This is a genomic window from Erwinia sp. PsM31 (assembly GCF_030433775.1).
GTDB classification, from domain to species: domain Bacteria; phylum Pseudomonadota; class Gammaproteobacteria; order Enterobacterales; family Enterobacteriaceae; genus Erwinia; species Erwinia aeris.
In genome coordinates this window covers 1-55,673 of sequence record NZ_JARUWZ010000021.1, presented here as the reverse complement: position 1 = coordinate 55,673, position 55,673 = coordinate 1, and the positions used below count along the sequence as shown (strand labels likewise).

The following is a 55,673-nucleotide window of genomic DNA, read 5'->3' as shown; positions in this document are numbered from 1 at the left end:
AATTGGGTTACTCCCCTGGATACGTTGGCGATGTCTTCTTCAGTGCCCAGCAGCTCGAAACGGTAGAGGCACGGGACGCGGCATTTCTGCGCAATAATGCTGCCCGCCAGGCAGTAAGCTTCGCCAAAATTGCGGTTGCCGGCGGCGATTACGCCGCGAATGCCCTGGCGGTTATCGACATCGTTAAGAAACTGAATGACCTGCTTCGGCACGGCACCTTTGGCGGTGCCGCCGCCGTAGCTGGGCACCACCAGGATATAGGGCTCAGCCACGCGCAGCGGCTGGCCGCCGATCGGGATACGGCGACAGGGCAGGCCGGTACGCAGCACAAAGCGGTGCGTGTTTTCCGACTGGCTGGAAAAATAGACCAGCATGGCGTCAGCCCTGCGCGACGGCACGGCCCAGCGCGGCGATCTTATCGGGGCGGAAGCCGCTCCAGTGTTCGCCTTCCGCCATCACCACGGGAACCTGGCGATAGCCCAGCGCTTTCAGCGTCTCCAGCTCGGTGGGATCCCGATCGAGGTTGATCAGCTGATACGCAATGCCCTGCTTATCCATCGCGCTTTTCGTCGCGCCGCACTGGACACAGTTATCTTTAGTGTAAATAATAATGCGCATGATTCGTATTTCCCTTTGTAGGCGGATATCCGGCACGGATAAGGCTGACAGACTGTTGAGCAAGCTTCCGGGCAGAAACGCCGCATAACCATATATTGTGTGTTGGTTGCTGTATTAAATACTAGATGTGGTGTTTATCGATTGCAACCTTATAGCTTGTGCGCTTATCAGCGCTAAGCGGGGCAAAGCCTTGCCGCACCTGGATTTAGCGCGGCAAAAAAATTTCAGGCTTTTTGCATGGCAGAACTGAAAGGGGATTCGGCAAACGGCGTGGCTAAAAAACAAGCGGTACGGCGCAATAAATTCATGACGAAGGCCGGATGCTGATGGCCAGCAGAGGCGGGGCGAGAAATATCCAGTAAGAGGTTATTGGGAAGGCTGTCATAAAACAGCAGGTATTGGATATAGCTGCTAAAGCAGGGCGGTAAACCACATAAACAAGATGTCGTGTAACTGTGGCAGCAGAACTTGCCGGCCGCAGCCACTTCTGCACTCTTATCCGGCAGAATTCGCCGTCCCGCAGAAATAACAATCCCCGCATAAGCGGGGACTGATCAGAGCATACAGGCGTAAAATTAATCGCGGGAAGTGCTGGTCGCAATCAGCGCGCCAAGGAAAACGCCGATCGCCGCGCCGATGCCGACGCCGTGCCACGGGTTATCCCGCACAAAGGTATCCACATGCTCGCCTGCGTCTTTAGCGACCTGAGACACGCGGTTGCCGCCGCCGTTAAGCTTGGCGCGGGTTTCTTTCAGCAGCGCCTGCGCTTTGCTGCGCGCATCGTCAACTTCTTCTTTCGATTTGCTGCCGTAGGATTTCAGCAGGCCATCAAGGGTATCAGCCAGCAGAGTGACGTCCTGGTTGATATCAATATCTTCGTTCTTTGTCGTCCGGTTAAACATTTAGCGCTCTCCTGGAAATGATACGGACTATTTACTATAGACTATCAGAGAGATATTTCGTGCGTCGGGCTGCCGCGCACCCTGTTTCTGGACAATTCCGAAAGCCCTGCGCCCTGGCGCTAAGGTAAGGTGACGGAGTTGGCAAGTATTAGAGGATTAAGCATGTATCTACGCCCTGATGAGGTCGCTCGCGTACTGGAAAAAGCGGGATTTGAAATGGACGCGGTCACCGCAAAAGCTTACGGCTATCGCCGAGGCGACAGCTATGTGTACGTAAATCGCGAAGCGCGTCTGGGACGCACCGCGCTGGTTATCCATCCCACGCTGAAGGAAAAAAGCCACAGCTTTGCGGAACCCGCGAACGAAATCAAAACCTGTGAGCACTACGTGCAGTTTCCCATGTACCTGGTCGGCGACAGCCGGGATCACTACGGTATTCCGCACGGCTTCAGCTCGCGCGCCGCGCTGGAACGCTATCTCGAATCCGTATTCGACTGATCGCCTGACGGGCTGAAAGCGCTGCTTTACGTTTCCTGACGTTGCATTACCGGCACAGACCAGGTATAACACCTGGCCTATGTAGAAGTTTAGACGTCTATACGGATAACAGGATGCAGCAGACTCAGCAGGACAATACGCAACAATTTAAACGCAGCATGAAGGCGCGCCATCTGGTAATGCTTTCGCTTGGCGGCGTGATCGGCACCGGCCTGTTTTTTAATACCGGCTATATTATTTCCACTACCGGTGCGGCGGGTACGCTGCTGGCCTATCTGATTGGCGCGCTGGTGGTCTATCTGGTGATGCTCAGCCTGGGCGAGCTTTCCGTCGCGATGCCCGAAACCGGCGCGTTTCACGTTTATGCCGCGCGCTACCTCAGCCCGGCGACCGGCTATACCGTGGCGTGGCTTTACTGGCTGACCTGGACCGTGGCGCTGGGATCGAGCCTGACGGCCGCCGGTTTCTGTATGCAGTACTGGTTCCCCCAGTCGCCGGTCTGGCTCTGGTGCCTGCTGTTCTGCGCGCTTATCTTCCTGCTTAACGTTATCTCTTCCCGCTTCTTCGCCGAAGGGGAGTTCTGGTTTTCGCTGATCAAGGTCATCACCATTCTGGCATTTATCGTGCTTGGCGCAGGCGCGATGTTCGGCTTTATTCCGTTAAAAGACGGCAGCAGCGCGCCGTTCTTCCACAACCTGACCGCGCACGGCTGGCTGCCGCACGGCGTGCTGCCAATTTTGATGACGATGGTGGCGGTAAACTTCGCGTTCTCCGGCACCGAGCTGATTGGCATTGCTGCTGGCGAGACGGAAAATCCGCACAAGGTGCTGCCGCTGGCGATACGCACCACGGTAGCGCGGCTGATTATTTTCTTTATCGGCACCGTGCTGATCCTGGCCGCGCTGATCCCGATGGATCAGGCCGGCATTGTGAAAAGCCCGTTTGTGCTGGTGTTTGAGAAAATTGGTATCCCTTACGCGGCCGATATCTTTAACTTCGTTATCCTGACCGCGATTCTGTCAGCCGCTAATTCCGGCCTGTACGCCTCTGGCCGGATGCTCTGGTCGCTCTCCAATCAGAACACGCTGCCGCGCTGCTTTGCCCGCCTGACCCGTCGCGGCATTCCGCTGACCGCGATTTCCGTCAGTATGCTGGGCGGCCTGCTGGCGCTGTTCTCCAGCGTGATCGCGCCGGATACGGTGTTCGTCGCGCTTTCCGCTATCTCTGGCTTTGCCGTGGTGGCCGTGTGGCTGAGCATCTGCGCCGCGCACTTTTTCTTCCGCCGGGCGCATCTGCGCGCGGGTAAACCGCTTGCCGAACTGAAATATCGCGCGCCGTGGTATCCGCTAACGCCGATTTTAGGTTTTGTGCTCTGCCTGCTGGCCTGCGTCGGGCTGGCTTTCGATCCCGAGCAGCGCATCGCGCTCTACTGCGGGCTGCCTTTTATCGCCGTCTGTTACGGCGCTTACTACCTTACTCAGCTGCTGCAAAAACGCGAGCAGGCAAAGGAGACTCCACATGTTGTCGATTGATGCCGTAAAACAGCAGGTAGCCGCCGGACTGGTGCTGGATGGCGCGATGGCTACCGAGCTGGAAGCGCGCGGCTGCGACCTGAGCGACGCGCTCTGGTCTGCGAAAGTGCTGATTGAAAATCCTGAACTGATTTATCAGGTGCATTACGACTACTTTAAAGCGGGCGCGCAGGTGGCGATCACCGCCAGCTATCAGGCGACGCCGCAGGGTTTTGCGCAGCGCGGGCTGGATGAAACGGCTGCGCTGGCGCTGATTGCCCGAAGCGTGGCGCTGGCCGTGAAGGCCCGCGAGGACTATCTGGCCGCCGCGCCGCAGGACGGGCCGCTGCTGGTTGCCGGCTCCGTAGGGCCTTACGGCGCGTTTCTGGCCGACGGTTCCGAGTATCGCGGCGACTATGCGCTGCCGCAGGCGGAGATGATGGCTTTCCACCGGCCGCGCGTGCGGGCGCTGGTGGCGGCGGGGGCGGATATTCTGGCCTGCGAAACGCTGCCTTCCTTCGCGGAGATCAAGGCGCTGATCGCGCTACTGGCAGAGTTTCCCGCCACGCCGGCCTGGTTTTCATTTACGCTGCGCGACAGCGAACATCTCAGCGACGGCACGCCGTTAGCTGAAGTCATCGCCTTTTTGGATGCGCAGCCGCAGGCGGTGGCGCTGGGGATCAACTGTATCGCGCTGGATAAGGTGACGGCCGCGCTGAAAGTTTTCTCCGCGCTGAGCGCGAAGCCGCTGGTGGTCTATCCCAATTCCGGCGAGCAGTACGATGCCGTCAGTAAAAGCTGGCACAGCGACGCCTCGACCTGCACGCTGGCGGATAACCTTGCCGAATGGCAGGCCGCCGGCGCCAGGCTGATTGGCGGCTGCTGCCGCACCACGCCCGCCGATATTAAAGCTATCGCCCAACGCTGCCGATAATACCTTCAGAGCTTTGCACCATAACGCCCGCAGCCGCCGGGCGTTATTCGCTGCGCCCAACTATTCTCACTATTTAACCTGGCAGGAAAGCTTATGAAACGTATTTTACCGGTGCTGTTTGCAGCGTGGCTGCTTGGCGGATGCGCCACTATCGTGGGCGACAAAACCCAGGATGTGAGCATTCAGAGCTGGCCACAAGGGGCAAAATTTGTGGTGCAGGATGAAACCGGCCGGGCGGTGGCGGAAGGCTACACGCCAAAGACCGTGACGCTGGCAAAATCGGACGGCAGCTACTTCGGCAAAAAGAAATTTCTGCTGATGCTGGAGCAGCCGGGCTTCGTGCCGCAAACCATTCCGCTAAACGAGAAGGCCAACCTCTGGTATCTGCTGGGTAATATCCCGCTTGGCGGCTTCCCCGGCTGGCTGCTGGTCGATCCATTTAACGGCGGCATGTACCACATCGAAGAACCGCCAGCCCGGATCATTATGAATCCTGTCGGTGCGCGCGGCTGACGGAAAACGTGGTGGCCCGCGCTGCTGGCGGGCCGGATAGCCGGAGCTACTGCGCTGTGGGCTTAACCATCGTATGCGGCGGGCGGTGCTTAGCCAGATACTGATGCTGGAAGATGCACATGCGGATGGTATTGCGGTACTCGCCGTTGATAAAAAACTCGTGGATCAGCTCGCCTTCAATTTCAAATCCCAGCTTGGTGTAGATATGGATAGCCTTTTTATTCTCTTTATCGACGATTAAATAAAGCTTGTAGAGATTGAGAACGGAGAAACCGTACTCCATGGCCAGCAGCGCGGCCTTGCTGGCAAGACCTTTGCCCTGATGGCCGGGCGCGATAATAATCTGAAACTCCGCGCGACGGTGAATATGGTTGATTTCGACCAGCTCCACCAGGCCCACTTTATCTTCCGCATACTCCACCACGAAACGCCGTTCGCTCTGATCGTGAATGTGCTTGTCATAGAGATCGGACAGCTCGACAAACGCCTCGTAAGGTTCTTCAAACCAGTAGCGCATCACGCTGGCGTTGTTATCCAGCTGGTGGACAAAATGCAGATCTTCGCGTTCCAGCGGACGTAATTTTACCGATTGCTCGGCCGATAAAGCAGGCATACATCATCCTTTGTTACTGAGGCACCAGGGCAAGCAGTATAGGGCGTGCAGCGGGCGGGAAAAAGCGGGAAAACAGCACCGCCAGCGCGCAAAGGGCTGGCGGTTGAGGAAGCGTTGCGGATCAGAAGTTGTAGCCGGCCACCAGATAGTAGCCCCAGCCGGTGGATTTCACTTCAAAATTACCCGTGCCGAAGTTCAGCTCCTGGCCATCTGCCCACTGGCCGCCGTTGTGGAAGTAACGCGCCACCACAGAGTAGTGCCAGTGATCGTAAACCAGCGACAGCACGTGGCTGGAAGCGATGGAGTTGCTGGTGCGTGAAGCATCGCTCTTGTCGCGCAGATCGGAACCCCAGTCAAAGTTGGTAAAGCCGATATAGCTCAGGTTACCGCCCCACAGCGAAGTCAGCGGCACAAAGTATTTCACCTTAAAGCGATAGCCGTCCCAGCTGTTTTCGTTAGCGGCACCGTAGTTCTCCCACTGGTATTTAGCGTACACGTTCAGCGACAGGTTGACCGGCGTGTGGGTATCGATATCGGTGCCCAGGCCCATGTACCAGGTGTTCTGACGGTTGTCGCTGTTACGGCCCATATCGTAGATATAGTTGTTGGCGAAATACCACTCTTTCACCGGCCCGATGCTCAGATCGGTATTGGTCAGTTTGTCGATGGAGAAGCGCGGTTCGATCTCCATAAACATCGGCGAGCCGTGGTCGAAAATGCCGTTGGCGTTGGAGTTACCGGCACCGAAGAAGTTGGTCAGATCCAGGTAGCCGTAAAAATCAAACCAGTCTTTTTTGGCGAAGGCTTCATATTCCAGATAAACGTCGTTGTTAAACTGCGGCCCGAAACGGGTGTGATAGCTGCCTACCACGTTAACGCTCTGGTGCCACCAGTCGGAAACGTACTGCGGCTGCTCGGGGGCAGCAAAAGAAGCGGTGCTGTATGAAAGCGCCATCACTGCGCCAGCCATCAGAGATTTATATTTCATTATATTACCACATGCTTATCGACCATTTTCTGCAGCCCGCGCGATGGTCTTATCTGTCGTTATCCGGAACGGAACAGGAAGGCGGTTTCAGTGCCGAAAGCGCCCGTATAAATGCCGGAAAAGTGTGCCGTCATCCGCGCTTAAGGAAATAGATATCGCTCACAGTTGTCAAACTCTGTTTCATTTCACTTTAATTAAAGTGTGATGTAGATCACGCAAAGGACGGAACTTAAGCGGGCTGTTGCTTGTCTGCGCCGAAAAAGCCTGTTTGTCGCCAGGTAAACGTTTGCCTGTTGAAGTAAGGGGGGATGCTGAGAAAAAGAAAGCGGTGCGGGGTAAATGTTATGAGGTTGTGTTATAAGATAATCTTATATAAAGGGCAGGTTTTTGCGCATTTTTTAGCCATGTAAAGAGAGCGAAGTTGCCAGGCGGCAGGTAACGGCCGCCCCTGTTTCACGCCATCCTGGCTGGCAGTCCGGCGGCGGATAATTACCGCCGCTTTGGTTTGGCAGTCCGGCAGCGGCAGATAATTACCGCCGCTTTGGCCTTTCAATCCAACAGCAGCAGATGATTGCTACTACTGTGGCCTTTTACTCCAGCGGGGCAGATAGCTGCTGGAGCCTTTCACTCCAGCAGGGGCAGAACAGCCTCCAGCCGCCCGGCATCCTCACGATCAATTGACGCCAGCGGCTGCGGCAGATTAACCGCTTCCGTCAGGCCCAGCCTGGCGGCCAGCGCGGCGACAACCCGCAAACTGCCATATTTTGCAAACAGCGCCCAGAGCGGGGCCAGCCGATCGGAAAGGTTTTGCGCCTCCAGCTGCTGACCCGCGGCGCTCAGCCGGATAATCCGCTGGCAAACCTGCGGAAACAGGCCGCCCAGCACGGAAAACCACAGCTCGCCGCCCGCATTCAGGCCTCGCGCGGCCAGCGCGTCGCCGCTGACGCCAATGGCTATTTTGTCCGGCAATAGCTGGCGCAGACGGTCTATCCGCGCTTTTGCCTGGGCGGCATCGTCCGGCACGCCGGGAATTTTAATAGCGGCGAGCCTGGAAAGCCCGGCGAGTCGACCATACAGCTCATCGCTGAAGGTAAATTGCGTGGTGCCGGGATTGTCATACAGGCACAGCGGCACGGAAATAGCGTCGTTAACGCTTTGATACAGCTGAAACACCTCTTCTTCCCGCAGCTTCTGGTAGGAAACTGGTGCCAGCAGCAGCGCTTTGGCACCGGCCTGCTGCGCGTCTTCGGCCAGTTCCAGCACCTGACGCGTCCGCAGCGCGCCAATGCCCACCATCACCGGCACCTTTCCCGCTTCCTCGACGGCCAGCGAAACCACACGCTTTCTCTCCTCACGCGTCAGATAAGCGTAGTTGCCCGTCGAACCCAACACGCCAAGCGACGTCACTCCGGCTGCCGCCAGTCGCTGGATCAAACCGCGAAAAGCGCGCTCATCAATTTCTGTTTCATTCATTGGCGTTAAAGGGAACGCGCTGAGACCGGTAAACATAGAGGTTTCCTTAATAGCGTGACGGATAAACACGCAGCGTAGCACCAGAAGGATTTCGGTATAAGAGGGCAAACCGCAACGGGCATTTTCCCGCGGGTTCCGCCAGCTCGAAAGCAACATTTTTCCGCCGTTTAGCGCGCCCTTAATGTTGCCTTAATATTCCTGCGGGAAACTCTTCTCACCAACCTGAGGAGAACACTATGAAACAGCCGCACAGCCGTCCGCTAAGTGAATATACCGCCGTGATTTTCAGCGGCCTTGTGATCCTGGCTTTTCTGCGGGTTTGGTTCGCCGCCTGAGCCGCCGTCAGGAAAATTTTACCGAGGCGCGACAGCCGCCGGTTTGCGGCCGATTTTCGAGGAAAAACTGCGCCTTATGCAGCTGGGCAATGCGGCTGACGATGCTCAGGCCCAGCCCGATGCCGCCGTAACGGCTGTCCATCCGTACAAAAGCGCGGCTCAGCTCGCCGCTTTTGCTTTCGTCAATGCCCGGCCCGCAATCCTCCACCGCCAGCACCGCGCCGGAAACGTTTTCAATGCGAACGGTCACGACGGTGCCTTTTGGGCTGTAGCGATGGGCATTCTCAAGCAGGTTCCTCAGCAGGACGCTCAGCAGCGTGGCGTCGCCGCGCACCGTGACATCCTGCGTTGCCGCCACTTCCAGCGTTTGTCCACGCTGTTGCAGCATCGCCTGCATTTCCAGGCTCATCGGCGCGATCACATCCCGCATCAGCGAAACCTGCTGATAGTTGCCGGCGGTAAAGGATTGCCCGACGCGCGCCAGTTGGAGCAGCTGAGAGACGCTGTTGGTCATCTGATCCAGACGCTCGAGCAAAGGGCGCACGTTAACGGCGTGCTTTTTCTCTATCAGCTCCAGATGCAGCCGTAGTCCGGCCAGCGGCGTGCGCAGCTCGTGGGCGACATCGGCGGTAAACAGGCGTTCGCGCTCCAGACTGGTGGTCAGACGCGTAATCAGCTGATTAACAGCCTGGGTAACGGCATCCACTTCCCGCACCGAACGGGCACAGCTGATGGGATCGAGATCGTCCTCGCTGCGGTTTTCCAGCTGCTTTTGCAGTTCAGACAGCGGCCGCGTGATCCATTTCACCACCTGGAAACAGAGCAGCAGGGCGAGCGTAATCATAATCAGGCTCGGCACGGCCAGGCTGGCGACGGCCTCATGGATCTCTTTTTCCACGTGCTTGTGCTGGTCATGATTATGCAGCGCCGCGTCCACCAGCAGCTGGATCTGCTCTTTGCTTTCGTGCCACAGCCACGCCACGCTAATCACCTGGCAGAACAGCAAAATCAGGCCAACCGCCATCAGCAGGCGAAAGCGCATCGTGTTGCCTTGACGTTGAAAGAAAAATTTACTCATTCGTATCGGCCTTGATCAGGGCATAGCCAAAGCCGCGCACGGTGCGGATCGCCGACCGGCCGATTTTTTCGCGCAGGTTGTGGATATGCACCTCCAGCGTGTTGGTGGACGGCTCGGTTTCCCAGTTGTAGATATCGTTGTAGAGGATTTCGCGATGCACCGGCTGCCCGGCCTTAAGCATCAGCCGCGACAGAATAGCGTACTCTTTCGGCGTCAGCTCCAGCAGCCTGTCGGCAAGATGGATCTGGCGATGCGTCATATCCAGCGCCAGCTGGCCGAAAGTCAGCCTGCTGTCACCCTGGTTAACATGGCGGCGGATCAGCGCCCGGATGCGCGCCAGCAGCTCTTCCAGCGCAAAAGGTTTGATCAGATAATCGTCCGCGCCCGCGTCCAGCCCGGTGATGCGGTCGCCGACCGTATCCCGCGCGGTGAGGATCAGCACAGGATACTTTTTCTTCTGGCGGCGCAGGCGCAGCAAAAGGCGCAGGCCGTCCTCGTCCGGCAATCCCAAATCGAGGATCAGCAGGCTATAGAGGCCGCTGGCAAGCGCGGCCTGTGCGTCGTGGCTGGTGCTTACGCCGTCGCAAACGTAGCCTTCGCCTTCCAGCGCCATAAGCAAACCCTGTAGCAGCAGGGCATCGTCTTCCACCACCAGAATTTTCACCGATTTGTGCTCCGACAGGCCGTCAGGATATCGTCGCCAGGCACATACTCACGCGTCACCGTGCCGGTCAGCCCCAGCACCGTAGAGAACAGATTATCCTGCGACCACGTATTCTTCGTCAGTTTGTTCATACAGTCCATAGCCACCGCGTGGCGCTGCTGATAGTCGGGCGACAGCCAAATCAGCATCGGCACATGCTTCTGCTCTTCCGGCGCTATCGCGTAGGGCATACCATGCAGATAGACCCCGTTTTCGCCCAACGATTCCCCGTGATCGGAAAGATAGACCAGGCTGGTGGTAAAACGATCCTGATGTGATTTTAATACGTTAATGGCTTTATCGACGATGTAATCCACATAGAGCAGGGTATTGTCGTAGGTGTTGACCAGTTGCTCCCTGGAACAGTCCTGGATCTGGTTGGTGTCGCAGGTCGGCACAAAACGGCGGAACTGCGCCGGATAGCGATGATAATAGGTTGGGCCGTGGCTGCCGATAGTATGCAGCACGATAATGCCGTTGCCCTTCAGCTGGTTGATATAGTCATCCAGGCCGTGAAACAGCACGTCATCGTAGCATTCGCCGTCGATGCACTCGCCAGGCAGATCCAGGCGCGTCATATCCTGATGCGGCACCCTGTCACAGGCGCCTTTACAGCCGCCGTCGTTCTCATTCCACAGCACGCTCAGGCCCGCGCGCTGCACGATATCCAGCAGGCCTTCCCGATGGCTGGCAAGCACATCATCATAGTGCGCGCGCGGCATCCCGGAAAACATGCAGGGCACCGACACTGCCGTAGAGGTGCCGCAGGATATGGTCTGCGGGAAATAGATAACGTTATCTTTCGCCAGCAGGGGGTTGGTCTGGTGCGGATAGCCGGAAAGCGAAAAATCCGCCGCGCGCGAGGTTTCGCCCAGCACAATAATGGTCAGGCTTTTTTTCGTGCTGTTGAGCATTTGCGGGCTTTGATGCGCATCTTCTCCCAGCCTGACCAGCGGCAGGTGCGTTAGCTGGTTGTGCTTATACCAGGAAAGCGTTGCGGCAATACTGTTGGCAGGGCTAAGCGACTTCACCAGCTCTTTATGATTGCGAAACAGCGAGGCGTAATCTTTATAGAAGAGCAGGGCGATCAGCAGGATTAAAACGGCGGAGGCGGCCAGGCTGAGCACGCGCGGCACCACGCTGCTCAACAGGCCCGACGGCGTTTTGAAGCGTATCCAGAACGCCAGCACGACGGCCAGCACGCCGGAAAGCAGCAGGCTGATAACAAACTGCGGCGTCATCAGGGCAAAGGACTCCGACGCGGTGGTATCCAGCATATTGACGATCATCGAGCGGTCGAGAACGATATTGTAGTTCCAGATAAAATACTGTGCCGCAGCGGAAACCAGGATAAACAGGGCGATAAGCAGCCTGTCCAGCCACAGAAACGAAGCCAGCGTCAGCACGATGTTAATGACGCTGAACGCCACCAGCGGCATAGAAAGGAAAACCAGCGTACAGCGCAACGTGGTAAGCGGCATGGCCGCCAGCACCTGATGGTAGAAGGCAAGATTCAGAAACAAAGCAATGTAGGCGGAAAAGAGGATCAGGAAAAGGTGTCGACTCAGCGACACTCTTTTTAGCTGCATCAGTGACATACCAGCAATCCGGAGCAAGAAAAGAGAGGCTCAGCCTGCCAGTGAAAGGTTAGGAAAACCTTAAGGCCCTTAAGAAATCACGATAAAGACTGGCAAAGATGGCAAGCGTCCTCCTGATGGTCTGGAAAAGCCAGGCGCACGGAATATAAGGAGGAGTCAGGAAGCCAGAAGGGCTGAGAATGGGCCTGATGTTTCCGTCAGCGATCAGAATTCGCTGACAGGTAATGTTTACGAAGAGGTATTCCGTCAGAAAAAGGCTTTCGCCTGATAAAAGAAAAGGCCGCATAAGCGGCCTTCAACTCGATCACGATAAGCGATTACTCAGTGACTTTCTTTTTCAGATCGCTGGCGCCTTCTTTGGTCTTATTCCAGCCTTTTTCAGTGCCTTCTTTGGTTGCATCCCAACCTTTTTCGGTACCTTCTTTGGTCTTATGCCAGGTTTTCTGCGTGCCTTCGCTGATTTTGCTGGTGGTGTCGTGGCTTTTGCCTTCCGCCGCGTGTTCAGACTTCAGCTTCAGCTCTTTGCCTTCATTCTGGGTCTGGTGCAGTTTCTCTTTTGCCGTGTTGGCGCCTTCGTTAGCGGCGGCTACGGTGTCGTCCGTTGCGTGTGTGGCGGCAAAAACAGGAGAAGCCAGCAGCAGGGCAGAAAGTGCAATAATCGTTTTTTTCATGATTTCCTCACCAAACATTGATCCGTTGTGTAGTTAAGCATGGCACGGCAAATGACGCCCCGCCTTAGGAATAACCTGTATTTGAGCATAGCTGAAGCGGGCGATTTTGCTGCTTTACCGGTGGAATGGCGGTTAAAAAGCGCTTACGCAGGGATAAACAGAAGGATTGCAGCAGCGAGAAAGCGGCGCCGGATACTGACGAACAAAAAAGTATCCGTCCGGCAGGGCCGAACGGAAAGAGGGCGGTATCATATCGATCAGGCGGCACGTACCTGCGGCATGGCGATATCGGCGCTGATGCGGGTTCCCTCGGCATCAAACACCATGCAGTGATGGGGGTAAAACCCAGGCTGTAGATGTTGATAAGGGCGGAAATGCACGTCGCCCGGCAGCAGCATCTTGAAGCCGTCGTGGCCGTGGCCCTGGCCAAACAGATAAGTATTGTTGCCAAGCCGTTCAACCACTTCGCAATGGAAATTGAGATGCAGCGGCGCGTCGCCGCCAATCTGCAGCTGCTCTGGACGAATGCCCAGCGTAATGGCGTCGCCCGGCTGCAGCTGGCGCACCGGCGGCGGCAGCTGTAGCGTATGCTCGCCCTCATTGATACTGGCGATCAGTCCGCCGGTGCCGCACTGCTGCACGCGCGCCGGCAGAAAATTCATTTTCGGCGAGCCGATAAAGCCCGCCACAAAGCGGTTTACCGGATTATAGTAGAGCGCCATCGGCGATCCGACCTGTTCCACCTTGCCGTAGTTCATTACCACGATCTTATCCGCCAGCGTCATCGCCTCGATCTGGTCGTGGGTGACATAGACCATGGTGGTTTTCAGTTCCTGATGCAGTTTGGCAATGTGCAGCCGCATATCGACGCGCAGTTCCGCGTCCAGGTTCGAGAGCGGCTCATCGAACATAAACACGCGTGGGTTGCGCACGATAGCGCGACCGATAGCGACGCGCTGGCGCTGCCCGCCGGAGAGCTGCTTCGGTTTACGGTCGAGAAGGTGGGCAAGCTGCAGCGTTTTCGACACCATCTCAACCTGATGCTGAACCTGCGCTTTCGGCACGCCGTTAACCTTCAGGCCGTAGCCGATATTCTCCGCCACCGTCATATGCGGATAGAGCGCATAGGACTGAAAGACCATCGCCACGCCGCGATGAGCGGGCGCAACGTCATTCATCACCTCATCGCCAATTAAAATCTCGCCGTCGCTGATCTCCTCCAGTCCGGCAATCAGCCGCAGCAGGGTGGATTTACCGCAGCCGGAAGGGCCGACAAAAACGGCAAACTCGCCCGCCTCAATATCAAGCTCGATATTTTTCAGCGTTTCTGTTTTTCCAAAGCGTTTGGTGACGTTTCTCAGTCTGATGCTGGACATGCGGATCCTCATGGCGAAAAGGTTTGGCTGTGGAAGTATGTAGTACGTATAACAATTACGAGCACTTCACGTCAGCCCTGATGGTGCCTGCTTTGACTATAACGCCGCCCTGATGCACGCCCTATCGCTGTTGTTGATTTCTGTAATACCGATCACACATTGATGCGAAGGGGCTGGAGCACGACGGAAGTTACGCGTAGCTTAAGCCCACAATGCGATACGTCGTTCCTGCTTTATAGATTGTGAAAGTCGAGTAAAACCGCGAACTGCGCACATGATTTCAGCATCTTTTAGTTTGAAATGTCATACCTTCACATGGGGTCTTTAATGAGAATCAAAACTGGCGTTACGCTTCTTCTGTCAGCCCTGATGCTGAATCAGGCGGCCTGGGCCGCACCACAGCTCACCGTCTGGGAAGATATTAAAAAATCGGACGGCATCAAAACGGCGATCGTCGATTTTCAAAAGCAATTTAACGTTGAGGTGAAGGTGCAGGAAATGCCGTTCGCCCAGCAGATCGAAAAATTACGGCTTGATGGCCCGGCCGGCATCGGCCCGGACGTGCTGGTGATCCCTAACGATCAGCTTGGCAGCGCGGTAGTGCAGGGGCTGCTGGCACCGCTGAACGTCGCGGCGGCAGAGCAGGCGGCCTACACGCCATCGGCCATGGCGGCATTTGTGCACGATAAGGTGGTTTACGGCATCCCGAAGGCTGTGGAAACGCTGGTGCTGATTTACAACAAGGATCTGCTGCCGTCACCGCTGAAATCGCTGGATGAATATCGCGCTTTCTCTCAGAAGCAGCGCGCGGCGCAGCAATACGGCCTGCTGGCGAAGTTCGACCAGCTTTACTACAGCTGGGGCGTTATGTCGCCAATGGGCGCTTACATCTTTGGCAAAGACGGCAAGGGCGCGCTCGCGACCCAGGATGTCGGGTTAAACACGCCCGGCAGCGTTGAAGCGGTGACTTACCTCAAGCGCTTCTTCAGCGAAGGGCTGTTGCCGAGCGGCATTATGGGCGACAACGGCCTGAATGCCATCGACTCACTGTTTACCGAGAAAAAAGCCGCGGCGGTTATCAACGGGCCGTGGGCCTTCCAGCCTTATCAGGCGGCGGGCATCAACTATGGCGTAACGCCGCTGCCGCTGCTGCCCAACGGCAAGCCGATGAGCTCGTTCTTGGGCGTAAAAGGCTATGTGGTGTCGACCTGGAGTAAAGATCGGGCGCTGGCGCAGAAGTTCATCACTTTTATCAACCAGCCGCAGTATGCGAAAGAACGCTATCAGAAGACGCAGGAGATCCCGCCGGTGACCGCGCTGATGAACGATCCGATCATCAAAAACGATGAGAAAGCGAATGCGGTAGCGGTGCAGGCGACCCGCGCCTCCGCGATGCCGGGCGTGCCGGAGATGCAGGAAGTCTGGGGCCCGGCCAATGCCGCGCTGGAGCTGAGCGTTTCCGGCAAGCAGGAACCGAAGGCCGCGCTGGATAACGCCGTGAAGCAAATTTCAATGCAGATCGAAGCGATGCAGGCCAGTAACCAGTAATGCAGGTTCGCGGGGCAACCCGCACAGGATAAGGATCCGGGTGTGACTATTTCTTCCGATGAAAAGCTGGCGATGCCTAAGCGTCCGCGTCGCCATGCGACGACCGGCGCGCTGCTGGCGCTGCTGCCTGGCTGCGGCCAGTTTTACCACCGCCAGTGGGCCAAAGGGCTCTGCTTTCTGGTTTTGCTGTGCAGCTTTACCGGCGTCTTCCACGATTTTCTCCGCGAGGGGCTGTGGGGGCTTTATACGCTGGGCGAAGAGGTGCCGCGCGATAACTCGATCTTTCTGCTGGCGGAGGGCATTATCAGCGTGCTTATCGTTGCCTTTGGGGTGGCTATTTGGGCGCTGTCGGTGCGCGATGCCTGGCTTAACGGCGCAAAGCGCGATAACCATCAGCCGCTGAACAGCGTGCGCCAGCAGTATCAGCTGCTGCTGCGTGACGGCTTTCCCTACCTGATGATTTCGCCCGGCTTTATCCTGCTGGTGTTTGTGGTGGTGTTTCCGATCCTGTTTGGTTTCGCCATCGCCTTCACCAACTATAACCTCTATCACACGCCGCCGGCGAAGCTGGTGGACTGGGTCGGCTTCAAAAACTTCGTTAATATTTTCACCCTGTCGATCTGGCGCTCCACTTTCCTGGACGTGCTGCAGTGGACGGTGGTGTGGACGCTGCTGGCCACCACGCTACAGTGTAGCGTCGGCGTCATGCTGGCGATCCTGGTCAACCAGAAAGACCTGCGCTTTAAACCGCTTATCCGCACTATTTTTATCCTGCCGTGGGCGGTGCCGGGCTTTGTCACTATTTTGGTGTTTGCCGGTATGTTCAACGACAGCTTTGGCGTGATCAACAATGCCATTCTCCATTTCTTTGGGATTGCGCCGAAGGCGTGGATGACCGATCCCTTCTGGAGTAAAACCGCGCTGATCCTGATGCAGACCTGGCTCGGCTTTCCGTTTGTCTTCGCCATGACCACCGGCGTATTGCAGGCGATCCCCGACGATCTCTACGAGGCGGCGATCATGGACGGCGCCAGCGCGTGGACGCGGCTGAAAACCATCACGCTGCCGCTGGTGCTCTACGCCATTGCGCCGATCATCATCACCCAGTACACCTTCAACTTTAATAATTTCAACATTATCTACCTGTTTAACAACGGCGGGCCGGCGGTAGCGGGATCGAACGCTGGCGGGACCGATATCCTGGTGTCATGGATCTACAAGCTCACCATGTCGTCGTCGCAGTACGCTATCGCCGCCACCATCACTATTTTGCTGTCGATTTTCGTGGTGGGCCTTGCGCTGTGGCAGTTCCGCGCAACCCGATCGTTTAAACAAGATGAGATGGCGTAAGGAAGCAATTATGGCGAAGTCCGTGAGTATTAAACGCGAAAAATGGGTGCGCCTGTCGTTGACCTGGCTGGTGGTGTTAGCGGTCTCGACCATTATTATTTATCCGCTGATCTGGACGGTAGGCGCGTCGCTGAACGCCGGCAATAGCCTGCTCAGCAGCTCGATTATCCCGGAAAACGCCTCGTTGCAGCACTATCGCAACCTGTTCAACGGCACCGTGCCTTACCTGACCTGGTACTGGAACTCGATGAAAATCAGCTTCCTGACCATGGTGTTGACCCTGCTCAGCGTCAGCTGTACGGCCTATGCCTTTTCGCGCTTTCGCTTCAAAGGACGGCAAAACGGGCTGATGCTGTTTCTGCTGCTGCAGATGATCCCGCAATTTTCCGCGCTAATCGCTATTTTCGTGCTGTCGCAGCTGCTGGGGCTGATTAACAGCCATATTGCGCTGGTGCTGATTTACGTGGGCGGCATGATCCCGATGAACACTTATCTGATGAAGGGCTATCTCGATTCTATCCCTAAAGATCTGGATGAATCGGCACGCATGGACGGCGCGGGCAACTTCCGTATCTTTGTGGAGATTATTATGCCGCTGTCGAAGCCGATCCTGGCGGTGGTGGCGCTGTTCTCCTTCACCGGGCCGCTGGGCGATTTTATTCTGTCCAGCACCATCCTGCGTACCCCCGAGCAATTTACGCTGCCGATTGGCCTTTATAACCTGGTGTCGCAAAAGATGGGCGCCAGCTATACCACCTACGCGGCAGGCGCGGTGCTGATTGCGCTGCCGGTCGCCGTCTTTTATCTGGCACTGCAGAAATACTTCGTCTCTGGCCTGACCTCAGGCGGCACCAAAGGATAAATCATGACACCAAAAACCTTACTTCTCGCCCTGGCGCTGGCCTGGGCGACACCGCTGCTCGCCGCCGATCCGGCACCTGTCGCCGCCGCCGGGCCGTGGCCAGCGGATTTTGTGAAGGGTGCGGATATCTCTTCGCTGGCGGAACTGGAGCGGCAGGGCGCGAAATTCTATAACGCGGCCAATCAGCAGCAGGATGCCATTGCCATCCTGAAAGCCAACGGCATCAATACCGTTCGTCTACGGCTGTGGGTCGATCCCCGCGACGGCAGCGGCCATACCTACGGCGGCGGCGGCAACGATCTGCCGACCACATTGGCGCTGTCGAAACGCGTAAAAGCCGCGGGCCTGAAGCTGCTGCTCGACATTCATTACAGCGATTTCTGGACCGATCCCGGCAAGCAGTTCAAGCCAAAAGCCTGGCAGTCGTTGCCTTTCCCGCAGCTGGAAACTGCGGTGCATGACTATACGCGCGACGCCATCGCCCGCTTTAAGGCGGAAGGCGTAATGCCGGATATCGTGCAGATCGGCAACGAGCTGAACGGCGGCATGCTCTGGCCGGAGGGCAAAAGCTGGGGGCAGAACGGCGGCGAGTTCGATCGGCTGGCGGCCCTGCTGAAAGCGGGCATCAGCGGCCTGCGCGAAAACCTCAGCGATCCGCAGCAGGTGAAGATCATGCTGCATCTGGCCGAAGGCACCAAAAACGACATGTTCCGCTGGTGGTTTGATGAAATCGTCAAGCGCCAGGTGCCGTTCGATATTATCGGCCTGTCGATGTACACCTACTGGAACGGCCCGATTAGCGCGCTGAAAGTCAATATGGACGACATCAGCCAGCGCTATAACAAAGACGTAATGGTGGTGGAGGCCGCCTATGGCTACACGCTGGAAAACTGCGATAGCGCCGAAAACAGCTTCCAGGCTAAAGAGGAACAGGCGGGCGGCTATCCCGGCACGGTGGCCGGTCAGGCGGCCTGGCTGCACGATCTAATCAAAGCGGTGCTGGCGGTGCCGAACCATCGCGGCAAAGGCGTGGTGTACTGGGAGCCGGCCTGGATCCCGGCGCCGGGCAATACCTGGGCGACGCCAGCCGGGATGAAGTATATCCACGACGAGTGGAAACAGGGTAACGCCCGCGAAAATCAGGCGTTGTTTGACTGTCACGGCAAGGCGCTGCCTTCGCTACAGGTTTTTCATTAATCCATTGGCGCTATCGCTGATATTTCTGACACCTCAAAGGAACAGGTATGAATAAATTTCCCCCGCTCAGCGCCAGGGTCAACGCGCTGCTGCACGGCGCTGACTACAACCCGGAACAGTGGGCTCACCAGCCGGGTATCATTGATGATGATGTAGCGATGATGAAGCAGGCACGCTGTAACGTGATGTCCGTCGGCATTTTCAGCTGGGCGAAGCTGGAGCCGGAGGAGGGACGCTACGATTTCGCCTGGCTGGACAACGTGCTGGACAAGCTGCACCAGCAGGGCATTTCGGTGTTCCTCGCCACGCCCAGCGGCGCGCGTCCGGCCTGGATGTCGCAGAAATACCCGCAGGTGCTGCGTGTTGGACGCGATCGCGTGCCCGCGCTGCATGGCGGCCGACATAATCACTGTATGACCTCGCCGGTTTACCGCCAGAAAGTGCGGGCGATGAATGAACAGCTGGCCGCGCGTTATGCGCACCATCCGGCGGTGATAGGCTGGCACATTTCCAATGAGTACGGCGGCGAATGCCATTGCGATCGCTGCCAGGAAGCTTTTCGCGGCTGGCTGCAGCACCGTTACGAAACGCTGGAAAATCTTAATCACGCCTGGTGGAGCGATTTCTGGAGCCACACCTACAGCGACTGGTCGCAGGTTGTCTCGCCGGCTCCGCAGGGCGAAGTCTCGATCCATGGCCTGAACCTCGACTGGCGGCGGTTTATGACCGATCAGGTCACCGACTTCTGTCGTGAAGAGATCAAACCGCTGAAGGCGGCGAACCCGGCGCTACCGGCAACCACCAACTTTATGGAGTACTTTTACGATTACGACTACTGGAAGCTGGCGCAGGCGCTTGATTTCATCTCATGGGACAGCTATCCCATGTGGCACAACGACAAGGATGAAACCGCGCTCGCCTGCTATACCGCGATGTATCACGACCTGATGCGTACCCTGAAGCAGGGCAAACCCTTTGTGCTGATGGAGTCGACGCCGAGCGCCACCAACTGGCAGCCAACCAGCAAGCTTAAAAAGCCGGGTATGCATATCCTTTCCTCGCTCCAGGCGGTGGCGCATGGCGCGGACTCGGTGCAGTACTTTCAGTGGCGCAAAAGCCGCGGTTCGGTTGAAAAATTCCATGGCGCAGTGATCGACCACGTCGGCCATCTCGATACCCGCACCGGGCGTGAAGTCAGCGAGCTGGGCCGGATGCTGGCGGCGATGACGCCGGTAGTCGGCAGCCGGACTGAAGCCAAAGTGGCGATCGTCTTTGACTGGGAAAGCCGTTGGGCAATGGACAATGCCCAGGGGCCGCGCAATCTGGGCCTGCATTATGAGCGCACCGTCAACGAACACTATCGCGCGTTCTGGGAGCAGGGCGTGGCGGTGGATGTGATTAACGGCGACAGCGATTTCAGCGGCTATGCGCTGGTGATAGCGCCCATGCTCTATATGGTGCGCGACGGCTTTGCCGGGCGTGTGCAGCAGCATCTGGAGCAGGGCGGCCACTTTGTTGCCAGCTACTGGAGCGGCATCGTCAATGAAAGCGATCTCTGCTATCCCGGCGGATTTCCAGGCCCGCTGCGGCCGCTGCTGGGTATCTGGGCGGAAGAGATCGATAGCCTGACGGATGAAGAGTTCAACGGCGTGCGCGGCGTGCGCGGCAACGAGCTTGGCCTGAGCGGGCCTTATCAGGCACGCGAGCTTTGCGAGCATATCCATCTGGAAGGCGCTACGGCGCTGGCCAGCTATGAGAGCGACTTCTACGCCGGTACGCCTGCCGTCACCGTTAACCGCGTTGGCCAGGGCAAAGCCTGGTATATCGCATCGCGTAACGATCTGGCGTTCCATCGTGACTTCTACGGCGCGCTGATTAAACAGCTGGCGCTGCCGCGCGCGCTGGCGATCGATCTGCCGCCAGGCGTCACGGCCCAGCGGCGCACCGATGGCGAACGTGCCTTTATCTTTCTGCAGAATTTTAGCGGCCAAACGCATCATCTACAGCTACCGGCGGGGCTTGAGGATTTAATTGACGGCACGCCGCTGGCCGGGCCGCTGACGCTGGTGCCGTGGGGCTGCCGCGTTTTGTGCGCGCCGCTGGCTTGATGGAGCGGTAAGCGTTGTCAGTAAGACGGCGGGCAGCAGCCCGCCTTTTTTTTCTCTGAAGGAGAGCAGCATGGTGAGTCTGAAATCGTTTAAACACTACTTCAGTCGACAGGCATTGCCGACTGAGGCCGCCCCGGCCGACAGCGCTTTGCTGGATCGGCTGATGAACTGCTTTGGCGGGCGCGACAATATCCGGCAGGTAGACGCCTGTTTAACGCGGCTACGCGTAACGGTGAAATCACTGGCGGTGGTAGATTCTGCGGGGTTGCAGGAGGCGGGAGCGATTGGCGTGGTTATTCTTGGGCATGAAGTTCATGCGATTTTCGGTACGCAGTCCGATCGTCTGCGTCAGCTGCTGGAGGCGCGCTTCTTTCAGCCGGGATAAAAAAAAAGGATAACCGGCGACGGTTATCCAAAATAAGCCTCTGTATAAGAGGCTAATAATAATGACAATGAGGATAGTGCGCGTTTACCACCAGGCTTCGACCTGCACGCCGAAGTTCCAGGTATCGTTACTGGTGTTGTCCTGGAAGCTGTGGCCGTTTTCAGAGTCATTCAGGTAAGAGGCAAACACGCGCAGTTCAGGGCGCGACATAAACTCCGAACCGGCGGCCAGCGCTAAAGCCAGGGTGTATTTCTGTCCGGCCTGTTTGTAGTCGCCACCGACTTTATTCTCATCTTTCTGCCAGAAACTGCCCACTTCACCGATGCCGCGCACATACTGCGTAAACTGGTACTGACCACGGCCCACCAGCGACAGCAGCGTACTTTTATTGGTCAGGGCGGTAACGTCATCGGCCGATCCCCAGGTGAAGACCTGATTCAGCGAAAACTTATCGGTGATCGGCAGCAGGCCGGTGTTGATCACGCGGTAGCCTTTGGCATTGCTGGTGTCGTTCCACATGTCATACCAGCCGCCGCCCTGGGAGATCATGTTTTGCGCCAGCCCTTTATCCGCATATTGCAGCACCAGTTTCTGATAGCCGCCCCAGAGATCCTGACTGATTTCGCCTGTTACCATCACGCCGTTTTCAGCGTCGTACAGGCCGCCATACTCTTCCTGTTTTTTGGTGGTGTTAGGAATGGCGTAATCAATACCAAACTCGGTCCACGCGCCGCTCCAGGGTTTCCAGCCGGCATAACGAAGATCGAGGTAGTTAATATTTACGTCGTTGTCGTCATCCACGCGGTAGTCCACGTCATTGGCATCGCCACGGATCCAGGCGAAGGAGATGGCGCCGGGGCCGAGCGTATAGTTTTCAATACCGGCGCCGGAACCGGAAATATTCCAGTATTTGGTATCGATGATCTGTAAATCGTGGCGCTGGTAATAGCGTTTACCGCCCCAGATCACCGCATTTTTGTCGCCAGGCATCAGCCCCTTGATCTGCAGATTAAGCTGACGCAGGCCAAACTGCGCATCGTCGCCGAAAGTGGTTTCGTTGTCGTTGGAGCCGTCGGAAAACATGCTGACCATGGTGTCGACGTAGAAGCTGACGTCATCCTGTTTATAGACTTCGCTGCCCAGCTCAACCTCGCCATAGGTATCCGCTTCGTTGCCCAGACGGCCAATCTTGTTTTTCTGCCACTCTTCCATGCCGCCATCCTGAGACACGCCTACGCCACCGCGCAGGTAGCCATGGAAATCAATGTTGTCGATCGCCGCATAAAGTGTAGGGGAGGTCAGGACTGCAGCGAGCGCCACAGCAGCAGTGCGAAGCCTTGTATTCATGTTACCCTCAGTTTAATTGTAATACGTTCACATACGGCGGCAGTAAACGCCTTTCCCCCAGAGGGTGACAATTCAAATCGCAATAATATGTGACATACTGCAAATAAAAGGGCGCATTTTGTAACGATTGGTGAAACAGATCACTTAATTCTGTATGTGAAGGTATAACTTTTTTGTTGTTTTATTGCAGTGTGATAACGGTAACCTGACCTGAAGTTACGTTATGATACTATTCCGCCACTGGTTAACAGGGATGCGAGTTATGAAATCAAAAAATGCCACCTTAGAGGACGTTGCCCGCCATGCTGGCGTGTCGTATCAGACGGTTTCGCGGGTTTTGAATAAGTCGGCAAACGTCTCGGAAGCAACGCGGCGCAAGGTGGAGGCCGCCATTGAAACTCTGCGCTACGTGCCTAACAGACTGGCGCAGCAGCTGGTCGGTAAGCAAAGCACGACGCTGGGACTGGTGACCACCTCGCTGGCGCTGCACGCGCCTTCACAGGTGGCCGCGGCGGTAAAACGCTACGCCAATGCCGCTGACTATCAGGTGCTGATCGCCATGATTGATGAGAACGTCAATCAAAGTTTGCAGGATTGTATCAATGAGCTGAAGTCGCAGCGGGTGGATAAGGTCATTATCAACGTGCCGCTGGAGAGCGAAGATGCCGAGCGGATCGTGCTGGAGAACGAAGATATCCTGTGCCTGTTTCTGGATGTCGATCCCTACACGTCGGTGTTTAACGTTTCGTTTAACCCGGCGGACGGCACCCGCGCCAGCGTCAAATATCTTTATGAGCAGGGGCACCGTGATTTTGCGCTGCTGGCCGGGCCTGAACAGTCGGTTTCCGCCAGGCTGCGTCTGAAAAGCTGGCTGGAGACGCTGGCCAGCTATGGCCTGGAGCCGGTCAGCATCCGCCATGGTAACTGGGACGCGCAGAGCGGCTATAACGGCATCCTGCAGCTGCTGCGTGAAGCGCCTGACTTCAGCGCGCTGTTGGTAGGCAACGATCAGATGGCGCTCGGCGTATTAAGCGCGCTTCATCAGCGCGGCGTGGCGGTACCCGGACAGATTTCCGTTATTGGCTACGATGACACTTATGAAAGCGCGTTTTTCCATCCGGCTCTGACCACGGTTTCGTTGGATCTTGACCTACAGGGAAAAGAAGCGGTAGCGCGTATTCTGTTGGCCAGCGATCTCGATCGGCAACGCTCGTCATCAATCCTGCCGGCGAAGCTGGTGGTGCGCAGCTCTACCGGTGCGGCCGATCAAAAGCAGCAAAATTTAAAGCAGCTTGCCGAACAGCTGCGCCTGATTGCCAGCCAGCTGGAGTAGGTAACCGGCGAGTGGATCCTGCCAGAACGCGCTGCTGAAAGCAGGCCTGTGTAATTCGGGCCTTAGCGAAGCTGGCTGATGGATAAGCACAAAGCCCTTTTCGCGCGCTTTTTAATGGCGGGGCGAATGAGCGAAACCGCCGGATTTTACTGTCGCTGGATTTAACAGGTCACTCAAGGCTGTCGTCATGGTAGAGAATGCAATCATACCCGGCGCATATCAAAGCAGGGCATTCATGTCGTGAAAGGCGCAATATCAGTGAGGCGGCGGCAAGGCATTGCCGCTTTTCTCCGTCTGGATAGACTCCTGAGTATTTGCTACTTCCGCTTTGCTGGTGCAAGCCGGGCAGGGCGGATGATTTTATTGCTGCCTCTACGCGAGAGAGGCAGACCTAATCAGATGTAACTTTTATAATGTCGCCATTAAGGTCTAAGCGATAATTATCGCCATCATACACAGTGAACATTAAACCCATATTTCTACTTTTATCTACAGAAAAGATAGCGTCCTTTTCGATGCAGTTTATTTTTTTTTATATCATTAAAACAGAGTCTGTCATATTTTCCTTCTTCCTTATACCCTTTCCCAAACAACCAGAAGGTGACATAAAAATAGCCATTTGAATCAGGTTTTGGAATGGCATATTTATCTTTTAACATATTCTGGTTTTTTAACCACCATTTAATTTTCCCTTTATCAGTCGGTGGAAAACTAGTGACCAGCACATCACTGAAACCACTACTTCTGTGATGAATAGCGACAATCTCTACTGGACGCAGAGACAACCAAAACCAGTAGACAAGCAGCACCAAGCCAGCCAGAAAGAGCGAAGCTATAGTTCTCCTATTTTTCACTCTCATTTGTGAGCTCCCTTAATTTCTATTGTGGCTTCCATATTGGTCATAAATGGCTTAAAGCCAAACTGGTTGTATCGCTGGAGCACGAACCAGATACGGAAAAAATGGAACTGGCTGAATTTTTTCTTCAGTATATCGTCACTGTCGAGGCCAAAGTGATCCTGAACTTTGTAATGCACCACTGCGCGAAAGTGATCGTTATAAATATACAGTGATTTTATGGTGATACGCGTTGCCCAGGTATCATGAACAGTGATACCCATGCCATTAAAATCATCCTGGAAACGGTCAAATTTAGGGAGTTTCCCGCCGAGGATTATTTCTTTTAATTTATCTTTTCTTTTTCTGGGTAATGTTTTTTATGCCAATCGATATTTTTTTTAATAACTTCATGCAGTCTTAGGCGAGTGCTATTTTTTGATTTGTCATTAAGAATATGCTCCTTTAAAGCTGTGTCCAGTGATATATCATGGAAAGGCGTACCGTTGCCGTTTTGCATATGGGTGATCATCTTTTCGATCAGGTGGCTGTACGGCCCATAAATGGAAAAATTACGGGATAACGAGCGGAACTCATCAAACAGCATCATGGCGCACTGCTGCCGACTAATTTTCTCCCCGGCTCCGCGCCGATTGCAACAGAACATGGATTGAGGCCGATCCATTGAGGAACGCCGGGTCAGCATGTAAGGATCAACACGGTCAGAGATATAGTCCAGCCGGTAATGGGATTTCAGTTGTGCTTCAGTCAGATCGCCACAGCGCATATCCTCAGCGCCATAGTCATCCATCCGGTTTTGAGTTTTGAATATAGTGCAGGGATACTGTAGAGCCGCCATCATGATACTTTCCTTGTGTCATTGTCCGGTGTAGTGTTCATAGGGGATAATACGCGGTGACTGGCAGTGATGTAAATCTTCAATTATTACTGCCTGTAATCTTTTACAGCGCTCGTGCTGAGGACGAACCGCTAAGGTCTGATTTATCAAAACGCCATTTGGCAATTTTCTAATTTTCGGGATCTTCTGCCCTTTATGTTTTTAAATGGTTTTTGTGAATTTAACTTTGAGTAGTATACCAATACCGTTTCGTCTACGGATTTTCAACCGGTCGATAGTTAGTATCCAGGCATAGACCATTACACGGGTTGTCTTTCGCTATAGCAGGTTAAAGCTATCAAAGTTAGTGACGCGATTCCTTAATATGAAAGAGTAATTGTTAAACTAATTCTTTGAAGACTCTAAGAAAAAATCTTAGGGAAAAGTATTCATCCTGTTCACTTTTTAATTTTCGTGATTTATTATCAGTAAGTTAAATGGTAATTAATTAGGCGGAAATTCTTTGCCATTCTTCATCCGAAGGTGAACATCATTCGCCGCTCGAGGTAAAGTCGGCCTGGCCAGTATGGTGCCGACTGAGCAATGCACACTGTGTTGACCTGCTGCTTCTGCTGGTGCGAATAGTCGACTGGAGGATTTTCCGGGAAGCACTTTCCTCGATGAAAATCAGTTGGGTACAGACGCAGAAAATAATTACATCAATGAAATTTATACCGAAATAGTGATTTCCGGCGACAATTTCTATCCGGCCCTGAACAGGAGAAGCACAATGCATAAGGTCTCGAATCTACTGGTTTTTATCGGCCTTGTTAGCTTTGCAATAGCTTTGGCCGTGAACCTCTATGGCAGCTATGCCGTCAGTCATGTCAACAGCGCGCCGCTGTTCTCTACTAACTGGTGGGCGCGCTGGTTCCCGATTTATGCCTCGGGCATTGCGCTACTTTTTATTGGTCTGGTATTGCGTCTGACCGGTCGCGCGCGTTAAGCAATAATGAGCGCATCTTAGCTGGACGTCTTGCTGAGTGCCGCATGCCAGCAGGCGCCTGGCGCACGAATTGAGGCGGACTGGCGACAGGCGAGAGGAGGCCAGTTTAGCCTGGCGCATCACCAGCGTTGCTGCCTGCTGCGAACATGGCAATATAGTGCATTTTCCCCTTGTTCTTACGTAGCCGGGTTTACCTGGCGGTTAATGATATCTGCCAGCCGGATACAGGCGACGTGACCGGATTGATGAATGAATTATCAGCAGTGATGGACTTTGCGTTTGCCGCAGAGTCAGCGGAAGGTGAGGTGGCCTTGCTAAAACTGAACGACGTGCAGATTAGCTGGCTAGCCGTTACCGATAGCTATCGTTTGGTTCATCAGCAGCAAATTACTGATTTTGATCACGCCGGCAAGCTGGCTCAGGCTATCTCCGGGCTATTGTTAAACTGGATGCGCTGTCGTTTTCACTATTGGTCGCCCGCTACTGAGGCTGCCGGAAGCGCTTAGGGCGTGGACTACGGTAGAGAGAATGGCTGAGCGGGTTTAAGTGGAGCGATTACAGAGGTTATCGCTGATGTATAGCGGTTAATGCGGAAAGGTCTGGGCACAACGCCGCTGAAGGGTACAAAAAAGCCCGTAGAGTTTGTGCCATATGGGCTCTCAGATCTTTGTCGGATGGGCTGGCGGAATCTGAATTTTCTCGGCAACGTTATTTATATGATTTAATAAATTCAATTTTGATGAGTATAGCTGAGCGTATGCCAAGAGCGTTTCGTCTTGCAGCTTTGTCGCCTGTTCTGGTGATAAAGAAAAGCGCCCAGAGACTGCACTAACAGCTACCGTCAGCCCTGGCCGGAGCAGGGTTAGCGGAGATATTGATGTATTTCCTTAATCCTGCTGGGCGGCTTACACCGCGAGGATCGGAGAACGGCAGTTTAAGCGTGGGGGATTCCGATACTTTTACTGTCCATATGGTATCACCAATAAAGCGGAAGCTTGCGGAGCGGGGCGAAACCTCCAAATTTTCAAAGTGACCTGAAGTATAAGCGCCTCCGATAGTCAGTTCTTCCACTACGCCTTTAGAAAGATCCAGTAGCAGGATCGTCAGCATTTCTTCAAAGATGACGTCATCCGTCACGAATAAAAGATAGCGACGCGCATCGACTTTTATCGCAGCCTCAAGCACTTGGCCAGGAATAATAATTCCTGTTGAGTTGTCTTCAATCAGCACTTCAGACCGGGCCTGGGTGGTATCTGTTGCCTGATTCACTTCCGATAAAGATAGTGTCGTAATTTCTTCCATCTCTATTTCCACCAGTTGCCCATTTCCCATGCCGCTAAAGCACCGCCCACAAATCCGCCTAATAGCACGCATACGGGCGCGCCAGGCCCACACATTAAACCAGCAATAGCACCGCTGGGTCGAATGCTGTCAGGCATCATGGGATGCTAATGGTCTCTGGCCTCCATAAACGACAGATAGGCATGATACAGGTATCGTCTCGGATTCATCGGCCGGATATTGGCATTGCCGATAAAAAGGCCAGTTGGCGTTCTGAGCAGCGTCAGGTAGCCGTAGAAGTCGACCAGCGGGTCGGCGCTGCTCTTGATTTCCAGCGCTTCCTCAGGCGACTGCTGCGCCTGCAACAGCTCGCGGGCATCATCAGGTCGGGTGAAGCGCTGCATCAGGTGGCGCACGATAACCGCCAGCTCACGGGCAATCTTTTCCAGCTGTTTTGGATCACGTTCGTTCGCCAGTATCACGTCCGGGAAGGGCAGGATGACCCGGCAACGCGACACGCCGCCGCTATGGTCGCTGAAGCGCATCGGGTTGTTGTTTACCGCCCGTATCACCGCCGGGATGTGAGTTGAATAGGCGTCGCGGTATTTCGGGTCAATCGCCACGGCATCGCCGCCGGTAATCGCCTTGATGCCCGCGCCGTCACCGCTCCATTTTTCCTGATCCGGCAGGATAATCAGCGAGTAGCCAACCATGCTTGCATGTTCTCTCGAAGATTCCAGCGTGTAGATGGTCGCCGCCGTGGTATTGTCCTCTCTGGCCAGCAATTGCGGCCATCTCGCTTGTATCGGTGCGCGACTAATCCAGGACACAAAAAAGCCCGCAAAACTTTCGCTTTGCGGGCTTTAAGGACTTCATCGAATGGTTCTGGTAGCCATCGACAAAGAATTTGGTGGAGCTGGCTCTAAGTGCCACCAAATACTAACTTTCTGATTCTTTGGGAAATGTAGAGGGAATCAATGTCACAGCAGTATGTCACAAAGTCGAACCTTGCTTCAAGGCTCATAGTACTGTTTCTATAAACAGTGTTTTCTATGATCTGCATCACGATTAGTCCTTGCAATAATGTTGTTATCGATTTTTTTCTGCAATACTATATGTAGTTGTAATTGTCCTTAGGCTGTCAATATATTGTATTTCTCTTGGGGTGTTCTATGACTATTAATAAAAAACAATCCTCACCTAAGCTCGCCTCTCAAGCAGCGAAAGCTCTACAAGATGAAAACTCATCTGAAATTAAGAAGAAGCTTGCTGCTTCTGTTGTCGCACAAGCCCGGACTGGTAAGCAAACGGGTGCTGAGATGGAGACAGTTGCTTCCGATGTTATGAAAAGTTCAAAGTATAGCGAGGAAACCAAAAGCTATGCTGCGTCATTGTTGTCGCAGTCGAATAAACCTCGTTAAGTTCAGCTAAAGGAATCGATAAGTGGCAAGGACTGAAGAGGAGCGAGCTCAGGCAACATCAATTTTCGCAACTTACAAAGCTGAAGTTGATAAGCGTGAGCTTTCTAATACTGACAATTATGATAAGAACATCCTGACGTTATCATCTGCTGGCCTTGCCATCTCATTAACTGTCTTTAAAGATATAGCCCCTCATAATCAAACGGCACATATTTGGTTGCTTTACTCTGCATGGGTATTATTTGGATGTGCAATATTATCGACAATATTCAGTTTCTTGATTAGTAATGCAGCACTGAAGGCTCAGTTAGAAATAGCTCATAAATATTACATCGAAGAAGATGAAAGTGTTTTTGGAAAGGTAAGCCTCGAATCACAGGCTTTGGATTGGGTGAATAGATTTTCAGGTGGTTTTTTTGTTTTAGCTATAATCTCGGTCATTACATTTGGTGTGATCAACTTTGATAGAAGAACGGAGGTTAGCAAAAGCGATATGGTTAATAAAACGCAGCAAATTAATAACGATGGGTTGCCACCACCAATGATGCAAAGAGTACCTGTTGATAAAGGTGCTACGGTCCCCCTCATGCAACCAGTAACACAAAGAAATCAGAAAGATGTAACCGTAAACGGTACTCCTTCACCTACAACATCTACTGATTCTGCCAAAAACTAAATTAACGTCAGGAGCTAACTTGAGCGATAAGTCTAAGATAGTGCAATCAGTTTCAGCCATGATGGAAGGAGCCCCTATTCCCGCCATGCAGCGTGTATTTGTAGGAAATGGTGCAAATGTTCCTCAGATGCAGGCGATCCCTACCGCCCCAGCTTCGCAACAAACAACAGGAGGGACTGCTCAGCCACCTTCCACAACTTCGTCCAATAGCCGTGAATAAATAAGGAGCCTAGTAATGAGTTCGAATAATTACAAAGCAGTTCGCATTGGAGATGGTGCCATATCACCTATGATGGTTAAAGTATCAAACTCTAACATTGAGAAACATGGTGCCACGATGCCGAAAATGCAGCCAGTTCCCAGTCAATCATCAGGTAGTGCTCCCTCAGCCACTAAAACAACAAATAATAAACAGTAGGCAAATCATCAATACGAGCCTTTGCATTGAAGTAAAGGCTTGTCATCACACATATATCTTAGCCTCGAAGTTTGGTTTGAGTTGTTCATAATGAGATGACCCTGACCCCGAATATGATCCAGTCATAATCAGGAATAACCGGCTTCATGTTGGTTGTGTATTCTGGCAACCGGCAGACTTCTCAGCAAATTCTGACGGGGTCATCCAGCCCAGCGCAGAATGGGGACGACTCTGGTTATAGTGTATGCGCCAGGCCTCGATTTTGCACCGTGCATCCTCCAGAGACATAAACCAGTTCTCGTTCAGGCATTCCTGCCGTAACCTGCCGTTGAAAGACTCGACCGTAGCGTTGTCCGTAGGTGTCCCAGGGCGTGAGAAGTCGATCCTTATCCCTCTTTCATACACTCACCTGTCCAGCATTTTTCCTGCAAATTCAGAACCATTATCGGTTTTCAGCAACTGCGGCAAAGGACGCCTGAGCGCTATGCTGTTCAGCATTTCTGCCACTTCTGTTGAACGCAGATTCTGCCCCACGCAGATCCCCAGGCATTCGCGGGTGTAAAGGTCGATAACCGTCAGCAGGCGCAATCGTCGCCCGTCAAACAGCGCATCCGAGACAAAATCCATGCCCCAGACGTGATTCGGATACAGCCCCTGAGGTTGCGGCTGCCGGCGCTGCGCGGATTTATTGCGCCGTGGACGTTTGAGACGCAGTGACAGCCCCTGTTCGCTGTAAAGCCGGTAGATCCGTTTGTGGTTATCGCGCCAGCCTTCCCGCCTGAGCATCACGTGTACCCGGCGATATCCGTAGTGAATTCGCGTTTCAGTGATCTCACGAATACGCAGACGCAGTGCGCTGTCGTCGGCGGCCACAGAACGATATCGAAACGAGCTGCGGCTGACCCGCAGCGCAAAACAGACCTGTCTCTCACTGGCACCGTAGCGGGCTTGCAAATCCCTGCCCCATTCGCGCAGGCGTGCCAGCGTCAGCTCTTTTTTGCCAGCACGTCCTGCAGCATCGCCTTGTCGAGGCTAAGATCGGCAACCAGCCTCTTCAGCCGCAGATTTTCCTCTTCCAGTTGCCGCATATGCTTCAGCTCCGAAGGAGAAATGCCGCCGTATTTTTTACGCCACGTATAGAAAGTGGCATCCGAAATGCCCAGCTTGCGACAGACGTCCGGCACTGACGTACCCAGTTCAGCCTGCTTCAGGGCAAAAACAATCTGCTCTTCGGTGAATCGTGACTTTTTCATTGGCACATCCTCCGTTCAGGGGAGTCATTATCATGCCGGAATTCAGTTTCTGAATGGAGCAGGATTTCGGGTCAGGGTCAGCCACCGCTGAGTGATTTCATCATTTCCAGAATAGCGAGAGCTCCATCAGACAATGGAATCGTATGCTCCCGGTTCATCTTCATTCGAGCTGCAAGAATTTCCCATTCGTTAGCATCAAAATCGATCTCATCCCATCGAGCCTCAGCAGGGCGGGTGATGGTGAGAAGTTGCTACATGAACAGGCATCTTGTAGACAAGCTGATACTAGCCGTACGCATAGTCTGCATTAGCTGTGGGAGTTGATCCGGGCGGATACTTGGCATATTTTTCTTTTGCGGATTCTCGGATGCTTTCCCGATGTTTACGCTGGGAACTGCATCAATCAGGCCCGTGTTCTGCGCATAAATCATGATTTCGTTAATACGCTGACACAGACGGCGAACAATCTCTAATGCTCCTCTGGTCTGAACCGGCTGAACTGCTTTAACGAGAGTATGAGCTTTAATTTCAGTGACACTGATATCACCGATTGCTGGGAAAACATCTCTCTCAAGTGAGCGCCAGATATCGTCGGCATAGTCTTCTATTACGCTGGCTTTCTTCACATTCCACCAACGTTCGGCAACTAACAGGAAAGTGTTAGTTTTGGCCTCTTGAGAATTCCTCACCTGTTTCTTCTGATGTTCTTGAAGATCAATGTCTTTTGCCAATAAAACTCGAGATTCAGCTCTGAGTTTACGCGCATCAGAAAGCGAAACGGCAGGATAGGCTCCGAAGCTTTGTTTGGTTCGCTGCTTGGTCAGAGGCCGATAGTAACGGAACTGCCAGAGCTTACTACCGCTGGACTTGATTAGCAGAGTAAGCCCGTCGCCGTCATACAGCTGATAATCGGCATCTTTAGGTTTGGCGGCTTTGATTTCCGTATCGGTTAACGGCTTGGTTTTTCTTGCCATGGGGAGTCTTCATGCGTTCAGGCCCAACGAAAACAATAGAGCTTTTCGTTGGACCTATCAATGGGCCTAAAAGGTTCGGATTTAATTAGTTCTCTTCGGACTTCGCGCGACAAATCCAGGACACAAAAAAGCCCGCAAAGCTTTCGCTTTGCGGGCTTTCAGGACTTCATCGAATGGTTCTGGTAGCCATCGACCAAGAATTTGGTGGAGCTGGCGGGAGTTGAACCCGCGTCCGAAATTACTACACCGTCGGCACTACATGCTTAGTCCAGTCTTTACATTCGCCGGTTAGCTGCGAACGGACACGCTACTAACAAACTAGCCTGATTGGATTTAACGCTTCAACCCCAGGCAGGGCATCCACGCGATCTCTTTTGGGTTTGACCTCTCTTGATCCCCGTCCTAAGAGCGGAGGCTAGGGAGAGAGGGCTCTTAGCAGGTTATTAAGCTGCTAGGGCGTAGTTTTCGTCGTTTGCGACTATTTTTTTGCGGCTTTTAACGAGGCAAACCGCCCCTCGGCATGCTCCTAGGGCTTCGCAAATCCCGTCGAATCCAGAATCAGCCCCAAGTACTGTTTAGCAGTATAACAGAAAAACCTCACGCAATGCCAGTACCTTAGCGATTTGCGTGCTTCATTATACGTGCTTTGTCTGTCTTCCACTCACGCTCTTTGATGTCGTCACGCTTGTCGTGCTCTTTCTTACCTCTCGCCACGCCGATTTTCAGCTTGGCCCAGGCGTTTTTCCAGTACAGCGACAGCGGCACGATGGTGTAACCGTCGCGATTAGCTTTGCCAAACAGCGTATCCAGCTCTCGCTCCTTCAACAGAAGTTTACGGGTGCGCGTAGGATCGCAAACCACGTGAGAGGATGCGCCGGTCAGCGCCTGAAAAGTTGCGCCGAACAGGAACGCCTCACCATCGCGCAGCATAATGTAGCTTTCGCTGATGTTGGCCTTACCTGCACGGAGAGATTTGACCTCCCATCCCTGGAGCGACAGACCCGCTTCGAACTCTTCCTCAATGAAGTATTCGTGGCGCGCCCGCTTGTTCATGGCAATGGTGGCAGAACCGGGTTTATGTGCTTTTTTCTTTGTCATAGTGCAACTTAGTGTACATGAAGCGGTGAATGATGGCATCCCCTGTAACAACAAGCGCGGGGAAAAGCGCTATTTTAGCAGAACGCTGGCGGCTGAGAATTTTTGTTTACAGGCCGTCGATGTTATTATTGTAAAGTTTAAGATTAACAGGAAACGTTATGTCCCAGATTAGTCGTTCTGCGCTGGTGCCCTACAGTGCTGAGCAAATGTTCCGGTTGGTAAACGATGTGGATGCCTATCCGGAGTTTCTACCAGGGTGTACCGGCAGTCGCGTGCTGGATTCCAGTGAGCAGCAGATGACGGCGTCGGTAGATGTTTCCAAAGCCGGGATCAGCAAAACCTTCGTCACGCGCAACACGCTGAACAACAACAAGAGCATCCAGATGCAGCTGGTTGACGGGCCTTTTCGCAAATTGACCGGCGGCTGGCAGTTTACCGAACTGAGCGAAGATGCCTGTAAAGTTGAACTGAATCTGGAGTTTGAATTCACCAACATGCTGGTCGAGATGGCGTTTGGCCGCATCTTTAAAGAGCTGGCCAGCAGCATGGTGCAGGCTTTCACCAAGCGCGCAAAAGAGGTTTACAGTGCCTGATATCGCGGTAGAAGTGGTCTATGCGCTTCCTGAAAAACAGTATCTTTATACGGTTAACGTGGAAGAGGGCGCCACTGTCGAACAGGCGATTAAAGCTTCCGGACTGCTGGAGCTGCGCAACGATATCGATCTTGCCAGCAACAAAGTGGGCATTTTCAGCCGTCCGGTTAAGCTGAGCGATGAAGTGCACAGCGGCGACAGGATTGAAATCTATCGTCCGCTGCTGGCCGATCCCAAAGAGCTGCGCCGCCAGCGCGCAGAGCGAGCCGCAAAAAAATAAGGCGCTCTTCAGCGCCTTATCTGTTTTTCTTCCCGTCGCCTTCCCAATCTACACGACCGCAGTCGGGCCGACAGGTTGGTCAGCCTCTGCCTTAGTGCTTATTGGACGACAGCTGAGGCTTGTTATCGATATTGGTCAATACGCCGTTGCTGTCAAAGGTCAGCGTCAGCGACTGCTGGGTCACAGGTTGATGGCCCGGCTCCTGACGGAAAACGTAATACCAGACGTTGCTGCCGAAAGGATCGTGCATCATCGGCGTGCCCAGGGTGTAAGCCACCTGCTGTTGGGTCATGCCGGTATGGATTTTAGAGACGTCATTCGCAACCAGGTAGTTGCCCTGGTTGATGTCCGGCCGGTAAACCACTCGCTCCAGAGTGGAACATCCGGCGGTCGTCATCAGCAGAACCACCGCCGCAGCAGTCAGCGTTTTACAGCGCATAAGTATCTTTATTCCTTTTCGGGCCAACACCTTGGGCATCAGGCTATTTTATATTCTGTATCGGTTTATCGCTTCGATCACAGCGTCAGAAGCCGATGATAATAAACCTTTCCGCAGTTGGAAACCTCTACGAAGCAAGGTTATGACCGCCGGATGCCAAAAAAGTGCCGTTTCAGGCCGCCAAAAGCTCTTTTGCGTTAGCTAAGGTGTTGCGCGTTACCTCGCTGCCGCCCAGCAGACGCGCCAGCTCCTGCAGACGCGCGCGCTTGTCCAGCGGCTGCATATGCGTTTCGGTCATCTCGCCGTCCGTTTCCTTGCTGACAAAGAAATGGTGATTACCACAGCCCGCCACCTGCGGAAGGTGGGTTACGCACATGACCTGGGTGGATTCGCCCAGCTGGCGCAGCATTTTACCGACGACCGCAGCGGTTGGGCCGCTGATACCCACATCCACCTCATCGAAAATCAAGGCTGGAGTATCCATCTTACGCGCGGTAATCACCTGAATCGCCAGCGCGATACGCGACAGCTCGCCGCCGGAGGCGACTTTAGACAGCGGCTGCAGCGGCTGCCCTGGGTTCGTGGTCACGCGGAACTCGATACGATCTGCGCCTTCTGCGGTCAGATGGTCCGGGTTGAACTGGACTTCAATAGCCAGGCGGCCGTGCGGCATTGACAGCGCGTGCATACTTTCGCCAATCAGCTGGCTCAGCTCCTGCGCATAGTGCATACGGCGCTCATGCAGACGTTCGGCGCATTCCACGGCGGTTTTGTGATGCTTTGCCACGGCCAGCGCCAGCTCTTCCTGATTGCTTTCCTGCTGATCGAGCTGGGCCTGCTCTTCCAGCAGCTGCTGATGATAGCCGGCCAGCTCGTCCGCAGAGATGCGATGCTTGCGCGACAGCGAGATATAGCGCGACAGACGCTGCTCCAGCTCGTAAAGACGGTTAGGGTCGAGATCTAAACGTTCGCAGTAATGACGCAGTTCGTCACTGGCCTCGCTGATCTGAATGGCCGCCTCGTCCAGCATGACGCAAACGCCGTTGAGTTTATCATCCATCGCCACCAGTTCGCTCAACAGCTGCTGCGCGGTATAAAGCTGGTTCTGCAACGTAGTATGTTCACCGTCGGCCAGCAGCATTAATGCCTGCTGGCTGGTGGACAGCAGCTGACCGCTGTTCGCCAGGCGCTTGTACTCTTCGTCGATGGCTTCATATTCGCCTGCGACCGGCGCAAACTCGTTCAGCTCTTTGAGCTGATACTGCAACAGCTCGCGACGGGCTTCACGCTCCTGCGACAGCTGCTGATGCTGCGCCAGCACGCGACAGCTCTGGTTCCACTGGCGATAGCTCTGCGCCACTTCCTGCATCAGGCCGTTCTCGCCCGCGTAGCCATCCAGCAGCGTTTTCTGATGTTCTGGCTTCAGCAGCAGCTGATGGGCGTGTTGACCGTGGATCTGAATCAGCAGCTGGCCCAGATCGCGCAGCTGGGAAAGCGGAACGGAGGTGCCGTTGATAAAGCCGCGAGAGCGGCCGTCGCTGCTGATTACGCGGCGCAGCAGGCATTCGCTGCCTTCGTCCAGCTGGTTCTCCACCAGCCAGGCGAGGGCAGAAGGAGTATCTTTCAGGGAGAAGCGGGCACAGAGGTCGGCGCGATTTGCGCCCTGACGCACCATATCGGCTTCAGCGCGACCGCCCAGGCAGAGGCCGAGCGCATCGATAGCAATAGATTTACCCGCGCCGGTTTCGCCGGTGATTGCGGTCATGCCACGCTGAAAATCGATTTCAAGTTCACGAACAATCGCAAAATTACTGATGGTCAGTTGTGCCAGCATAGAAAGCGTTCCTGTATGAAAACACAGATATGGTTTTTCATACAGTATATACTGGTTCTATAACCAGTAAAGTAGCTGGCAACGGATTTTAAAACAATTTTTTCGACCAGCCAAGTTTTGAGCTTAACGTATTGAAATAGTTGTAATTTTGCGGATGAATAAGATTCAGGTGATCGTCATTACGGCGGATCAGTACGTCTTCGCCTTCCTGGATAGGCAGCGCGATCTGACTGTCGCAGCTGACTTCCAGGTCGCTGCGCATATGGGAAAAGCGCAGCCGAATCGTACTGTTGCTGTTGATTACCAGCGGCCTGGCCGAAAGCGTATGCGGGAACATAGGCACAATAGTAATCGCATCCAGCGAGGGCGTCAGGATGGGGCCGCCAGCGGAAAGCGAATAGGCGGTCGACCCGGTCGGCGTAGAGATAATCAGGCCGTCGGAACGCTGCGAAAAGGCGAAGGTCTCATCGATATACACTTCAAACTCAATCATATGCGCGACCTTGCCGGGGTGCAGCACCACTTCGTTAATTGCCGTACCGACGCGCGGCTCGCGGCCCTGGCGGCAAACCCGCGCCTCCAGCAAAAAGCGGCTTTCCGTAATGTACTTGCCTTCCAGCACGTCGGCCAGCTGCTGCTGCGCGTTATCCGGATCGAGGTCGGTCAGGAAACCCAGATTGCCGCGGTTGATGCCAATGACCTTGATATCGTAGCGAGCCAGCACCCGCGCCGCGCCCAGCATATTGCCATCGCCGCCTACCACCACCGCCAGATCGGCCTTTTGCCCGATTTCTGACAGCGAGCCGGTTTCGACGTCGGCCAGATTCAGCTCGCGGGCTATCTGCTCTTCGATGATCACCTGATAGCCCTTCGCCGTAAGCCAGCGACAGAGCATTTCGTGAGTGGTCAGCGCGGTAGGATGGCGCGGATGGCCCACAATACCGATGCAGTTAAAATGGTTGTTCATGATGCTGGCGTTCCTCATGAGGTAAACTACCTCAGACAATGTAACGGGTTCCCTTGAAACCGCAATTCTGATCCCCATAATAAGCGAACCAGCGAGATGAATGTGCACAAACGCGGAGAAATTCATGAGTAGTAAAGAACAGAACACACCAAACGAGCAAGTCTCAGACGATATCGAGATGGAACAGGCAACCCAGGACGCGGAGACAGCAGAAGGCGTGGATCCGCGTGATGAGCGCATTGCCGAGCTGGAAGCCCAGCTGGCACAGGCGCAGGGTGGCGTTCGTGAAGCGCAGCTGCGTGCTCAGGCCGAAATCGAAAATATTCGTCGCCGCACCGAACTGGATGTGGAAAAAGCGCATAAATTTGCGCTGGAAAAATTCGCCAACGAGCTGCTGCCGGTTATCGACAGCCTGGAGCGCGCGCTGGAACTGGCCGACAAAGAGAACAGCGAGCTGACCGCGATGATCGAGGGTATCGATCTGACGCTGAAATCCCTGCTTGGCGCCGTGCGTAAGTTCGGCGTGGAAGTGGTTGGCGACGTCAACGTGCCGTTTAACCCGGAAATCCATCAGGCGATGTCGATGATTGAATCCGAAGACGTGGCGCCGAATCACGTGCTGATGGTCATGCAGCGCGGCTACACGCTGAACGGTCGCCTGCTGCGCCCGGCAATGGTTGCGGTAGCGAAAGCCAAAGGCTGATAGCTATAACGAAAAAAAGCACCTTCGGGTGCTTTTTTTGTGTCCGCAGCCGCAGCCAGAGAAGCTAGTCTGGCAGAACCGGCGTCCAGTCTATCGGCTGCTCACCGTGCTGTTCCAGCCATTCATTGGTTTTGGAAAAGTGTCCGCAGCCAAAGAAGCCGCGATGGGCCGAAAGCGGAGAAGGGTGGGGCGCCTGTAAAACATGATGGCGCTGGCGATCGATAATGCTGCCTTTTTTCTGCGCGTGCGATCCCCATAGCAAAAACACCACGTTCTCGCGATGCTCGTTAATGACGGCAATCACGCGGTCGGTAAAGGTTTCCCAGCCGAAACGGGCATGTGAATGCGCCTGTCCCGCCTCCACGGTTAAGACCGTATTCAACAGCAGCACGCCCTGACGCGCCCAGCTTTCCAGAAAACCATGATTGGGACGCTGGAAGCCCGGAATATCGGTGACCAGTTCCTTATACATATTCACCAGCGACGGCGGCACGGCCACGCCGGGCAGCACCGAGAAGGCAAGGCCATGCGCCTGATTAGGGCCGTGATACGGATCCTGACCGAGGATCACCACTTTGACATCGCCCAGCTCCGTCAGGCGAAAAGCATTGAACACGACCTTTTGCGGCGGATAAACGGTTTTTCCGGCCGCACGTTCTTTAGCCACCATCGATAACGTCTCGATGAAGTAAGGTTTCTCTTTTTCCTCTGCCAGCACATCGTGCCAGGTCAGCGTATTGACCATGTCCGCCTCCTTTAGGGTAATCAGGGTGTAGCTTAGCGCGGATCGCTACCGACACAAACTTAAAATAAAGTTTAAAAATACAAAAAAACCAGGAAAGAGCGGTGCGGTAAAGTTGAGATAAATCATAAAGTTGACGATATGTGCACAGTAAAGGACGCTCACTTTTTGATTTCGGTCAAAGCTGCCTGGTTTCCAGGCTGTTATATAGGTCGGATACAGATCAATTTTCTCTGCTGATATTTCATCAGCCACCAACCGCCTGGGAGGCAACAATGATTTCCGGAATCCAAATCACCAAAGCAACTAATCCAGCGCTAGTTAACTCTTTCTGGCTACTCGATAATGAAAAAGAAGAGGCTCGCTGCATCTGCGCCAAGGACAGCTATAAAGAAGATCAAATTGTACCGGTAAGCGATTTCGGCCAGTTTGAATACCGCGACGTACCGCTGGATATCCAGCCGCAGGTACGCGTAGAGGGTGGTCAGCACCTGAACGTTAACGTGCTGCGCCGTGAAACGCTGGAAGATGCCGTCAAACATCCGGAAAAATATCCGCAGCTGACGATCCGCGTGTCAGGCTACGCCGTGCGTTTCAACGCGTTAACGCCTGAACAGCAGCGCGATGTGATTGCTCGTACCTTTACTGCAAGCCTGTAAGAGAAAGACGGCTGCCTGAGGATAATAAGGCGGGCGCTGAAAATAACATCAGGGAAATATTATCTTAGTTTATTGAAATATAAGATGTAATTTAAAAACAAGGAAAGGGCCGCGCAGCTGCATGGCAGAAATCAGTATTTCAGGCAGAAAATCAGGTTAAACAGTAATAAATAAAATAAAAGATGTAAAAAAACCGCCCTGACGAGGGCGGTTTTTTGTTGGGCAGCGTATTTATTCAGCGCTGTCGGTTTTTGGCGCAGAGCTCGGCTTGCGACGCTTGCCAACGTTTTTGGCATCGCGATGGCGTTTCTTCACGCGCGGCTTCTCTTCGCTATCTTTCTTCTCTTTCTGCTCTTTACGCTTCGCCAACACTTTCTTCGACGGCTTGCCGTTCAGCTTTTCGCTTGGCGCGCGCGTGGTTGGACGCAGCTCATCGATGGTGCGGGCCTTCAGCGGCTCGTTGACGTAGCGGCTGATTTTACCCAGCAGTAAAAAGTCATGCGCTTCCACCAGTGAAATCGCGGTGCCTTTTTTGCCCGCGCGGCCGGTACGACCGATGCGGTGCAGATAGGTATCCGCCGTGCGCGGCAGATCGAAGTTAAAGACGTGACTGACATCGTCAATATCGATGCCGCGCGCCGCGACGTCGGTAGCCACCAGCACGTTGACACGGCCATCGACGACACGCTTAATCGCTTCGTTACGCTTGAACTGCTCCAGTTCACCTTCCAGATAGCTGGAGTTGATACCGGCGTCGCGCAGCCAGCCGCACAGCTCATGCACACGCTCGCGCTTGCGCACGAAGATCACCGAACGGGTGACTTCCGGCTGTTTCAGCAGGTGAAGCAGCAGGGCGGTTTTATGCTTAACGTCATCGGCGCGGTAATACCATTGCAGGATCTTCTTGCGCTCGCGGCGGGCGGGATCGGCTTCAATCTCGACCGGCTCGTTAAGCAGGCGCTCGGAGAAATCTTTAATCGCTTCGCCTTCCAGCGTGGCGGAGAAAAGCAGCGTCTGTTTACGCCAGCGGGTTTCCGCCGCGATAGTTTCGATATCCTGCGCGAAGCCCATATCCAGCATACGGTCGGCTTCATCCAGGATCAGCGTCTCTACCGCGCGGCAGTCAAAGTTCTCTTCTTTGATGTATTGCAGCAGACGACCGGTGGTAGCGACTACCACATCCTGGTTTTCGCTGAACACTTCCGCATGGTTCATATAAGCCACGCCGCCGGTGATGGTCGCGATATCCAGATGCGTATTTTTCGCCAGCTCGCGAGCCTGATCGGCCACCTGCATCGCCAGTTCGCGAGTCGGTGTCAGGATCAGAATACGCGGCGGGCCGGATTTTTTGCGCGGGAAGTCCAGCAGATGCTGGAGCGCAGGCAGCAGGTAAGCCGCGGTTTTGCCTGTACCTGTTGGTGCCGAACCCAGAACGTCGCGACCCTCCAGTGCAGGCGGGATCGCAGCGGCCTGGATTGCCGTGGGGCGCGTGAAGCCCTTTTCCTGCAGGGCGTCCAGCAGGCTTTCATCAAGTTCGAGTTCGGAAAAAGTGGTTACAGTCATGGTCTACCTCAGTTTGGGGCGCTGATTATAGACAGATTGCGCGCGATCTTCATCTCTTTGTGTGGAATGAATGACTTTTCCTTGCATCTTAATTGTCCTATGCTAGCGCCGTTTCCCTTTCAGGTCGCTTAAATGTCACAACAAAAAGCGGTATTACGCCCTAACGGCTTTACCTTTAAACAATTTTTTATCGCGCACGATCGCTGCGCCATGAAGGTCGGCACCGACGGCGTGCTGCTGGGTGCGTGGGCGCCGGTGGCGGAAGCTACCGCCGTGCTGGATATTGGCACGGGCAGCGGCCTGATTGCGCTGATGCTGGCGCAGCGTACCGGCGAAAACGTCCTGGTAGAGGCGGTCGAGCTGGATGAAAAGGCTGCCGCGCAGGCGCAGGAAAACGCAGCGGCTTCGCCCTGGGCCGATCGTATCCGCATCCATCAGGACGATATTCGCCACTGGACAAAACGGTGCGAGCGCCGCTACTCGCTGATTGTCAGCAATCCGCCCTATTTTGTACCGGGCAGCGAATGCGCCACGCCGGCACGTGCCTCGGCGCGCTCTACTACCGATCTGACACATGATGTTCTGCTGGCCTGCGCCGAGGAGCTGATCACCGAAGACGGTTTCTTTTGCGTGGTGCTGCCGACAGCGGCAGGCGATCGGCTGGTGGCGCTGGCGCTACAGCGCGGCTGGCATCTGCGTTTTCGTACCGACGTTGCCGACAATGATAACCGGCCGCCTAACCGCGTGCTGTTGGCGCTGTCGCCTGAATCGGGCGAACCGTTTCTGGATCGCATGACGATACGCGGGCCGGATCAGCGTTATTCAGAAGCGCATTGCAGCCTGACCCGCGACTTTTATCTTTTCCGTTAATCAGGGCGTCAGGATGGTCGGTCTGGCTTCCGCCAGCCGCTGGGGATAATCCAGCGTATAGTGCAGGCCGCGACTCTCTTTTCTTGCCATCGCGCAGCGCACCATCAGTTCCGCCACCTGCACCAGGTTACGCAGCTCCAGCAGATTATTGGAAATACGGAAGTTGGCGTAATACTCATCAATTTCCTGCTGAAGCAGGGTGATCCGGCGCAGCGCTCTTTCCAGCCGTCGGGTGGTGCGCACTATCCCCACGTAGTCCCACATAAAAAGCCGCAGCTCATGCCAGTTATGCTGAAGGATGACCTGCTCGTCCGAGTCGTCCACGCGGCTTTCGTCCCACGCGGGCAAATTATCTACCGGCCCAACGCGCTGAAGCCAGGTGGCGATATTCTCTGCCGCCGACCAGCCGTAAACCAGGCATTCCAGCAACGAGTTAGAAGCAAGACGATTGGCGCCGTGCAGCCCGGTATAGCTGACTTCGCCTATGGCATACAGGCCGTTCAAATCGGTGCGGCCATAGTGATCCACCATCACGCCGCCGCAGGTATAGTGCGCCGCCGGGACAATCGGAATCGGCTCCTTCGTCAGATCGAAACCCAGCGTCTTCAGCTTTTCGGCAATGGTCGGGAAGTGCGCCCTGACAAATTCCGGCGGTTTATGGCTGATATCCAGATACATGCAGTCCGCGCCCAGCCGTTTCATCTCATGATCGATGGCGCGGGCGACGATATCCCTTGGCGCCAGCTCTGCGCGCTCGTCGAAGTCAGGCATAAAGCGCGTGCCGTCGGGTCGTTTCAGCAGCGCGCCTTCGCCCCGCAGCGCTTCGGTCAGCAAAAAGTTTCTCGCCTCGGGATGGTACAGGCAGGTCGGGTGAAACTGATTAAACTCCAGGTTAGCCACGCGACAGCCCGCGCGCCAGGCCATGGCGATGCCGTCGCCGGAGGCCACATCGGGATTGGTGGTGTACTGGTAAACTTTGGCGGCGCCGCCGGTCGCCAGCACTACCGCCCGGGCGCGGCAGGTTTCCACCTTTTCGCGTTTGCGGTTCCAGATCCAGGCGCCCACGACGCGGCGCTCGCCCGGCAGGCCGATTTTATCTGAGACGATCAAATCCACCGCGTTGCTGCGCTCAAGGATGGTAATGCCGGGATGGCTGAGTGCCTGGCTGACCAGCGTGGTTTCTACCGCGCGGCCGGTGGCGTCGGCGCTGTGCAGGATACGGCGATGGCTGTGGCCGCCTTCACGCGTCAGATGATAGCTGCTGTCCGTGTCCGCTTTATCAAACATCATGCCGTTATCGATTAGCCACTGCACACAGTGGCGGGCATTACTGGCGATAAAGGACACTGCCTCCCGATCGCAGAGGCCGTCACCCGCAATCAGCGTATCTTCCACATGTGAGGCAACGCTGTCGGTTTCATCGAAAACGGCCGCTATCCCGCCCTGGGCATACAGCGTCGAGCCTTCGTTGATCGGCCCCTTGCTTAATACGGTTACCCGCTGCTGGTCGGCCAGACGCAGCGCCAGCGACAGGCCTGCCGCACCGCTGCCAATAATTAACACGTCACAACTGTAATCGGATGCCAGAGTCATAGTGTTTAATTTACTAAACAGGTTGTTTGCTGAGCATAGCGCCGTTCGCAGAAGCAAAAAAGGTTTTTTTCTGTACAGCGCAAAAAACAGCGCCCCAGACCGTTCGGACTGGCCTGAAAAATGGCGGCCTTCCTGTACATCCCGCCGGGCCGGTTTATTATGATGAACCTGCAAGATTTAAAGATGAAAAAGCGCCTTTCTTAGAGTACTCTGCGGCGATGATGCACATGACACCACAAATATAACGGCGCAACGGAACTTTACTCATGACCATTACTCTAAGCGGATGCTTGCTCGAAAATTATGAGTTACGGGTAGTTCAAATACGCGTGGAAAAAGATTTGGGGAGACATTACCTCGGATGAGCGAGCAGTTAACGGATCAGGCTCTCGTAGAGCGAGTGCAGAAGGGAGATCAGCGGTCATTCAATTTACTGGTAGTGCGCTATCAGCATAAAGTGGCGAGCCTGGTTTCCCGCTACGTGCCCTCTGGAGATGTGCCTGACGTAGTGCAGGAATCATTTATTAAAGCCTATCGCGCGCTGGAGTCGTTTCGCGGGGATAGCGCTTTTTATACCTGGCTCTATCGGATAGCCGTCAATACGGCCAAAAATTACCTGGTTGCTCAGGGACGTCGGCCGCCCGCCAGCGATGTAGACGCTATTGATGCGGAAAACTTTGAAAGCGCTGGCGCGCTGAAAGAAATATCGAACCCTGAGAACTTAATGTTGTCGGAAGAATTAAGGCAGATGGTTTTCCGTACCATTGAGACGCTGCCCGAAGATCTCCGTATGGCGATCACGCTTCGGGAACTGGATGGGCTGAGCTATGAAGAGATAGCCGCCATCATGGCGTGTCCGGTGGGCACGGTTCGTTCCCGTATTTTCCGGGCGCGTGAAGCCATCGACAATAAAATTCAACCACTTATCCAACGCTAGCGATAGCGGACACAGGAAGGGTACTGAGGCATGCAGAAAGAACAACTTTCCGCTTTAATGGATGGTGAAACTTTAGATAATGAAGTTTTGTCCGCATTGTCTGAAGACGCTGTGCTGCAAAAACAGTGGGAAAGCCATCATCTTATCCGCGATACCCTGCGTGGCGACGTTGCGCCGGTAATGCATTTCGATATCGCGGCGAAAGTCGCGGCGGCTATCGAAAAAGAACCGCTGCCGTTGAAGAGAGCGATACCAGAGGCGCAGCCCGAACCGCAGAGCTATGACAAGCTGCCGTTCTGGCACAAAGTGCGTCCATGGGCCGCGCAGCTTACCCAGGTCGGCGTGGCGGCGTGCGTGTCGCTGGCGGTGATCGTGGGCGTGCAGCACTATAACCAGCCTGCTGAAGGGCAGTCGCAGTCAGAGTCGCCGGTATTCAATACGCTGCCGATGATGGGCCAGGCGTCGCCGGTCAGTCTGGGCGTGCCGGCGGAAACCAACAGCAGTGCGCCACAGCAGGTACAGGATCAGCGTCGTCGCGTTAACGCGATGCTGCAGGATTACGAACTGCAGCGCCGTCTGCATTCAGAGAGCCTGCAGTTCGAGCAGACGCCTGCCCAGCAGGCAGCTGTTCAGGTGCCGGGTAACCAGTCGTTAGGAATTCAGCAGCAGTAATGAAGCAGCTTTGGTGCGCCGTCAGCCTTATGGCTGGCAGCCTGTTTTATTCCTCCTTCGCCCCGGCGCAAACCACGTCCGGGGCGCTGTTGCAACAGATGGAGCAGGCCAGCCAGTCCCTCAATTACGAACTCGCCTATATCAACGTCTCGCGGCTGGGCATTGAGTCGCTGCGTTTTCGCCATGCCGTTCTGGACAGCAAGACCTATGCACAGCTGCTGCATATGGATGGGCCGCGCCGCGAGATTGTTCAACGCGGTAACGAGATCAGCTATTTTGAACCGGGTCTGGAGCCTTTTACTCTGCCCGGTAAACATATTGTTGATTCGCTGCCGTCGCTGGTGTTCGCCGATTTCCAAAAGCTTTCCGAATATTACGATTTTGTACCGGTAGGGCGGACGCGTATCGCCGATCAGCTGTGCGAAGTGATCCGCATCGTGGCGCGCGACGGCACCCGCTATAGCTATATTGTCTGGCTGGACAGCGATACCCGGCTGCCGTTAAGGGTCGATCTGCTCGATCGGGACGGCGAAACGCTGGAGCAATATCGCGTGGTCAGCTTTGCGGTGGATGACGGCGTCAGAAAAATGATGCAGGGGCTGGATAAAGCCAGCCTGCCGCCGTCGCTTTCGGTGCCGGCCAGCGATAAAGCCACCTTCGCATGGCGGCCGTCGTGGTTGCCGAACGGCATGAAAGAGGTTACGCAGAGCCGCAGGCAGATCCCTTCGCTGAACAAGCCGGTTGAGTCGCGCCTCTATTCTGACGGGCTGTTCAGCTTCTCGATCAACGTCAGTGCGGCAGACAAAAACAGCGTGTCGCAACAATTGCGCACGGGACGACGTACGGTGCATACGGAAATACGCAATAATAAAGAGATCACGGTGGTTGGCGAGCTTCCTCCTTCAACCGCCAAGCGTATCGCTGACAGCATAGGTAGCGCAAAATGATGAGAGAATGGGCCACGGTGGTCTCCTGGCACAACGGTGTGGCGACGCTGCATTCAGAAATGAAAACCTCCTGCAGCAGCTGCTCCGCCCGTAAAGGCTGCGGCAGCCACATGCTGAACAAGCTTGGGCCAAAGAACGCGCACGTGATGAAAATCGCCAGCGCGGAGCCGCTGGCGCCGGGGCAGCGTATTGAACTGGGCATTGAAGAGAAGAGCCTGCTCAGCTCGGCGCTGCTGGTTTATATGACGCCGCTGCTGGGCCTGTTTATCGTGGCCGGGCTGTTTCAGATGCTGTTTCACAGCGATCTGGCTGCCGCTGCGGGTGCGCTGCTTGGCGGCATCGGCGGGTTTATCATCGCTAAGGGCATTTCCGGCTATTTGGGGAAATCCGCCTCTTTTCATCCGGTGATTCTGAGCGTGGCGCTTCCGCCGGATGCGCTGCGCGTTGAAACCGAATAACGCTTAATCCGGCAGGCCGTCGGCACTTTTATCCCTTATCGCTATCCTGCGTTCCGGCGCGTGTCCCGTCGCGCTGCGGTCACGATTAAAGCAGTAGACGCGCGGCCCGCAGGGAAATCATACGCTATGCATGTGAATTCTTTCGTGGCGGGGGCTAACAGTGTAAGATGCGTGCTCATTGATGGCGGGTACATTGCAGTCGGTCTCTACGGCTCTGTCCACCGCAAGAACTAAACCGAACGTTTAAGCGAAAAAATTCATATAAATGAAGCATATAAGAAACTTTTCTGTCATCGCTCATATCGACCACGGCAAATCGACGCTCTCTGACCGTTTGATTCAGATCTGCGGTGGTCTCACCGAACGCGAAATGGCGGCTCAGGTACTGGATTCTATGGATCTGGAGCGCGAGCGCGGCATTACCATCAAGGCACAGAGCGTAACGCTCGACTACCACGCTCCTGACGGTGAAACTTACCAGCTCAATTTTATCGACACGCCGGGTCACGTTGACTTCTCCTATGAGGTTTCCCGCTCGCTGGCGGCCTGTGAAGGCGCGCTGCTGGTGGTGGACGCCGGTCAGGGTGTGGAAGCGCAGACGCTGGCCAACTGCTACACCGCGATGGAAATGGATCTGGAAGTGGTACCGGTACTGAACAAGATTGACCTGCCGGCCGCCGATCCCGATCGCGTCTCGCAGGAAATCGAGGATATCGTCGGTATCGATGCTACCGACGCCGTGCGCTGTTCGGCCAAGACCGGCGTCGGCGTGCCTGACGTGCTGGAACGTCTGGTGCGCGATATCCCGCCGCCGGAAGGCGATCCGGAAGGCCCGTTGCAGGCGCTGATTATCGACTCCTGGTTCGATAACTATCTGGGCGTTGTCTCGCTGGTGCGTATCAAAAACGGCACGCTGCGCAAGGGCGAAAAAATCAAGGTAATGAGTACCGGGCAGACGTATAACGCTGACCGTCTGGGTATCTTTACCCCGAAGCGCGTCGATCGCGATGCGCTGAATTGCGGCGAAGTAGGCTGGCTGGTTTGCGCCATCAAGGACATCCTGGGCGCGCCGGTAGGCGATACGCTGACGCTGGCGCGCAACCCGGCGGAAAAAGCGCTGCCTGGCTTTAAGAAAGTGAAGCCGCAGGTCTATGCGGGCCTGTTCCCAATCAGTTCTGACGACTATGAAGCTTTCCGCGACGCGCTGGGCAAGCTGAGCCTTAACGACGCCTCGCTGTTCTACGAGCCGGAAAGCTCTACCGCGCTGGGCTTCGGCTTCCGCTGCGGCTTCCTGGGTCTGCTGCATATGGAGATCATTCAGGAGCGTCTGGAGCGTGAATACGATCTCGAACTGATCACCACGGCGCCGACGGTAGTGTATGAAGTTCTGACCACCTCAGGCGACACCGTCTACGTTGACAGCCCGGGCAAACTGCCGCCGCTGAACAATATCGAAGAGCTGCGCGAGCCGATCGCCGAGTGTCATATGCTGCTGCCGCAGGAATACCTGGGCAACGTCATCACGCTGTGTATCGAGAAGCGCGGCGTGCAGACCAATATGGTTTACCACGGTAACCAGGTGGCGCTGACCTATGACATCCCGATGGCGGAAGTGGTGCTGGACTTCTTCGACCGTCTGAAATCCACCTCCCGTGGCTACGCGTCGCTGGATTACAACTTCAAACGCTTCCAGGCTTCCAACATGGTACGCGTTGATGTGTTGATTAACTCCGAGCGCGTTGACGCGCTGGCGCTGATCACCCACAACGATAATGCGCCATACCGTGGCCGCGAGCTGGTGGAGAAGATGAAAGATCTGATCCCGCGTCAGCAGTTTGACATCGCGATCCAGGCGGCCATCGGCAACCACATTATTGCCCGTTCTACCGTTAAACAGCTGCGTAAAAACGTGCTGGCGAAGTGCTACGGCGGCGACGTCAGCCGTAAGAAGAAGCTGCTGCAGAAGCAGAAAGACGGTAAGAAGCGCATGAAGCAGGTCGGCAACGTCGAACTGCCTCAGGAAGCCTTCCTGGCCATTCTGCATGTGGGTAAAGAGAGTAAGTAAAGCCTAAGACGACGAGGGAACTGGAATGGCTAATATGTTCGCCCTGATACTGGCGATAGCAACGCTCGTAACCGGTATTATCTGGTGCGTGGACAGATACAAGTGGGCGCCGGCCCGCAGGGCCAGCCAGGCGCTTGCGGAGGCTTCAGCAGACAATGTGGGCGAGAAAAAAACCGGGCAGCCGGGCTGGATAGAGACGGCCGCGTCCGTTTTCCCGGTACTGCTGCTGGTGTTTGTGGTGCGCTCTTTTATCTATGAGCCTTTCCAGATCCCGTCAGGGTCGATGATGCCGACGCTGCTGATTGGCGACTTTATCCTGGTAGAGAAATTTGCCTATGGGATTAAAGATCCGATCACGCAGACCACGCTGATCCCAACCGGGCACCCTAAGCGCGGCGATATCGCGGTGTTTAAGTACCCGAAAGATCCAAGCATGGATTATATTAAACGCGTGGTAGGGCTGCCTGGCGACCGCGTCAGCTACGATCCGCAGAGCAAAACCGTGACGGTGAATCCGGCCTGCGCGCCAGAAAAAACCTGCGATACGGCGCTGCCGATCACCTATTCCGACGTTGAGCCAAGCGATTTTATCCAGACCTTCAGCGGCTTTGACGGCAACGAAACCGGCAACGGTTTCTGGCAGAAGCCGCAGGGTGAAACCATCCGCGGCGGTCTGCGTCTCGCTACGCGTAACGAAAAGCTGGGCGACGTCACGCACCGCATTCTGCTGGTGACCCAGGCGCAAAGCCAGGCAAGCTCTTACTATCAGCAGCCGGGCCAGCCGCAGTCCACGTGGGTCGTGCCCGCCGGCATGTATTTCATGATGGGCGATAACCGTGACAACAGCGCCGACAGCCGCTACTGGGGCTTCGTGCCGGAAAGAAATCTGGTCGGCAAAGCCACCGCTATCTGGATGAGCTTTGAAAAGCAGGAAGGGCAATGGCCAACCGGCGTTCGCCTGAGCCGTATTGGCGGTATTCACTGACGGCGCGCAGGCGCCGCTGCAAAAGGGTGGCTTCCCTTGGGGAGCCACTGCACACGAAACAGTCTCGTGTTGGCGTGTCCAGCCCTGTTCCCTGTGCAGGAAAATTTTCGCATTAAGATATTGGTAACGCATGAATCCCATCGTAATTAACAGGCTCCAGCGGAAGTTGGGCTACACTTTTACCCATCAGGAACTGTTGCAGCAGGCGTTGACCCATCGCAGCGCCAGCAGTAAACACAATGAAAGACTGGAGTTTCTGGGCGACTCCATCCTCAGTTACGTGATTGCCAACGCGCTCTATCACCGTTTTCCACGCGTGGACGAAGGCGATATGAGCCGGATGCGCGCCACGCTGGTGCGGGGCAATACGCTGGCGGAGATGGCCCGGGAATTCGATTTAGGCGAATGCCTGCGTCTGGGGCCAGGCGAACTGAAAAGCGGCGGCTATCGTCGCGAGTCGATCCTGGCCGATACCGTAGAAGCGCTGATTGGCGGCGTGTTCCTGGACAGTAATATCCAGACGGTAGAACAGCTGATCCTCGACTGGTACGCCAGCCGTCTCGATCAGATTAGCCCGGGCGACAAACAGAAAGATCCAAAAACGCGTCTGCAGGAGTATCTGCAGGGTCGTCATCTGCCGCTGCCCTCCTATCTGGTGGTGCAGGTGCGTGGCGAAGCGCATGACCAGGAATTTACTATCCACTGCCAGGTAAGCGGCATGACGGATCCGGTTGTGGGAACCGGCTCCAGTCGTCGCAAAGCTGAGCAGGCAGCGGCCGAACAGGCGCTGATTAAGCTGGGACTTGAATGAGCGAACAAACCACCCATTGCGGCTTTATTGCTATCGTAGGCCGCCCGAACGTTGGAAAATCCACGCTGCTGAACCAGTTACTGGGGCAGAAGGTTTCCATTACCTCGCGTAAACCGCAAACCACGCGCCATCGCATTATGGGCATCCATACGGAAGACGGCTATCAGGCGATCTACGTCGATACGCCGGGCCTGCATATGGAAGAGAAGCGGGCGATCAACCGCCTGATGAACCGTGCGGCCAGCAGCTCAATCGGCGACGTCGAGCTGGTGATCTTCGTTGTGGAAGGCACGCGCTGGACGGCCGATGACGAAATGGTGCTGAACAAGCTGAAAGAGAACAAGGTGCCGGTGCTGCTGGCGATCAACAAGGTCGACAACGTTACCGATAAAACCATTCTGCTGCCGCATATGCAGTTCCTGAGCCAGCAGATGAATTTTATGGACGTGGTGCCGATCTCTGCCGAAACCGGTAAAAACGTTGATACCATCGCCAGCATCGTGCGCAAGCGCCTGCCGGAAGCGGAACATCACTTCCCGGAAGAGTACATCACCGATCGCTCGCAGCGCTTTATGGCCTCCGAGATGATCCGTGAAAAGCTGATGCGCTTCCTGGGCGCCGAGCTGCCTTATTCGGTGACGGTGGAAATCGAGCAGTTTGTGACCAACGATCGCGGCGGCTATGATATCCACGGCCTGATCCTGGTCGAGCGTGAAGGCCAGAAGAAAATGGTTATCGGCAACAAAGGCGCGAAGATCAAAACCATCGGTATTGAAGCGCGCAAAGACATGGAAGAAATGTTTGAAGCCAAAGTCCACCTGGAGCTATGGGTGAAGGTTAAATCCGGTTGGGCAGACGACGAACGTGCGCTGCGTAGCCTGGGTTACGTAGACGATCTGTAATTGATGGAAGGCTGGCAACGCGCATTTGTCCTGCACGGACGTCCCTACAGCGAAACCAGCCTGATGCTCGATCTCTTTTCGGAAAACTACGGCCGCGTGCGCGTCCTGGCCAAAGGCGCGCGCGGCAAGCGTTCCAGCCTGAAAGGCGCCTTACAGCCTTTTACGCCGCTGCTGGTACGCTGGGGTGGGCGCGGCGAGGTGAAAACCCTGCGCGGCGCCGAACCCATCTCTCTTGCCCTTCCTCTGACCGGTATTTCCCTCTACTGCGGCCTGTACGTTAATGAGCTGATAGCTCGCGTGCTGGAGCAGGAAACCGCCTTTACCGAGCTTTTTTTCGACTATCTGCACTGTGTTCAGGCGCTGGCTGCGGGCGTCGGCTCGCCGGAACCGGCGCTGCGCCGCTTCGAGCTGGCGATGCTGGGCCATCTTGGCTACGGCGTCGATTTCCTGCACTGCGCGGGCAGCGGCGAAGAGGTTACGGATGATATGACCTATATCTATCGCGAGGAAAAAGGCTTTATCGCCAGCCTGGTGAAAAGCCATAAAAGCTTTACCGGACGCGAGCTGCGGGCGCTTTATGAACGCAGCTTTCCGGATAGCGAGACGCTCAGGGCCGCCAAGCGTTTCACCCGCATGGCGCTCAAGCCCTATCTGGGCGGAAAACCACTGAAGAGCCAGGAGCTTTTTCGACAGTTCGTGCCGAAAAAACGCGCGGACGCGCCCGAGTAAAGTCGCCTGGCTGTACCGGGGAACGGCGCGGACGTACACTGTAGCCCTCGTACATTATTCTGAGGTTTGTTATGGCTGAACTCCTGTTAGGCGTCAATATCGACCACATCGCCACCGTGCGCAACGCTCGCGGCACGCATTATCCCGATCCGGTACAGGCTGCTTTTGTTTCCGAGCAGGCCGGCGCGGACGGCATCACCGTCCATCTGCGCGAAGATCGTCGCCACATCACCGATCGTGACGTCAGAATTCTTCGTCAGACCATTCAGACGCGCATGAACCTCGAAATGGCCGTGACCGATGAAATGGTCGACATCGCCTGCGAGATCAAACCCCATTTCTGCTGTCTGGTGCCGGAAAAGCGCGAAGAAGTCACCACCGAAGGCGGCCTGGACGTGACGGGCCAGCAGGAAAAAATCACCTTTGCCGTTTCGCGCCTGAAAGAGGCGGGCATTCAGGTTTCGCTGTTTATCGATCCCGACCATCGGCAGATTGATGCCGCCATGGCCTCCGGCGCGCCCTATATCGAAATTCATACCGGCGCCTATGCGGAAGCGGAAGAGGGCGCGGTACGCGACGCGGAGTTCCGTCGTATTAAAGATGCGGCGGCCTATGCGCACGACAAAGGCCTGAAGGTGAATGCGGGCCACGGGCTGACCTATCATAACGTGCAGCCGATCGCCGCGCTGCCGCAGATGCATGAGCTGAATATCGGACACGCTATTATCGGCCGCGCGGTGATGAGCGGGCTTGCCGATGCGGTAAGCGAGATGAAGGCGCTGATGCGGGAAGCGCGTCGCTAATGGCTATTCTGGGGCTGGGCACGGATATCGTGGAAATCGACCGTATCGAAGGCGTGATTTCCCGCTCCGGCGACAGGCTGGCGAAACGCGTGCTGAGCGAAAACGAATGGGCGCAGTATCAGGCGCATCAGCAGCCGGTGCGCTTTCTTGCCAAACGGTTCGCGGTAAAAGAGGCTGCGGCTAAGGCGTTTGGTACCGGCATACGCGGCGGCCTGGCTTTTAACCAGTTTGAGGTTTACAACGACGAGCTGGGCAAGCCGGGGCTGCGTTTCTTTCAGCAGGCGGCGGAAGTGGCGCAAAAGCTGGGCGTCGCGCACGTTCATGTCACGCTGGCGGACGAGCGTCACTACGCCTGCGCTACGGTGATTATCGAAAGCTAATTCGGTCGGGCTGGTTGCATCGCCAGTCCGACCGCTGCGCGCCTCAGAGGTCGCCCGTTCAGGAGGCGACGTGATGCAGGAGCACAAACTTTTCCCACAGCCTGTCGCTGCTTTCCACACATTCCGGATCGCTGATAATCGTACTATCAATAGGGCAAACCTGCTGACAGGTTGGCGTGTCGTAATGACCCACGCACTCTGTACAGCGGTTCACATCGATCTCGTAAATGCTTTCGCCCATGGAAATCGCCTGGTTCGGGCACTCCGGCTCGCACATATCGCAATTGATGCAGCGTTTAGTGATCAGTAAAGCCATGTTCAGCGAATACCCTTAACGGAAGAAGGGGCGTAATTTACCACACTGAACGACCGTTTCCCACGGCCTGTCTTCGGGTCGTTAGCCAGCCGTTGTTGCTCAGGGATGCCAGAGCGAAGATTTCGCAATGCCGGCGACATACTGCATCTGCGTAACCTCTTCAACCGGCAGGCGGATCGGTGCGTGATCCTCATTAACCGGCAGCAGATGGTAAAAGCCGTCGCGTTTAAACAGGAAGGTTTTCACCATCACCTCGCCGCTGCTGGTGACCACCAGCACCTCATCGCCCGGATGAAAATTCTGATTCGGCTCCACGATCACAAACTCACCCTCTTTGATCCTTGGCATCATCGAATCCCCCACGCATTTCAGCGCGTAGACGTCGCGATCGCAGGAAGGCCAGCGTAGAAACCCGTCACCATTGCCAACAGGATATTGCATATCGCTCCAGTAGCCGCTGTGGCCAAGTTGAGTATTGCCCAGCACCGGCACCTTATGCAGCACCAGCGAGTGAAGCTCGCCTGTCACGCCCGGCGCATGTTGTGCAGCCGATGCCTGTAAGTCGCGCTCGATCAGATCGATGGGCGAAACGTGAAAATAATCCGCCAGAGACTTCAGCGTGGTGTACTTTGGGTCTTTCACTTCTCCCGTCAGCAGCCGGTGCAGGGTGGACTGCTGTAGCCTGACCTTTTTAGAAAGCTCCGTCACGCTGCCGATGCCCTCTCTTTCCATCAAGTGCTTGATGTTACTGTTGAATACATCCAAATCAAAGATCATTTTATCTTCCTGTTATTGCGCGCTAACGTTGCAATTATGCGTTTTTGCATTAGAATAGGTGTTGTTAAGGCGATTATGCTTCATCAGATAATGCAGTTTAGTATAATTCATCGCCACAGTCATCCTGCCCGATCGGGCAGGCCACAAAAGAGTCAGGTAAGAAAAGGAGGTCGGTTGATGCGTAATATACAAAAAGTACTGGAACGTTGGGGCGGTTGGGCTGTGGCAGAGGGCACGCAGCTTGACTGGTCGCCGGTTGCGGCGGGCTTTAAAGGGCTGCTGCCGGATGAGCGGAGAAGCCGACTCTCCTGTAGCGACAGCGACGGGCTGATTGTCGATGCGGCTATCGCCAAATTGCACAAGGTCGGGCGTACGGACGAGGTCGAGCTGATTATCCTGCACTACCTCTATAATATTTCCAAATCCGCCATTGCCCGGAAAAAGAAATGCTCGGAAGGCAAAGTAAGGAACCAGCTGATGATAGCTGAAACCTTTATTGATGCCTGTATAATTATGAGCGATGCGGAGCTGGAAATGGATGCCTGGATATAAAATTTCTTCGTTACGAATATAAAAATATAAAAGCAAAGAATAATTTAATTATGACCAGATGTCGTAAGGCAAGTCTACGTTGTTACGCAATTTGCATACATAGCAAAAATAATATTGATCAGGGCTTTTCGTAACGATTTTATACGCGTAAAGTAGCAACATGGTTCTTTAACGATTGCGAACCACAAAGAGAATGTCTTCTATATGCACTCCGTTGTCTGCCTTATTGGCAGGCAGGAGTGCATTTTTTATGCCTCAAACTTTCCTGCGTTCTTAAATAAAAAGATTAGCACTAAGGGGTTTTCGTTACGAAATAAACCCCTTAATGTAGCAGCATGGATTAGTGACAGGCAG

General features: G+C 54.9%; 56 protein-coding genes, 1 other RNA gene and 5 pseudogenes (1 of these 62 running past the window's edge). 33 read left to right on the top strand and 29 right to left on the bottom strand.

Going from position 1 to position 55,673, the window contains the following annotated elements:
• The 4 genes from nrdI to QCD69_RS15755 all read right to left on the bottom strand — a co-directional run.
• Positions 1–374, bottom strand: the 5' portion of a protein-coding gene (gene nrdI / locus QCD69_RS15770; RefSeq protein ID WP_125289390.1) for a class Ib ribonucleoside-diphosphate reductase assembly flavoprotein NrdI. 28 nt of this gene lie to the left of the window's left edge; only the first 374 of its 402 coding nucleotides appear in the window; the start codon lies at positions 372–374; its stop codon lies off the left edge, out of view.
• 4 nt (positions 375–378) lie between these two features.
• Positions 379–618 (bottom strand): glutaredoxin-like protein NrdH, encoded by a 240-nt coding sequence (gene nrdH / locus QCD69_RS15765; RefSeq protein ID WP_125289391.1) that lies wholly within the window; start codon positions 616–618, stop codon positions 379–381.
• 224 nt (positions 619–842) lie between these two features.
• The gene (locus QCD69_RS15760; protein WP_253459074.1) at positions 843–1,103 is read right to left on the bottom strand and encodes a hypothetical protein; all 261 of its coding nucleotides are present in this window, start codon (positions 1,101–1,103) and stop codon (positions 843–845) included.
• Between the two features lie 90 nt (positions 1,104–1,193).
• A complete protein-coding gene (locus QCD69_RS15755) occupies positions 1,194–1,520 on the bottom strand; it encodes a DUF883 family protein (protein WP_125289392.1) in 327 nt (108 codons plus the stop codon).
• Positions 1,521–1,682: 162 nt separating this feature from the next.
• Here QCD69_RS15755 and QCD69_RS15750 point away from each other — a divergent pair, with 162 nt between their 5' ends.
• The 4 genes from QCD69_RS15750 to QCD69_RS15735 all read left to right on the top strand — a co-directional run bounded on the left by QCD69_RS15750 (position 1,683) and on the right by QCD69_RS15735 (position 4,976).
• Positions 1,683–2,018: a DUF2002 family protein gene (locus tag QCD69_RS15750; RefSeq protein WP_125289393.1), complete on the top strand. Its 336-nt coding sequence runs from the start codon at positions 1,683–1,685 to the stop codon at positions 2,016–2,018.
• Positions 2,019–2,131: 113 nt separating this feature from the next.
• Positions 2,132–3,550 (top strand): S-methylmethionine permease, encoded by a 1,419-nt coding sequence (gene mmuP / locus QCD69_RS15745; RefSeq protein ID WP_253459077.1) that lies wholly within the window; start codon positions 2,132–2,134, stop codon positions 3,548–3,550.
• Positions 3,537–4,463, top strand: a complete 927-nt coding sequence (gene mmuM / locus QCD69_RS15740; RefSeq protein WP_301252686.1) for a homocysteine S-methyltransferase — start codon at positions 3,537–3,539, stop codon at positions 4,461–4,463. The genes mmuP and mmuM overlap by 14 nt, the downstream gene beginning before the upstream one ends.
• 93 nt (positions 4,464–4,556) lie before the next feature.
• Positions 4,557–4,976 (top strand): hypothetical protein, encoded by a 420-nt coding sequence (locus QCD69_RS15735; RefSeq protein ID WP_125289397.1) that lies wholly within the window; start codon positions 4,557–4,559, stop codon positions 4,974–4,976.
• A gap of 46 nt (positions 4,977–5,022) precedes the next feature.
• Here QCD69_RS15735 and speG read toward each other — a convergent pair whose 3' ends face one another.
• The 8 genes from speG to QCD69_RS15695 all read right to left on the bottom strand — a co-directional run bounded on the left by speG (position 5,023) and on the right by QCD69_RS15695 (position 13,811).
• Positions 5,023–5,589: a spermidine N1-acetyltransferase gene (gene speG / locus QCD69_RS15730; protein WP_253459083.1), complete on the bottom strand. Its 567-nt coding sequence runs from the start codon at positions 5,587–5,589 to the stop codon at positions 5,023–5,025.
• Positions 5,590–5,710: 121 nt separating this feature from the next.
• Positions 5,711–6,577, bottom strand: coding sequence for a nucleoside-specific channel-forming protein Tsx (locus QCD69_RS15725; protein ID WP_253459086.1), 867 nt, complete (start codon positions 6,575–6,577; stop codon positions 5,711–5,713).
• 624 nt (positions 6,578–7,201) lie between these two features.
• Positions 7,202–8,086, bottom strand: a complete 885-nt coding sequence (locus QCD69_RS15720) for a dihydrodipicolinate synthase family protein (RefSeq protein ID WP_301252684.1) — start codon at positions 8,084–8,086, stop codon at positions 7,202–7,204.
• Between the two features lie 306 nt (positions 8,087–8,392).
• Positions 8,393–9,463: a two-component system sensor histidine kinase PmrB gene (gene pmrB, locus QCD69_RS15715; RefSeq protein ID WP_253459093.1), complete on the bottom strand. Its 1,071-nt coding sequence runs from the start codon at positions 9,461–9,463 to the stop codon at positions 8,393–8,395.
• Positions 9,456–10,127 carry a two-component system response regulator PmrA gene (pmrA, locus tag QCD69_RS15710; RefSeq protein ID WP_301252682.1) on the bottom strand — a complete coding sequence of 224 codons (672 nt, stop codon included), beginning with the start codon at positions 10,125–10,127 and terminating at the stop codon, positions 9,456–9,458. Before pmrA ends, pmrB begins: the two co-directional genes overlap by 8 nt.
• Complete coding sequence (eptA, locus tag QCD69_RS15705; RefSeq protein WP_301252680.1) at positions 10,124–11,764, bottom strand: phosphoethanolamine transferase EptA; 1,641 nt, start codon at positions 11,762–11,764, stop codon at positions 10,124–10,126. The genes pmrA and eptA overlap by 4 nt, the downstream gene beginning before the upstream one ends.
• Before the next feature lie 317 nt (positions 11,765–12,081).
• Positions 12,082–12,435 (bottom strand): hypothetical protein, encoded by a 354-nt coding sequence (locus QCD69_RS15700; protein WP_253459116.1) that lies wholly within the window; start codon positions 12,433–12,435, stop codon positions 12,082–12,084.
• Positions 12,436–12,692: 257 nt separating this feature from the next.
• Positions 12,693–13,811 (bottom strand): ABC transporter ATP-binding protein, encoded by a 1,119-nt coding sequence (locus QCD69_RS15695; protein WP_253459119.1) that lies wholly within the window; start codon positions 13,809–13,811, stop codon positions 12,693–12,695.
• A gap of 327 nt (positions 13,812–14,138) precedes the next feature.
• On the opposite strand from QCD69_RS15695, the gene QCD69_RS15690 reads away from it, so the two are divergent.
• The 6 genes from QCD69_RS15690 (at position 14,139) to QCD69_RS15665 (ending at position 21,261) form a co-directional block, all read left to right on the top strand.
• Positions 14,139–15,359 carry an extracellular solute-binding protein gene (locus tag QCD69_RS15690; RefSeq protein WP_253459121.1) on the top strand — a complete coding sequence of 407 codons (1,221 nt, stop codon included), beginning with the start codon at positions 14,139–14,141 and terminating at the stop codon, positions 15,357–15,359.
• A 72-nt stretch (positions 15,360–15,431) separates the two neighbouring features.
• Positions 15,432–16,709 carry a carbohydrate ABC transporter permease gene (locus tag QCD69_RS15685; RefSeq protein WP_301289828.1) on the top strand — a complete coding sequence of 426 codons (1,278 nt, stop codon included), beginning with the start codon at positions 15,432–15,434 and terminating at the stop codon, positions 16,707–16,709.
• A 10-nt stretch (positions 16,710–16,719) separates the two neighbouring features.
• A complete protein-coding gene (locus QCD69_RS15680) occupies positions 16,720–17,571 on the top strand; it encodes a sugar ABC transporter permease (protein WP_253459124.1) in 852 nt (283 codons plus the stop codon).
• Positions 17,572–17,574: 3 nt separating this feature from the next.
• Entirely contained in the window at positions 17,575–18,768 is a 1,194-nt protein-coding gene (locus QCD69_RS15675; RefSeq protein ID WP_301252678.1) for a glycosyl hydrolase 53 family protein, read from the top strand.
• A gap of 47 nt (positions 18,769–18,815) precedes the next feature.
• Positions 18,816–20,876, top strand: coding sequence for a beta-galactosidase (locus QCD69_RS15670; protein WP_253459128.1), 2,061 nt, complete (start codon positions 18,816–18,818; stop codon positions 20,874–20,876).
• A gap of 70 nt (positions 20,877–20,946) precedes the next feature.
• Positions 20,947–21,261 carry a glucose PTS transporter subunit EIIB gene (locus QCD69_RS15665; protein ID WP_253459130.1) on the top strand — a complete coding sequence of 105 codons (315 nt, stop codon included), beginning with the start codon at positions 20,947–20,949 and terminating at the stop codon, positions 21,259–21,261.
• Positions 21,262–21,345: 84 nt separating this feature from the next.
• On the opposite strand, the gene QCD69_RS15660 is transcribed toward QCD69_RS15665, so the two are convergent.
• On the bottom strand, positions 21,346–22,608 hold the full coding sequence (locus QCD69_RS15660) for a maltoporin (RefSeq protein ID WP_301252676.1): 1,263 nt from the start codon (positions 22,606–22,608) through the stop codon (positions 21,346–21,348).
• Positions 22,609–22,870: 262 nt separating this feature from the next.
• Here QCD69_RS15660 and QCD69_RS15655 point away from each other — a divergent pair, with 262 nt between their 5' ends.
• Positions 22,871–23,941, top strand: a complete 1,071-nt coding sequence (locus QCD69_RS15655) for a LacI family DNA-binding transcriptional regulator (protein WP_253459135.1) — start codon at positions 22,871–22,873, stop codon at positions 23,939–23,941.
• A 391-nt stretch (positions 23,942–24,332) separates the two neighbouring features.
• Here the strand turns inward: QCD69_RS15655 and QCD69_RS15650 are convergent.
• Both QCD69_RS15650 and QCD69_RS15645 read right to left on the bottom strand, forming a co-directional pair.
• Positions 24,333–24,801, bottom strand: a pseudogene (locus QCD69_RS15650) (DUF943 family protein).
• Positions 24,798–25,588: pseudogene (locus QCD69_RS15645) on the bottom strand (YPO3983 family protein). Before QCD69_RS15645 ends, QCD69_RS15650 begins: the two co-directional pseudogenes overlap by 4 nt.
• Positions 25,589–26,405: 817 nt before the next feature.
• Between QCD69_RS15645 and QCD69_RS15640 the strand changes: the two are divergent.
• Together QCD69_RS15640 and QCD69_RS15635 are read left to right on the top strand one after the other, a co-directional pair.
• Positions 26,406–26,621: a hypothetical protein gene (locus QCD69_RS15640; RefSeq protein WP_301252674.1), complete on the top strand. Its 216-nt coding sequence runs from the start codon at positions 26,406–26,408 to the stop codon at positions 26,619–26,621.
• A gap of 233 nt (positions 26,622–26,854) precedes the next feature.
• Positions 26,855–27,127, top strand: coding sequence for a hypothetical protein (locus QCD69_RS15635; RefSeq protein ID WP_301252672.1), 273 nt, complete (start codon positions 26,855–26,857; stop codon positions 27,125–27,127).
• 322 nt (positions 27,128–27,449) lie between these two features.
• Here the strand turns inward: QCD69_RS15635 and QCD69_RS15630 are convergent, their stop codons facing one another.
• Both QCD69_RS15630 and QCD69_RS15625 read right to left on the bottom strand, forming a co-directional pair.
• On the bottom strand, positions 27,450–27,923 hold the full coding sequence (locus QCD69_RS15630) for a hypothetical protein (protein ID WP_301252670.1): 474 nt from the start codon (positions 27,921–27,923) through the stop codon (positions 27,450–27,452).
• A 149-nt stretch (positions 27,924–28,072) separates the two neighbouring features.
• Positions 28,073–28,693, bottom strand: a pseudogene (locus QCD69_RS15625) (primase-like DNA-binding domain-containing protein); the annotation flags it as partial.
• 381 nt (positions 28,694–29,074) lie between these two features.
• Between QCD69_RS15625 and QCD69_RS15620 the strand changes: the two are divergent.
• From QCD69_RS15620 to QCD69_RS15610, 3 genes are all read left to right on the top strand, one after another.
• The gene (locus QCD69_RS15620; protein ID WP_193132946.1) at positions 29,075–29,323 is read left to right on the top strand and encodes a hypothetical protein; all 249 of its coding nucleotides are present in this window, start codon (positions 29,075–29,077) and stop codon (positions 29,321–29,323) included.
• A gap of 22 nt (positions 29,324–29,345) precedes the next feature.
• Positions 29,346–29,999, top strand: coding sequence for a hypothetical protein (locus QCD69_RS15615; protein ID WP_301252669.1), 654 nt, complete (start codon positions 29,346–29,348; stop codon positions 29,997–29,999).
• A gap of 235 nt (positions 30,000–30,234) precedes the next feature.
• Positions 30,235–30,417 carry a hypothetical protein gene (locus QCD69_RS15610; protein WP_301252668.1) on the top strand — a complete coding sequence of 61 codons (183 nt, stop codon included), beginning with the start codon at positions 30,235–30,237 and terminating at the stop codon, positions 30,415–30,417.
• A 144-nt stretch (positions 30,418–30,561) separates the two neighbouring features.
• Here QCD69_RS15610 and QCD69_RS15605 read toward each other — a convergent pair.
• From QCD69_RS15605 to smpB, 4 genes and pseudogenes are all read right to left on the bottom strand, one after another.
• Positions 30,562–31,670 (bottom strand): annotated as a pseudogene (locus tag QCD69_RS15605) (IS3 family transposase).
• 80 nt (positions 31,671–31,750) lie between these two features.
• Positions 31,751–32,644, bottom strand: a pseudogene (locus tag QCD69_RS15600) (integrase domain-containing protein); the annotation flags it as partial.
• A gap of 202 nt (positions 32,645–32,846) precedes the next feature.
• Positions 32,847–33,210, bottom strand: a transfer-messenger RNA (tmRNA) gene (gene ssrA, locus QCD69_RS15595).
• Between the two features lie 49 nt (positions 33,211–33,259).
• Positions 33,260–33,742, bottom strand: a complete 483-nt coding sequence (gene smpB, locus QCD69_RS15590; protein ID WP_125289457.1) for an SsrA-binding protein SmpB — start codon at positions 33,740–33,742, stop codon at positions 33,260–33,262.
• 158 nt (positions 33,743–33,900) lie between these two features.
• Here smpB and QCD69_RS15585 point away from each other — a divergent pair, with 158 nt between their 5' ends.
• Together QCD69_RS15585 and QCD69_RS15580 are read left to right on the top strand one after the other, a co-directional pair.
• A complete protein-coding gene (locus QCD69_RS15585; protein WP_125289458.1) occupies positions 33,901–34,335 on the top strand; it encodes a type II toxin-antitoxin system RatA family toxin in 435 nt (144 codons plus the stop codon).
• Positions 34,328–34,615, top strand: coding sequence for an RnfH family protein (locus QCD69_RS15580; protein ID WP_125289459.1), 288 nt, complete (start codon positions 34,328–34,330; stop codon positions 34,613–34,615). The genes QCD69_RS15585 and QCD69_RS15580 overlap by 8 nt, the downstream gene beginning before the upstream one ends.
• Before the next feature lie 91 nt (positions 34,616–34,706).
• On the opposite strand, the gene bamE is transcribed toward QCD69_RS15580, so the two are convergent.
• From bamE to nadK, 3 genes are all read right to left on the bottom strand, one after another.
• Positions 34,707–35,054 carry an outer membrane protein assembly factor BamE gene (bamE, locus tag QCD69_RS15575; RefSeq protein WP_301252666.1) on the bottom strand — a complete coding sequence of 116 codons (348 nt, stop codon included), beginning with the start codon at positions 35,052–35,054 and terminating at the stop codon, positions 34,707–34,709.
• Positions 35,055–35,226: 172 nt separating this feature from the next.
• Positions 35,227–36,888, bottom strand: a complete 1,662-nt coding sequence (recN, locus tag QCD69_RS15570) for a DNA repair protein RecN (RefSeq protein WP_125289461.1) — start codon at positions 36,886–36,888, stop codon at positions 35,227–35,229.
• A gap of 88 nt (positions 36,889–36,976) precedes the next feature.
• On the bottom strand, positions 36,977–37,855 hold the full coding sequence (nadK, locus tag QCD69_RS15565) for an NAD(+) kinase (protein ID WP_301252664.1): 879 nt from the start codon (positions 37,853–37,855) through the stop codon (positions 36,977–36,979).
• Positions 37,856–37,979: 124 nt separating this feature from the next.
• On the opposite strand from nadK, the gene grpE reads away from it, so the two are divergent.
• A complete protein-coding gene (grpE, locus tag QCD69_RS15560; RefSeq protein WP_125289463.1) occupies positions 37,980–38,558 on the top strand; it encodes a nucleotide exchange factor GrpE in 579 nt (192 codons plus the stop codon).
• Positions 38,559–38,622: 64 nt separating this feature from the next.
• Here grpE and ung read toward each other — a convergent pair whose 3' ends face one another.
• On the bottom strand, positions 38,623–39,303 hold the full coding sequence (gene ung, locus QCD69_RS15555) for a uracil-DNA glycosylase (protein ID WP_301252663.1): 681 nt from the start codon (positions 39,301–39,303) through the stop codon (positions 38,623–38,625).
• A 272-nt stretch (positions 39,304–39,575) separates the two neighbouring features.
• Here ung and grcA point away from each other — a divergent pair, with 272 nt between their 5' ends.
• Complete coding sequence (gene grcA / locus QCD69_RS15550) at positions 39,576–39,959, top strand: autonomous glycyl radical cofactor GrcA (protein ID WP_253459159.1); 384 nt, start codon at positions 39,576–39,578, stop codon at positions 39,957–39,959.
• A gap of 231 nt (positions 39,960–40,190) precedes the next feature.
• Here grcA and srmB read toward each other — a convergent pair whose 3' ends face one another.
• Positions 40,191–41,522: an ATP-dependent RNA helicase SrmB gene (srmB, locus tag QCD69_RS15545; protein ID WP_253459161.1), complete on the bottom strand. Its 1,332-nt coding sequence runs from the start codon at positions 41,520–41,522 to the stop codon at positions 40,191–40,193.
• Positions 41,523–41,654: 132 nt separating this feature from the next.
• Between srmB and trmN the strand changes: the two genes are divergently transcribed.
• Positions 41,655–42,392 carry a tRNA(1)(Val) (adenine(37)-N(6))-methyltransferase TrmN gene (trmN, locus tag QCD69_RS15540; RefSeq protein WP_301252662.1) on the top strand — a complete coding sequence of 246 codons (738 nt, stop codon included), beginning with the start codon at positions 41,655–41,657 and terminating at the stop codon, positions 42,390–42,392.
• On the opposite strand, the gene nadB is transcribed toward trmN, so the two are convergent.
• Positions 42,393–43,985 (bottom strand): L-aspartate oxidase, encoded by a 1,593-nt coding sequence (nadB, locus tag QCD69_RS15535; protein WP_301252660.1) that lies wholly within the window; start codon positions 43,983–43,985, stop codon positions 42,393–42,395.
• A 361-nt stretch (positions 43,986–44,346) separates the two neighbouring features.
• Between nadB and rpoE the strand changes: the two genes are divergently transcribed.
• The 11 genes from rpoE (at position 44,347) to acpS (ending at position 53,674) form a co-directional block, all read left to right on the top strand.
• Positions 44,347–44,922, top strand: a complete 576-nt coding sequence (gene rpoE, locus QCD69_RS15530; RefSeq protein ID WP_125289469.1) for an RNA polymerase sigma factor RpoE — start codon at positions 44,347–44,349, stop codon at positions 44,920–44,922.
• A 30-nt stretch (positions 44,923–44,952) separates the two neighbouring features.
• Positions 44,953–45,594, top strand: coding sequence for an anti-sigma-E factor RseA (gene rseA / locus QCD69_RS15525; protein WP_301252659.1), 642 nt, complete (start codon positions 44,953–44,955; stop codon positions 45,592–45,594).
• Entirely contained in the window at positions 45,594–46,541 is a 948-nt protein-coding gene (gene rseB, locus QCD69_RS15520) for a sigma-E factor regulatory protein RseB (protein WP_253459174.1), read from the top strand. The genes rseA and rseB overlap by 1 nt, the downstream gene beginning before the upstream one ends.
• Entirely contained in the window at positions 46,538–46,999 is a 462-nt protein-coding gene (rseC, locus tag QCD69_RS15515) for a SoxR-reducing system protein RseC (RefSeq protein ID WP_253459178.1), read from the top strand. The genes rseB and rseC overlap by 4 nt, the downstream gene beginning before the upstream one ends.
• Positions 47,000–47,264: 265 nt before the next feature.
• Entirely contained in the window at positions 47,265–49,064 is a 1,800-nt protein-coding gene (lepA, locus tag QCD69_RS15510; protein ID WP_253459182.1) for a translation elongation factor 4, read from the top strand.
• Positions 49,065–49,089: 25 nt separating this feature from the next.
• Positions 49,090–50,049 (top strand): signal peptidase I, encoded by a 960-nt coding sequence (gene lepB / locus QCD69_RS15505; RefSeq protein WP_253459185.1) that lies wholly within the window; start codon positions 49,090–49,092, stop codon positions 50,047–50,049.
• A gap of 130 nt (positions 50,050–50,179) precedes the next feature.
• Positions 50,180–50,860, top strand: coding sequence for a ribonuclease III (gene rnc, locus QCD69_RS15500; protein ID WP_125289475.1), 681 nt, complete (start codon positions 50,180–50,182; stop codon positions 50,858–50,860).
• Positions 50,857–51,762, top strand: a complete 906-nt coding sequence (era, locus tag QCD69_RS15495) for a GTPase Era (protein WP_253459188.1) — start codon at positions 50,857–50,859, stop codon at positions 51,760–51,762. The genes rnc and era overlap by 4 nt, the downstream gene beginning before the upstream one ends.
• Before the next feature lie 3 nt (positions 51,763–51,765).
• Positions 51,766–52,491 carry a DNA repair protein RecO gene (recO, locus tag QCD69_RS15490; protein WP_253459192.1) on the top strand — a complete coding sequence of 242 codons (726 nt, stop codon included), beginning with the start codon at positions 51,766–51,768 and terminating at the stop codon, positions 52,489–52,491.
• A gap of 71 nt (positions 52,492–52,562) precedes the next feature.
• A complete protein-coding gene (pdxJ, locus tag QCD69_RS15485; RefSeq protein ID WP_301252656.1) occupies positions 52,563–53,294 on the top strand; it encodes a pyridoxine 5'-phosphate synthase in 732 nt (243 codons plus the stop codon).
• Positions 53,294–53,674, top strand: coding sequence for a holo-ACP synthase (acpS, locus tag QCD69_RS15480; RefSeq protein WP_125289479.1), 381 nt, complete (start codon positions 53,294–53,296; stop codon positions 53,672–53,674). The genes pdxJ and acpS overlap by 1 nt, the downstream gene beginning before the upstream one ends.
• Before the next feature lie 58 nt (positions 53,675–53,732).
• Here acpS and QCD69_RS15475 read toward each other — a convergent pair whose 3' ends face one another.
• On the bottom strand, positions 53,733–53,990 hold the full coding sequence (locus QCD69_RS15475; RefSeq protein WP_301252654.1) for a YfhL family 4Fe-4S dicluster ferredoxin: 258 nt from the start codon (positions 53,988–53,990) through the stop codon (positions 53,733–53,735).
• Positions 53,991–54,089: 99 nt separating this feature from the next.
• A complete protein-coding gene (locus QCD69_RS15470; protein WP_253459205.1) occupies positions 54,090–54,767 on the bottom strand; it encodes a S24 family peptidase in 678 nt (225 codons plus the stop codon).
• A 177-nt stretch (positions 54,768–54,944) separates the two neighbouring features.
• Here QCD69_RS15470 and QCD69_RS15465 point away from each other — a divergent pair, with 177 nt between their 5' ends.
• The gene (locus QCD69_RS15465; protein WP_253459207.1) at positions 54,945–55,319 is read left to right on the top strand and encodes an antiterminator Q family protein; all 375 of its coding nucleotides are present in this window, start codon (positions 54,945–54,947) and stop codon (positions 55,317–55,319) included.
• Positions 55,320–55,673: the final 354 nt, after the last annotated feature.

Excerpts from the sequence above, each read along its gene's own strand:
- QCD69_RS15660 (WP_301252676.1), bottom strand. The coding sequence starts at position 22,608 with ATGAATACAAGGCTTCGCACTGCTGCTGTGGCGCTCGCTGCAGTCCTG.
- rseC (WP_253459178.1), top strand. The coding sequence starts at position 46,538 with ATGATGAGAGAATGGGCCACGGTGGTCTCCTGGCACAACGGTGTGGCG.
- QCD69_RS15620 (WP_193132946.1), top strand. The coding sequence starts at position 29,075 with ATGACTATTAATAAAAAACAATCCTCACCTAAGCTCGCCTCTCAAGCA.
- rseA (WP_301252659.1), top strand. The coding sequence starts at position 44,953 with ATGCAGAAAGAACAACTTTCCGCTTTAATGGATGGTGAAACTTTAGAT.
- pmrB (WP_253459093.1), bottom strand. The coding sequence starts at position 9,463 with ATGAGTAAATTTTTCTTTCAACGTCAAGGCAACACGATGCGCTTTCGC.
- recN (WP_125289461.1), bottom strand. The coding sequence starts at position 36,888 with ATGCTGGCACAACTGACCATCAGTAATTTTGCGATTGTTCGTGAACTT.
- nrdH (WP_125289391.1), bottom strand. The coding sequence starts at position 618 with ATGCGCATTATTATTTACACTAAAGATAACTGTGTCCAGTGCGGCGCG.
- mmuP (WP_253459077.1), top strand. The coding sequence starts at position 2,132 with ATGCAGCAGACTCAGCAGGACAATACGCAACAATTTAAACGCAGCATG.
- nadB (WP_301252660.1), bottom strand. The coding sequence starts at position 43,985 with ATGACTCTGGCATCCGATTACAGTTGTGACGTGTTAATTATTGGCAGC.
- QCD69_RS15680 (WP_253459124.1), top strand. The coding sequence starts at position 16,720 with ATGGCGAAGTCCGTGAGTATTAAACGCGAAAAATGGGTGCGCCTGTCG.
- QCD69_RS15475 (WP_301252654.1), bottom strand. The coding sequence starts at position 53,990 with ATGGCTTTACTGATCACTAAACGCTGCATCAATTGCGATATGTGCGAG.
- QCD69_RS15610 (WP_301252668.1), top strand. The coding sequence starts at position 30,235 with ATGAGTTCGAATAATTACAAAGCAGTTCGCATTGGAGATGGTGCCATA.
- bamE (WP_301252666.1), bottom strand. The coding sequence starts at position 35,054 with ATGCGCTGTAAAACGCTGACTGCTGCGGCGGTGGTTCTGCTGATGACG.
- nadK (WP_301252664.1), bottom strand. The coding sequence starts at position 37,855 with ATGAACAACCATTTTAACTGCATCGGTATTGTGGGCCATCCGCGCCAT.
- era (WP_253459188.1), top strand. The coding sequence starts at position 50,857 with ATGAGCGAACAAACCACCCATTGCGGCTTTATTGCTATCGTAGGCCGC.
- grpE (WP_125289463.1), top strand. The coding sequence starts at position 37,980 with ATGAGTAGTAAAGAACAGAACACACCAAACGAGCAAGTCTCAGACGAT.
- rpoE (WP_125289469.1), top strand. The coding sequence starts at position 44,347 with ATGAGCGAGCAGTTAACGGATCAGGCTCTCGTAGAGCGAGTGCAGAAG.
- smpB (WP_125289457.1), bottom strand. The coding sequence starts at position 33,742 with ATGACAAAGAAAAAAGCACATAAACCCGGTTCTGCCACCATTGCCATG.
- eptA (WP_301252680.1), bottom strand. The coding sequence starts at position 11,764 with ATGTCACTGATGCAGCTAAAAAGAGTGTCGCTGAGTCGACACCTTTTC.
- QCD69_RS15720 (WP_301252684.1), bottom strand. The coding sequence starts at position 8,086 with ATGTTTACCGGTCTCAGCGCGTTCCCTTTAACGCCAATGAATGAAACA.
- mmuM (WP_301252686.1), top strand. The coding sequence starts at position 3,537 with ATGTTGTCGATTGATGCCGTAAAACAGCAGGTAGCCGCCGGACTGGTG.
- rnc (WP_125289475.1), top strand. The coding sequence starts at position 50,180 with ATGAATCCCATCGTAATTAACAGGCTCCAGCGGAAGTTGGGCTACACT.
- pdxJ (WP_301252656.1), top strand. The coding sequence starts at position 52,563 with ATGGCTGAACTCCTGTTAGGCGTCAATATCGACCACATCGCCACCGTG.
- QCD69_RS15670 (WP_253459128.1), top strand. The coding sequence starts at position 18,816 with ATGAATAAATTTCCCCCGCTCAGCGCCAGGGTCAACGCGCTGCTGCAC.
- grcA (WP_253459159.1), top strand. The coding sequence starts at position 39,576 with ATGATTTCCGGAATCCAAATCACCAAAGCAACTAATCCAGCGCTAGTT.
- QCD69_RS15655 (WP_253459135.1), top strand. The coding sequence starts at position 22,871 with ATGAAATCAAAAAATGCCACCTTAGAGGACGTTGCCCGCCATGCTGGC.
- QCD69_RS15630 (WP_301252670.1), bottom strand. The coding sequence starts at position 27,923 with ATGGAAGAAATTACGACACTATCTTTATCGGAAGTGAATCAGGCAACA.
- QCD69_RS15735 (WP_125289397.1), top strand. The coding sequence starts at position 4,557 with ATGAAACGTATTTTACCGGTGCTGTTTGCAGCGTGGCTGCTTGGCGGA.
- QCD69_RS15585 (WP_125289458.1), top strand. The coding sequence starts at position 33,901 with ATGTCCCAGATTAGTCGTTCTGCGCTGGTGCCCTACAGTGCTGAGCAA.
- QCD69_RS15470 (WP_253459205.1), bottom strand. The coding sequence starts at position 54,767 with ATGATCTTTGATTTGGATGTATTCAACAGTAACATCAAGCACTTGATG.
- QCD69_RS15685 (WP_301289828.1), top strand. The coding sequence starts at position 15,432 with ATGCCTAAGCGTCCGCGTCGCCATGCGACGACCGGCGCGCTGCTGGCG.
- QCD69_RS15665 (WP_253459130.1), top strand. The coding sequence starts at position 20,947 with ATGGTGAGTCTGAAATCGTTTAAACACTACTTCAGTCGACAGGCATTG.
- QCD69_RS15640 (WP_301252674.1), top strand. The coding sequence starts at position 26,406 with ATGCATAAGGTCTCGAATCTACTGGTTTTTATCGGCCTTGTTAGCTTT.
- QCD69_RS15750 (WP_125289393.1), top strand. The coding sequence starts at position 1,683 with ATGTATCTACGCCCTGATGAGGTCGCTCGCGTACTGGAAAAAGCGGGA.
- recO (WP_253459192.1), top strand. The coding sequence starts at position 51,766 with ATGGAAGGCTGGCAACGCGCATTTGTCCTGCACGGACGTCCCTACAGC.
- QCD69_RS15695 (WP_253459119.1), bottom strand. The coding sequence starts at position 13,811 with ATGTCCAGCATCAGACTGAGAAACGTCACCAAACGCTTTGGAAAAACA.
- QCD69_RS15465 (WP_253459207.1), top strand. The coding sequence starts at position 54,945 with ATGCGTAATATACAAAAAGTACTGGAACGTTGGGGCGGTTGGGCTGTG.
- ung (WP_301252663.1), bottom strand. The coding sequence starts at position 39,303 with ATGGTCAATACGCTGACCTGGCACGATGTGCTGGCAGAGGAAAAAGAG.
- QCD69_RS15725 (WP_253459086.1), bottom strand. The coding sequence starts at position 6,577 with ATGAAATATAAATCTCTGATGGCTGGCGCAGTGATGGCGCTTTCATAC.
- lepA (WP_253459182.1), top strand. The coding sequence starts at position 47,265 with ATGAAGCATATAAGAAACTTTTCTGTCATCGCTCATATCGACCACGGC.
- lepB (WP_253459185.1), top strand. The coding sequence starts at position 49,090 with ATGGCTAATATGTTCGCCCTGATACTGGCGATAGCAACGCTCGTAACC.
- rseB (WP_253459174.1), top strand. The coding sequence starts at position 45,594 with ATGAAGCAGCTTTGGTGCGCCGTCAGCCTTATGGCTGGCAGCCTGTTT.
- speG (WP_253459083.1), bottom strand. The coding sequence starts at position 5,589 with ATGCCTGCTTTATCGGCCGAGCAATCGGTAAAATTACGTCCGCTGGAA.
- QCD69_RS15700 (WP_253459116.1), bottom strand. The coding sequence starts at position 12,435 with ATGAAAAAAACGATTATTGCACTTTCTGCCCTGCTGCTGGCTTCTCCT.
- trmN (WP_301252662.1), top strand. The coding sequence starts at position 41,655 with ATGTCACAACAAAAAGCGGTATTACGCCCTAACGGCTTTACCTTTAAA.
- acpS (WP_125289479.1), top strand. The coding sequence starts at position 53,294 with ATGGCTATTCTGGGGCTGGGCACGGATATCGTGGAAATCGACCGTATC.
- QCD69_RS15755 (WP_125289392.1), bottom strand. The coding sequence starts at position 1,520 with ATGTTTAACCGGACGACAAAGAACGAAGATATTGATATCAACCAGGAC.
- srmB (WP_253459161.1), bottom strand. The coding sequence starts at position 41,522 with ATGACTGTAACCACTTTTTCCGAACTCGAACTTGATGAAAGCCTGCTG.
- QCD69_RS15690 (WP_253459121.1), top strand. The coding sequence starts at position 14,139 with ATGAGAATCAAAACTGGCGTTACGCTTCTTCTGTCAGCCCTGATGCTG.
- QCD69_RS15675 (WP_301252678.1), top strand. The coding sequence starts at position 17,575 with ATGACACCAAAAACCTTACTTCTCGCCCTGGCGCTGGCCTGGGCGACA.